The organism is Streptomyces sp. NPDC033136, assembly GCF_055578235.1.
In genome coordinates this window covers 57,882-115,552 of record NZ_JBVIPD010000018.1, presented here as the reverse complement: position 1 = coordinate 115,552, position 57,671 = coordinate 57,882, and the positions used below count along the sequence as shown (strand labels likewise).

The 57,671-nt window shown below is 69.8% G+C and carries 40 protein-coding genes and 5 pseudogenes (1 of these 45 only partly in view); 23 read left to right on the top strand and 22 right to left on the bottom strand.

The window, feature by feature from the left end:
* Positions 1–1,506 carry the 3' portion of a tripartite tricarboxylate transporter permease gene (locus tag ACZ5TL_RS28330; RefSeq protein WP_468593278.1) on the top strand. 27 nt of this gene lie to the left of the window's left edge, so 1,506 of the gene's 1,533 nt are visible here — the last part of the coding sequence; its start codon lies off the left edge, out of view; it ends in the stop codon at positions 1,504–1,506.
* A 64-nt stretch (positions 1,507–1,570) separates the two neighbouring features.
* Here ACZ5TL_RS28330 and hemE read toward each other — a convergent pair whose 3' ends face one another.
* Positions 1,571–2,638, bottom strand: coding sequence for a uroporphyrinogen decarboxylase (gene hemE / locus ACZ5TL_RS28325; protein ID WP_468593276.1), 1,068 nt, complete (start codon positions 2,636–2,638; stop codon positions 1,571–1,573).
* 102 nt (positions 2,639–2,740) lie between these two features.
* On the opposite strand from hemE, the gene ACZ5TL_RS28320 reads away from it, so the two are divergent.
* The gene (locus tag ACZ5TL_RS28320) at positions 2,741–3,415 is read left to right on the top strand and encodes a DUF3000 domain-containing protein (protein ID WP_468593275.1); all 675 of its coding nucleotides are present in this window, start codon (positions 2,741–2,743) and stop codon (positions 3,413–3,415) included.
* Positions 3,416–3,770: 355 nt separating this feature from the next.
* The gene (locus tag ACZ5TL_RS28315) at positions 3,771–4,433 is read left to right on the top strand and encodes a response regulator transcription factor (protein ID WP_003993737.1); all 663 of its coding nucleotides are present in this window, start codon (positions 3,771–3,773) and stop codon (positions 4,431–4,433) included.
* Between the two features lie 394 nt (positions 4,434–4,827).
* On the opposite strand, the gene ACZ5TL_RS28310 is transcribed toward ACZ5TL_RS28315, so the two are convergent.
* Positions 4,828–5,802, bottom strand: a complete 975-nt coding sequence (locus ACZ5TL_RS28310) for an AraC family transcriptional regulator (RefSeq protein WP_468593273.1) — start codon at positions 5,800–5,802, stop codon at positions 4,828–4,830.
* 83 nt (positions 5,803–5,885) lie between these two features.
* Here ACZ5TL_RS28310 and ACZ5TL_RS28305 point away from each other — a divergent pair, with 83 nt between their 5' ends.
* Positions 5,886–6,728: an NmrA family NAD(P)-binding protein gene (locus ACZ5TL_RS28305; RefSeq protein WP_468593271.1), complete on the top strand. Its 843-nt coding sequence runs from the start codon at positions 5,886–5,888 to the stop codon at positions 6,726–6,728.
* Positions 6,729–6,840: 112 nt separating this feature from the next.
* Here the strand turns inward: ACZ5TL_RS28305 and ACZ5TL_RS28300 are convergent.
* A pseudogene (locus ACZ5TL_RS28300) lies at positions 6,841–6,897 on the bottom strand (hypothetical protein); the annotation flags it as partial.
* Positions 6,898–7,184: 287 nt separating this feature from the next.
* On the opposite strand from ACZ5TL_RS28300, the gene ACZ5TL_RS28295 reads away from it, so the two are divergent.
* On the top strand, positions 7,185–8,474 hold the full coding sequence (locus tag ACZ5TL_RS28295) for a ribonuclease D (RefSeq protein WP_468593269.1): 1,290 nt from the start codon (positions 7,185–7,187) through the stop codon (positions 8,472–8,474).
* A 10-nt stretch (positions 8,475–8,484) separates the two neighbouring features.
* On the opposite strand, the gene ACZ5TL_RS28290 is transcribed toward ACZ5TL_RS28295, so the two are convergent.
* From ACZ5TL_RS28290 to ACZ5TL_RS28280, 3 genes are read right to left on the bottom strand one after another with little or no spacing between them, the layout of a single operon-like run.
* Entirely contained in the window at positions 8,485–9,315 is an 831-nt protein-coding gene (locus ACZ5TL_RS28290) for a carbohydrate ABC transporter permease (RefSeq protein WP_468593268.1), read from the bottom strand.
* Entirely contained in the window at positions 9,312–10,265 is a 954-nt protein-coding gene (locus tag ACZ5TL_RS28285; RefSeq protein ID WP_468593266.1) for a carbohydrate ABC transporter permease, read from the bottom strand. The genes ACZ5TL_RS28290 and ACZ5TL_RS28285 overlap by 4 nt, the downstream gene beginning before the upstream one ends.
* Positions 10,265–11,578 carry an ABC transporter substrate-binding protein gene (locus ACZ5TL_RS28280; RefSeq protein WP_468593264.1) on the bottom strand — a complete coding sequence of 438 codons (1,314 nt, stop codon included), beginning with the start codon at positions 11,576–11,578 and terminating at the stop codon, positions 10,265–10,267. The genes ACZ5TL_RS28285 and ACZ5TL_RS28280 overlap by 1 nt, the downstream gene beginning before the upstream one ends.
* A 163-nt stretch (positions 11,579–11,741) precedes the next feature.
* Here ACZ5TL_RS28280 and ACZ5TL_RS28275 point away from each other — a divergent pair, with 163 nt between their 5' ends.
* The 4 genes from ACZ5TL_RS28275 (at position 11,742) to ACZ5TL_RS28260 (ending at position 18,691) form a co-directional block, all read left to right on the top strand.
* Entirely contained in the window at positions 11,742–14,153 is a 2,412-nt protein-coding gene (locus ACZ5TL_RS28275) for a glycoside hydrolase family 2 protein (protein WP_468593262.1), read from the top strand.
* On the top strand, positions 14,150–15,178 hold the full coding sequence (locus tag ACZ5TL_RS28270) for a LacI family DNA-binding transcriptional regulator (RefSeq protein ID WP_468593261.1): 1,029 nt from the start codon (positions 14,150–14,152) through the stop codon (positions 15,176–15,178). Before ACZ5TL_RS28275 ends, ACZ5TL_RS28270 begins: the two co-directional genes overlap by 4 nt.
* 169 nt (positions 15,179–15,347) lie before the next feature.
* Complete coding sequence (locus tag ACZ5TL_RS28265; protein ID WP_468593259.1) at positions 15,348–16,565, top strand: thiolase family protein; 1,218 nt, start codon at positions 15,348–15,350, stop codon at positions 16,563–16,565.
* Positions 16,562–18,691, top strand: a complete 2,130-nt coding sequence (locus ACZ5TL_RS28260; RefSeq protein WP_468593258.1) for a 3-hydroxyacyl-CoA dehydrogenase NAD-binding domain-containing protein — start codon at positions 16,562–16,564, stop codon at positions 18,689–18,691. Before ACZ5TL_RS28265 ends, ACZ5TL_RS28260 begins: the two co-directional genes overlap by 4 nt.
* 169 nt (positions 18,692–18,860) lie before the next feature.
* Here the strand turns inward: ACZ5TL_RS28260 and ACZ5TL_RS28255 are convergent, their stop codons facing one another.
* On the bottom strand, positions 18,861–19,880 hold the full coding sequence (locus ACZ5TL_RS28255) for a hypothetical protein (RefSeq protein WP_468593257.1): 1,020 nt from the start codon (positions 19,878–19,880) through the stop codon (positions 18,861–18,863).
* 81 nt (positions 19,881–19,961) lie between these two features.
* Here ACZ5TL_RS28255 and ACZ5TL_RS28250 point away from each other — a divergent pair, with 81 nt between their 5' ends.
* Entirely contained in the window at positions 19,962–20,333 is a 372-nt protein-coding gene (locus tag ACZ5TL_RS28250; RefSeq protein WP_468593256.1) for a PIN domain-containing protein, read from the top strand.
* 241 nt (positions 20,334–20,574) lie between these two features.
* On the opposite strand, the pseudogene ACZ5TL_RS28245 reads toward ACZ5TL_RS28250, so the two are convergent.
* The 9 genes and pseudogenes from ACZ5TL_RS28245 to ngcE all read right to left on the bottom strand — a co-directional run.
* Positions 20,575–20,931: pseudogene (locus ACZ5TL_RS28245) on the bottom strand (APC family permease); the annotation flags it as partial.
* A gap of 139 nt (positions 20,932–21,070) precedes the next feature.
* Positions 21,071–23,002 carry a 1-deoxy-D-xylulose-5-phosphate synthase gene (gene dxs / locus ACZ5TL_RS28240; RefSeq protein ID WP_468593255.1) on the bottom strand — a complete coding sequence of 644 codons (1,932 nt, stop codon included), beginning with the start codon at positions 23,000–23,002 and terminating at the stop codon, positions 21,071–21,073.
* Between the two features lie 209 nt (positions 23,003–23,211).
* Entirely contained in the window at positions 23,212–24,504 is a 1,293-nt protein-coding gene (locus ACZ5TL_RS28235; protein ID WP_468593254.1) for a sugar ABC transporter permease, read from the bottom strand.
* On the bottom strand, positions 24,501–25,292 hold the full coding sequence (locus tag ACZ5TL_RS28230) for an ATP-binding cassette domain-containing protein (protein ID WP_468593253.1): 792 nt from the start codon (positions 25,290–25,292) through the stop codon (positions 24,501–24,503). Before ACZ5TL_RS28230 ends, ACZ5TL_RS28235 begins: the two co-directional genes overlap by 4 nt.
* A gap of 158 nt (positions 25,293–25,450) precedes the next feature.
* Positions 25,451–26,560 carry a substrate-binding domain-containing protein gene (locus tag ACZ5TL_RS28225; RefSeq protein WP_468593357.1) on the bottom strand — a complete coding sequence of 370 codons (1,110 nt, stop codon included), beginning with the start codon at positions 26,558–26,560 and terminating at the stop codon, positions 25,451–25,453.
* 135 nt (positions 26,561–26,695) lie between these two features.
* Positions 26,696–27,907, bottom strand: a complete 1,212-nt coding sequence (locus tag ACZ5TL_RS28220) for an ROK family transcriptional regulator (protein ID WP_468593252.1) — start codon at positions 27,905–27,907, stop codon at positions 26,696–26,698.
* A gap of 490 nt (positions 27,908–28,397) precedes the next feature.
* Positions 28,398–29,321, bottom strand: coding sequence for a carbohydrate ABC transporter permease (locus ACZ5TL_RS28215; protein WP_468593251.1), 924 nt, complete (start codon positions 29,319–29,321; stop codon positions 28,398–28,400).
* On the bottom strand, positions 29,321–30,247 hold the full coding sequence (locus ACZ5TL_RS28210; RefSeq protein WP_468593250.1) for a carbohydrate ABC transporter permease: 927 nt from the start codon (positions 30,245–30,247) through the stop codon (positions 29,321–29,323). The genes ACZ5TL_RS28215 and ACZ5TL_RS28210 overlap by 1 nt, the downstream gene beginning before the upstream one ends.
* 42 nt (positions 30,248–30,289) lie before the next feature.
* Positions 30,290–31,744 (bottom strand): N-acetylglucosamine/diacetylchitobiose ABC transporter substrate-binding protein, encoded by a 1,455-nt coding sequence (gene ngcE, locus ACZ5TL_RS28205; protein ID WP_468593249.1) that lies wholly within the window; start codon positions 31,742–31,744, stop codon positions 30,290–30,292.
* A gap of 368 nt (positions 31,745–32,112) precedes the next feature.
* Here ngcE and ACZ5TL_RS28200 point away from each other — a divergent pair.
* The 3 genes and pseudogenes from ACZ5TL_RS28200 to ACZ5TL_RS28190 form a co-directional block, all read left to right on the top strand.
* Positions 32,113–32,474: pseudogene (locus tag ACZ5TL_RS28200) on the top strand (hypothetical protein); the annotation flags it as partial.
* A complete protein-coding gene (locus ACZ5TL_RS28195; protein ID WP_468593360.1) occupies positions 32,459–32,686 on the top strand; it encodes a hypothetical protein in 228 nt (75 codons plus the stop codon). The pseudogene ACZ5TL_RS28200 and the gene ACZ5TL_RS28195, both read left to right, overlap by 16 nt.
* A gap of 330 nt (positions 32,687–33,016) precedes the next feature.
* Positions 33,017–34,108, top strand: a complete 1,092-nt coding sequence (locus ACZ5TL_RS28190; protein ID WP_468593247.1) for a lytic polysaccharide monooxygenase auxiliary activity family 9 protein — start codon at positions 33,017–33,019, stop codon at positions 34,106–34,108.
* An 86-nt stretch (positions 34,109–34,194) separates the two neighbouring features.
* Here the strand turns inward: ACZ5TL_RS28190 and ACZ5TL_RS28185 are convergent.
* Positions 34,195–34,547 (bottom strand): annotated as a pseudogene (locus ACZ5TL_RS28185) (phosphotransferase); the annotation flags it as partial.
* A gap of 345 nt (positions 34,548–34,892) precedes the next feature.
* On the opposite strand from ACZ5TL_RS28185, the gene ACZ5TL_RS28180 reads away from it, so the two are divergent.
* The 5 genes from ACZ5TL_RS28180 to ACZ5TL_RS28160 all read left to right on the top strand — a co-directional run bounded on the left by ACZ5TL_RS28180 (position 34,893) and on the right by ACZ5TL_RS28160 (position 42,407).
* A complete protein-coding gene (locus tag ACZ5TL_RS28180) occupies positions 34,893–37,796 on the top strand; it encodes a SpoIIE family protein phosphatase (RefSeq protein ID WP_468593355.1) in 2,904 nt (967 codons plus the stop codon).
* Complete coding sequence (locus ACZ5TL_RS28175) at positions 37,793–38,923, top strand: sugar ABC transporter substrate-binding protein (RefSeq protein ID WP_468593246.1); 1,131 nt, start codon at positions 37,793–37,795, stop codon at positions 38,921–38,923. The genes ACZ5TL_RS28180 and ACZ5TL_RS28175 overlap by 4 nt, the downstream gene beginning before the upstream one ends.
* Before the next feature lie 10 nt (positions 38,924–38,933).
* Complete coding sequence (locus tag ACZ5TL_RS28170) at positions 38,934–39,713, top strand: ATP-binding cassette domain-containing protein (protein ID WP_468593245.1); 780 nt, start codon at positions 38,934–38,936, stop codon at positions 39,711–39,713.
* A complete protein-coding gene (locus ACZ5TL_RS28165; protein WP_468593244.1) occupies positions 39,710–40,990 on the top strand; it encodes a sugar ABC transporter permease in 1,281 nt (426 codons plus the stop codon). The genes ACZ5TL_RS28170 and ACZ5TL_RS28165 overlap by 4 nt, the downstream gene beginning before the upstream one ends.
* Before the next feature lie 61 nt (positions 40,991–41,051).
* A complete protein-coding gene (locus ACZ5TL_RS28160; RefSeq protein ID WP_468593243.1) occupies positions 41,052–42,407 on the top strand; it encodes an ABC transporter substrate-binding protein in 1,356 nt (451 codons plus the stop codon).
* Positions 42,408–42,681: 274 nt separating this feature from the next.
* On the opposite strand, the pseudogene ACZ5TL_RS28155 reads toward ACZ5TL_RS28160, so the two are convergent.
* Together ACZ5TL_RS28155 and acnA are read right to left on the bottom strand one after the other, a co-directional pair.
* Positions 42,682–43,145, bottom strand: a pseudogene (locus ACZ5TL_RS28155) (transposase); the annotation flags it as partial.
* 1,141 nt (positions 43,146–44,286) lie between these two features.
* On the bottom strand, positions 44,287–47,004 hold the full coding sequence (acnA, locus tag ACZ5TL_RS28150) for an aconitate hydratase AcnA (RefSeq protein WP_468593242.1): 2,718 nt from the start codon (positions 47,002–47,004) through the stop codon (positions 44,287–44,289).
* 276 nt (positions 47,005–47,280) lie between these two features.
* Here acnA and ACZ5TL_RS28145 point away from each other — a divergent pair, with 276 nt between their 5' ends.
* Together ACZ5TL_RS28145 and ACZ5TL_RS28140 are read left to right on the top strand one after the other, a co-directional pair.
* Positions 47,281–47,478 (top strand): DUF4236 domain-containing protein, encoded by a 198-nt coding sequence (locus ACZ5TL_RS28145; RefSeq protein WP_468593240.1) that lies wholly within the window; start codon positions 47,281–47,283, stop codon positions 47,476–47,478.
* An 83-nt stretch (positions 47,479–47,561) separates the two neighbouring features.
* Positions 47,562–49,091, top strand: a complete 1,530-nt coding sequence (locus ACZ5TL_RS28140) for a helix-turn-helix domain-containing protein (protein WP_468593239.1) — start codon at positions 47,562–47,564, stop codon at positions 49,089–49,091.
* 654 nt (positions 49,092–49,745) lie between these two features.
* Here ACZ5TL_RS28140 and ACZ5TL_RS28135 read toward each other — a convergent pair.
* Positions 49,746–50,366, bottom strand: coding sequence for a transposase (locus ACZ5TL_RS28135; protein ID WP_468593238.1), 621 nt, complete (start codon positions 50,364–50,366; stop codon positions 49,746–49,748).
* The gene (locus ACZ5TL_RS28130) at positions 50,333–50,497 is read right to left on the bottom strand and encodes a transposase (RefSeq protein ID WP_468593353.1); all 165 of its coding nucleotides are present in this window, start codon (positions 50,495–50,497) and stop codon (positions 50,333–50,335) included. The genes ACZ5TL_RS28135 and ACZ5TL_RS28130 overlap by 34 nt, the downstream gene beginning before the upstream one ends.
* Before the next feature lie 394 nt (positions 50,498–50,891).
* Between ACZ5TL_RS28130 and ACZ5TL_RS28125 the strand changes: the two genes are divergently transcribed.
* Positions 50,892–52,352 carry a sugar transferase gene (locus tag ACZ5TL_RS28125; RefSeq protein ID WP_468593237.1) on the top strand — a complete coding sequence of 487 codons (1,461 nt, stop codon included), beginning with the start codon at positions 50,892–50,894 and terminating at the stop codon, positions 52,350–52,352.
* 26 nt (positions 52,353–52,378) lie between these two features.
* On the opposite strand, the gene ACZ5TL_RS28120 is transcribed toward ACZ5TL_RS28125, so the two are convergent.
* The gene (locus ACZ5TL_RS28120) at positions 52,379–53,422 is read right to left on the bottom strand and encodes a GDP-L-fucose synthase family protein (protein WP_468593235.1); all 1,044 of its coding nucleotides are present in this window, start codon (positions 53,420–53,422) and stop codon (positions 52,379–52,381) included.
* A gap of 194 nt (positions 53,423–53,616) precedes the next feature.
* Between ACZ5TL_RS28120 and gmd the strand changes: the two genes are divergently transcribed.
* On the top strand, positions 53,617–54,630 hold the full coding sequence (gene gmd / locus ACZ5TL_RS28115) for a GDP-mannose 4,6-dehydratase (protein WP_468593234.1): 1,014 nt from the start codon (positions 53,617–53,619) through the stop codon (positions 54,628–54,630).
* Between the two features lie 194 nt (positions 54,631–54,824).
* A complete protein-coding gene (locus ACZ5TL_RS28110) occupies positions 54,825–57,545 on the top strand; it encodes a CBM96 family carbohydrate-binding protein (RefSeq protein WP_468593233.1) in 2,721 nt (906 codons plus the stop codon).
* The last annotated feature ends 126 nt before the right edge of the window (positions 57,546–57,671 follow it).

Here is a 57,671-nt window from a genome sequence, read left to right as displayed (position 1 = left end):
GGCTTCGGGGTGGCCCTCACCCCGGCCAACCTCCTCTACGTCTTCCTCGGCGTACTCATGGGCACGGTCATCGGCATGCTGCCGGGCCTGGGCCCGATCAGCGCGATCTCGCTGATGATCCCGATCGCCTTCACCATGGACCCCGTCTCGGCGATCATCATGCTCGCCGGGGTGTACTACGGCGCGATCTTCGGCGGCTCGACCTCGTCGATCCTGCTCAACGCCCCCGGTGTGGCGGGCACCGTGGCCACGTCCTTCGACGGCTATCCCATGGCCCGTCAGGGCAAGGCGGGCAAGGCGCTGGCGATCGCCGCGTACGCCTCCTTCACCGGCGGCACGATCGGCGTGATCGGCCTGATGCTGGTCGCGCCCTCGCTGTCGGCGGTCGCGACCAGCTTCGGCCCGGCCGAGTACTTCTCGCTGATGCTCCTCGGTCTGACCGCCGTGGTCTCACTCGCCGGCAACAACCTCGTCAAGGGCCTGATCTCCGGCACCGTCGGCGTGATGATCGCCCTGATCGGCATCGACTCCCAGACCTCCACCCAGCGCTTCACCTTCGGGCAGATCGAACTGTTCGAGGGCATCGAGTTCCTGATCGTGGCCCTGGGTGTGTTCGCGCTGGCCGAGGTCTTCGTCATGCTGATGAACCGCGGCAAGGACAGCGGCAAGGCGGGGACGATCTCCTCGCTCCGGCTGAACCGGAGCGAGGTCAAGGAGATGAGCGGCCCCGCCGGGCGCAGCTCGGTCCTCGGCTTCTTCATCGGCGTACTGCCGGGCGCGGGCGCCACCATCGCCTCCTTCATGTCGTACGCCTTCGAGAAGCGGCTGGCCAAGGACGGCGGCAGGACATTCGGCAAGGGCAGCATCAAGGGTGTCGCCGCCCCCGAGTCCGCCAACAACGCGGCCGCCGTCGGCTCCTTCGTGCCGCTGATGACCCTGGGCGTGCCCGGGTCGGGTACGACGGCGGTGCTGCTCGGCGCGCTGCTGGTGCTGGGCGTGCAACCGGGCCCGCTGCTGATGAACGAGAACCCGGACATGTTCTGGGGTGTCATCGCCAGCATGTACATCGGCAACATCGTGCTGCTGATCCTCAACCTGCCGCTGATCCCGCTGTTCGCCAAGGTGCTGAAGACCCCGCAGACGCTGCTGCTGCCGCTGGTCGTGGTCTTCTGCGTGGTCGGCGTCTACGGGCAGTCCTTCAGCATGTTCGACCTGTGGCTGCTGCTCGGCTTCGGTGTGCTCGGCTTCTTGATGCGGGCCAACGACTTCCCCGCGGCACCGCTCATCCTGGGGCTCATCCTGGGCGGCCTGATGGAGAAGTCCATGCGTCAGGCGCTGCTGATCTCCGACGGCTCCTTCAGCACCTTCGTCACCAAGCCGATCTCCGCCGCCCTGCTCGCGGTCGCGGTGCTCTCCATCGTGGCCCCGCTGTTCGGCAACTGGCGGCGTGAACGCGCGGCGCGACGGGCCTCGGCCCGCGCGGCAGAGGAGCGGGCCGACGCATGACGGCGTGACAGGAACCGGCCCTCGGGCGGCAGTGCCATGGCTCACGGCACTGCCGCCCGGCCGGCTATCGGACCGACCGCGTGTGCACGTACTCCACCAGCCGCGTCAGCGCGTCCGGGTCCGTGGCCGGCATGACGCCGTGGCCGAGGTTGAACACGTGGCCCTCCAGGCCCGCCGCGGAGTCCAGGACCTCGCGGGTCTTGGCCTCGACGGCCTCCGTCGGGGCGAACAGCACGGTCGGGTCGAGGTTGCCCTGGAGTGCCTTGCCGGGGCCGACGCGACGGGCCGCCTCGTCCAGCGGCACGCGCCAGTCGGCGCCGACGACGTCCGCGCCGGCCTCGCCCATGAGGCCCAGCAGCTCACCGGTGCCGACGCCGAAGTGGATGCGCGGAACGCCGTAACCGGCCACGGCGTCGAAGACCTTCGCCGACGCCGGCAGCACCGAGCGCCGGTAGTCGACGGGGGCCAGCGCCCCGGCCCAGGAGTCGAACAGCTGGACCGCCGAGGCGCCCGCCTCGATCTGGACCTTCAGGAACGCGGCCGTGATGTCCGCGAGGCGGTCGAGGAGGTCGGCCCACAGCTCGGGGTCGCCGTACATCATCGCCTTGGCGTTCTCGTACGTGCGGGACGGGCCGCCCTCGACGAGGTAGCTGGCGAGGGTGAAGGGGGCGCCGGCGAAGCCGATGAGGGGCGTGGCACCGAGCTCGCGGGTGAGCAGGCCGATGGCCTCGGTGACGTAGGAGACGTCCTCGGGGGTCAGGTCACGCAGCTGCGCGAGGTCCGCGCGGGTGCGGACCGGGCGCTCGACGACCGGGCCGACGCCGGGCTTGATGTCGAGGTCGACACCGATGGCCTTCAGCGGGACGACGATGTCGCTGAAGTAGATCGCCGCGTCGACGCCGTGCCGGCGCACCGGCTGGAGCGTGATCTCGGTGACCAGTTCGGGCCGCATGCAGGACTCGAGCATCCCGATGCCCTCACGCACCTTGCGGTACTCCGGCAGTGAGCGCCCGGCCTGCCGCATGAACCACACCGGCGTGTGCGGCACGGGCTCGCGCCGGCAGGCCTTGAGGAAGGCGGAGTCGTACGGGGCGGACGGCTGCTGGGCCCGGGGGGCGTCGTTGGCACTCACGGGGCCAAGTTTCGCACGCCCCCGAGGGGCGTGATTCAGCCCCTGGACAGGCGCGGGGTGTCTAGCCCGGCGCCCGGGCTCCGGTCCCCGTAACCTTCCCGCATGGCTGCGGCTCAGGGACGACTGTCGGACGGCACTGGCGGAATGGACGAAGCGAAGGACACCGAGAACGACCGACGGGAGGCGGACTCCGTCCCGCTGCCCTTCCGGGCCGCCGTCGAGGCGCTCAGGGCGGCGCGGCTGCGGCCCCAGATCGAGGTCGAGCCGACGCCCCCGCCGAAGCGGCTCGCCCCCCACACGTACGCACTGGAGGCCGCGGTCGTCGACGGCGACCAGGACCTGGCAGACGGCCGGCTGGTGCTGCTGCACGACCCGGCCGGGCACGACGCCTGGCGGGGCACCTTCCGGCTGGTGACGCTGGTGCGCGCCGAGCTGGAGCCGGAGATGGCCGCGGACCCGCTGCTGCCGGAGGTGTGCTGGTCCTGGCTGACCGGCGCGCTGCAGGCGCGCGGGCTGACGTACGGGGAGCCGAGCGGCACGGTCACGCGGGCGAGCTCCCACCACTTCGGCGGGCTGTCCGCGCGCCCGGCCGCCTCGCAGATCGAGATCCGTGCGTCGTGGACGCCGCGCGAGGGCCTGGGCGGGGTGCCGGACACGGCCGCGCACCTGGCGTCCTGGTGCGATCTGCTCGCCCAGGTCGCGGGTCTGCCGCCGGCCGGGCCCGGCGACGCGTCGGTGGTGACGCTGCCCCAGCGGCGGGGACCGCAGTCCCGCTGATCGAAACTGTTCCGCCCCCGTACAAACCCGCACAAACCCCGCACTGACCCCGTACTGACCGAACCTGTACGGGGCGGTCAACCATGCCCTGTCGACGATCACACCTGAGTCCCCCTCTTGGCCGAATCACTTTGTCGATACGGCCACTTTCGACCGCGTACCGACGCAGACCGAAACCGTCCGGCCTTCGAATGATCGACCGCGTGTCCGAATTGCACGGATTGTTATCACCGATTCGTGATCATTCTCTAAAGGCGGACGGGTTCGGTGCCGAAGACGACTGTGACCTTGAAAGCACGGTTCGTCCCGGCTTCACCCCCACGAGCCGGCCCCGTCCCGCACCCCAGGAGGCCTGGTGTCCGTTCTCCTCGAGCAGCCCGCAAGCCTGGTCGCCTACCGCCCGAACAAGCCGACCGCCATGGTGGTCGTGGCCGACCCCCGCGTCCGCTCCACCGTCACCCGCCACCTGTGGGCGCTCGGTGTGCGCGATGTCATCGAGGCCTCGTCCATCGCGGAGGCTCGTCCCCGCATCGGCAACCCCCGCGACATCTGTGTCGCCGACGTCCACCTGCCGGATGGCTCCGGCCTCACCCTGCTGTCCGAGACCCGCGCCGCGGGCTGGCCCAACGGGCTCGCCCTCTCCGCCGCCGACGACATCGGCGCCGTGCGCAACGCCCTCGCGGGCGGTGTGAAGGGCTACGTCGTCACCGGCACCCGTACCAACGTCGGGCTCCCCACCCGGCCGGGTGCCGCTCCCATCGGCGCCGCCGCCGCGCGCCTGCACCGCCGCCCCCCGGGCGCCCCGAGCCACCCGGGCGGCTACCGCGAGCTGTCCGGCCGCGAGGTGGAGGTGCTGCGGCTGGTCGCGGAAGGCCAGTCGAACAAGGCGATCGGCGTCTCGATGGGACTGTCCGCACTGACCGTCAAGAGCCACCTCGCCCGGATCGCCCGCAAGCTCGGCACGGGCGACCGTGCCGGGATGGTCGCGGTGGCGCTGCGGACCGGGATCATCCACTGAACCGCTCCATGTTGACCCTTCGTGATCATTCACTCACGTGAACGGGCCCGACCGTGGGTCCCGTGCATGTCACTCACGGTTCGTGAACCCGCCACTTCCCCGACCTGACTGGTTTACGACCCCCGGGCGCCCAGCAAACAAAAAATCCCCCCCCAGGGGACCCCGTTTCCCAACCACCCCCCCCACCCCCCCACACAGGTCCCCGGATCCTGGTTTTTCCACAAGGAACCCCCCCAGACTCCCCCCGGAGAAACTTTCTGTGGTTGGGCGCTGCTGGTCGCCGACGGCACCCGCTGCTCCCGGGCAGGGGCCCGTGGCTACTGGTGGCAACACGAGGACCGTCCAGGGCAGTTGACGCTGCCTGGTGCAGTCGTCGGCGGCAGCGGCATCCCATTCATGGGAGCCGTTTCGCTGCTCCGCTTCTTGTGTGGAACCGGGTCCGGTGCTGTTGCGGGGTGATCCCGCGTTCTCGTTTGAACGCGGTGCTGAGGGCGGAGGCGCTTGCGTAGCCGACCTGTCGAGCCACGGCATCGATCGTCACTTCTGGTTCCTGGAGCAGGTCGGCGGCCATGTCCAGCCGCCAGTCGGCGAGGTAGGCGATCGGCGCTTGGCCGACGAGCTGTGTGAAGCGGCGGGCGAGAGTTGCGCGAGAGACCCCGACTTCCGACGCGAGGACGCTCACCGTCCAGGGCGAGGCGGGATCGCTGTGCAAGCGGCGCAGCGCCTGGCCCACGACAGGGTCGGACAGGGCGCGGTACCAGGCCGGGGCTCCCGTCTCGGCCTGCGCGAACCACGCTCGGAGCGAGGTGACCAGGAGCAGGTCCAGCAGCCTGTCCAAAACGACCTGCTGACCAGGTTCCTCCCGGATGACTTCCTCGGCGAGCAACCCGACAACCGGATCGATGAGGCGCTGAGGATGATGAGGGAGGACCAGCACCGGCGGCAGAGCACGGAGGAGTCTGTGGCTGACTTCGCCGGTCATCTGGTACTTACCGATCAGCATCACGGTCGCATCGCGGGGGACGTCGTTTCCCCAGGTGCGAGGGCCCAGATCAACGACCTCGCGCAGGTGTTCACCCGACGGTGTCACCCGATGGGGGCCTGGGCGGATGACCGTCTGGACGGGCGTGGAGGGCGTGTCGGCGAAGGTGTAGGGGTCCGGCCCGCGCATCAGCGCGACGCCGCCGGGGCTGAGGCGCCTGGCCGCGCCGGCCTCGGGGAGTATCCAGGCCGCGCCGTGAGCGAGGGCCACGACGGTCAGCGGGGCCGCGTCTTCCACCCGGACTGACCAGGGCGGGCTCTGGATGGAACGCAGGATGAAGGCGCCCCGGGCTCTGGGGCCGACCAAGAGGCCGGACAGTGCATCCATGGGACCCTAGGTTAGACGCTCAAGCACGAAATCGAGCTTCTCAGCTATTCAGCGTCTGTCTCGTGGTGGCGTGTACTAGCGGTATGAGTACAACGAACAGCAGCAAGAAGACGCTGGTTCTGGCCGGGACGGGCAAGACCGGGCGGCGTGTGGTCGAGCGTCTGGCCGCGCGGGATCTGCCGGTTCGGGTCGGCTCCCGCAAGGGGACGCCACCCTTCGATTGGCAGGAGAAGGCAACCTGGGCGCCCGCGCTGCAGGGGGTGGAGACGGTGTACGTGGCATATCACCCGGACGCCGCGTTTCCCGGGGCCGCGGAGGCGGTAGGGTCGTTCGCCGACCAAGCGGTGCGCTGCGGCGTGACGCGGCTGGTGTTGCTGGCTGACCGTGGTGCAAGCGAGGCTGAGCGCTGCGAGCAGGCAGTGCGCGCATCGGGTGCCGAGTGGACCATCGTGCGCACCGGCTTCATCGCTCAGAACTTCAGCGAAGACGTCCTCACCGGCGCGGTGCGGGCGGGCATGGTGGCACTGCCGGCCGGCGAGGTGGCAGAGCCGTTCACCGACGCCGAGGATATCGCTGACGTCGCGGCCGCGGCTCTCACCGAAGACCGTCACGTCCATGAGACATACGACGTGACCGGTCCACGGCTTATGACGTTCGCCGAAGCGGTCGCAGAGATCGGCGAGGCCATCGGGCGCACAGTCCGGTACCAGGCAATCAGCAAGGAACGATTCTCCGCCGCTCTCAAGGAGAAGGGGACACCGGCGCAGCTCGCGGAGCCGCTGGCTGATCTTATGGCCGAGGTCTTCGACGGTCGCAGGGCCCGACTTGGTGATGGTGTCTACCGCGCTGTCGGCCGACCGCCCCGAGACTTCGCCGACTACGTCCGCGATACGGCCGCCACCGGTGTCTGGGCCCCTGCTCGATAGGGAGGCAGCGCATGGAGTCGGCCGTGCGCGATGCGGCGATGATGTCGGCGGCCTGGTCGTCGGCTCCACACGCCCTGCGCCAAACCCTGATATCCGCATCCGACGGCGCGGTCCTGGCGCCCTCGATGCGGGACGTCTTGGACTTGTTCCATTCGCAGCGGACGGCCAGCTCGTGCGCCCCGTGAGACCGGCGTCCAGCCGTACTGCGCGCAACCTGGACGCGACGGCCCTGCGGGCGGCTTCGACACGGGACGGCTGGTACCGGGGCATGGGCTGGCAGTCCGATGGCGCGAGGTCAGACCGTGAACATCTCGTGCGGCGTGGCGCGTTCCCATACCATGGCAGCAGGAAACGCTGCGAAACGATGAGATTCGCCGAGGCTTGTTTTCGCTGGTCAGCCTGGCTCGTATGCATAGGGGCAGGTCAGCGATTCGCCGGTACGGATACCCTTGACAGGTGACCGACGCCCACGAGACCGCAGCAGACAGCTCACTGCGAACCACCGGAGGCGCTCCTCCGGACGACGGCGGATCTTCTGCTACGGAGGCGCCGATCCCTTTGCTGGAACCACGTGAGGGCATTCCGCCCGTGATCGCGGACGATGCTGCCCTGGCCCGGATGATCGCCGCCTTCGAGGCGGGCTCCGGCCCGGTCGCTGTCGACGCCGAGCGGGCGTCCGGCTACCGCTACGGCCAGCGCGCCTACCTGGTCCAACTGCGCCGCCAGGGCGCCGGGACGGCTCTGGTCGACCCCGTCGCCTGCCCCGACCTGTCCGCCCTCGGCGAGGCCCTGTCCGGCGTCGAGTGGGTGCTGCACGCCGCCACGCAGGACCTGCCGTGCCTGCGCGAGATAGGCATGGTGCCCACGCGGCTGTTCGACACGGAGCTGGCCGGGCGGCTCGCCGGGTTCCCCCGGGTCGGCCTCGGCGCGATGGTGGAGGGCGTGCTCGGTTTTGTCCTGGAGAAGGGGCACTCCGCGGTCGACTGGTCGACCCGCCCGCTGCCCGAGCCGTGGCTGCGCTACGCGGCGCTGGACGTCGAGCTGCTCGTCGACCTGCGCGACGCCCTGGAGAAGGAGCTGGACCGGCAGGGCAAGCTGGAGTGGGCCCACCAGGAGTTCGACGCGATCGCCTCCGCCCCGCCGTCCGAGCCGCGCAAGGACCCCTGGCGGCGTACGTCCGGCATGCACAAGGTGCGCCGGCGGCGGCAGCTGGCCGTCGTACGGGAGCTGTGGCAGACCCGGGACCGGATCGCGCAGCGGCGGGACGTCTCGCCCGGCAAGGTGCTCGGGGACGCGGCGATCGTGGAGGCCGCGCTGGCGGTTCCGGCCAACGTGCACGCGCTGGCCACGCTGAACGGTTTCGGACACCGGATGAGCAAGCGCCAGCTGGAGCAGTGGCAGGCGGCCGTGGACCGGGCCAAGGCGTTGAGCGAGGCGCAGTTGCCGCAGCCGGGGCAGTCGGTGACCGGGCCTCCGCCGCCGCGGGCCTGGGCGGACAAGGACCCTGTCGCCGCGGCTCGGCTGTCCGCGGCCCGGGCGGGGGTCTCGGCGCTGGCCGAGCAGCTCGGCATGCCGCAGGAGAACCTGGTCACCCCCGATACGGTTCGCCGGGTCTGCTGGGAGCCGCCGGCGGTTGTCGACGCCGAGTCCGTGGCGGCCGCGCTGGCCGGGTACGGGGCGCGGCCGTGGCAGATCGAGCAGGTGACTCCCGTGCTGGTGGAGGCTCTGTCCGTCAAGGAGGCTTGAAGGAAGGCCCCTACTTGGTAGCACCTCGCGTGAAGCCGTTGTAGATGAACCGCTGGAGGAGCAGGAAGACGACCAGCGTCGGGACGATGACGAGGATCGCGCCCGCCGAGATGGTCTCCCAGTGGGCTCCGAAGGGGCCCTTGAAGCGGAACAGGGACGTCGAGATCACGCCAAGATCTTCGGAGGGCATGTAGAGGAAGGGGATGTAGAAGTCGTTGTAGACGTTGATCCCCTTCACGATCACGACCGTCGCGATCGCGGGCTTCAGCAGCGGGAAGATGACCTTCCGGTAGACCGTGAAGGCGTTGGCGCCGTCGATGCGGGCCGACTCGTCCAGCGAGACGGGGATCGAGCGGACGAACTGCAGGAAGATGTAGATCGAGACGATGTCGGTGCCCATGTAGAGCGCGATCGGCGCCCAGAGGCTGTCGAACATGCCGAGGCTGTTGACGATCTGGAAGGTCGCCACCTGGGTCGTCACCCCCGGGACCAGCGCGGCGACCAGGAACAGGGCCAGGACGAGCTTGCGGAAGCGGAACCGGAAGCGGTCGATGGCGTAGGCCGTCATCGAGCCGATGAGGATCGTGCCGCCGATGGCGACGACCAGGATGACCGCCGTGTTGGCGAAGGCCGAGAGCATCCGCCCGTCCTGGAACGCCGTCACGTAGTTGCCGAAGTTGAGCGGGTCGCCGGGCAGCGTGAGGGCGCCGCTGTCGCCGGCCATCTCCCCGGAGGTCTTCAGCGAGGTCAGGAAGACCACCGCGAGCGGCAGCAGCACGACCAGCGTCGCGAGGACCAGGGACAGGTACACGGCAGCGCGGGCCACGGTGCGGCGGGTCATACGAGGTCCACCTTGTCGTCCGGGACGAGGCGCCGCTGCACCCAGGTCACCGCCAGGATGATCAGCAGCAGCACGACGGCCGCCGCCGAGGCGAGGCCCGTCTTGTTGAACTGGAAAGCCAGCTTCACGGTCTGGATCACGAAGGTCTCGGTGCCGGTCGCGCCGCCGGTCATGATGTACGGGATCTCGAAGACGGACAGCGACCCGGAGACGGAAAGGATCACCGACAGGCTCAGCACGGGCCGGATGCCGGGCGCGATGATGTGGCGGAACTGCTGCCAGCGGTTCGCCCCGTCCAGTTCGGCCGCCTCGTACAGCTCCCCCGGGATGGACTGGATCGCGCCGAGGAAGAGGACGAAGTTCAGGCCCATGTAGCGCCAGACGGAGACACCGGCGAGGGAGACGTTGGCCGAGGCCGGGGTGCCGAGCCAGGCGCGGTCGCCGTCGTAGCCGAAGACGCTCAGGATCGAGTCGAGGGTGCCGCCGTCCTGGAAGAAGTACAGGAAGACGAAACCGATCGCGACGCCGTTGATCAGGTACGGGAAGAAGAGCACGCCCTTGAAGAAGTTACGGAAGCGGACGTTGAAGCTCAGGACGGTGGCGAAGTAGAGGGCGGCGACGATCTGCACCACGGACGCGGCGAGGTAGTAGCCGCTGACGAGGAACACCTCGAACAGCTCGGAGCGGGTGAAGAGTTCGGCGTAGTTCCCGGTGCCCGTGTACTGCAGCTCGGGACTGACGCCGTCCCAGTCGGTGAAGCTGTACGCGATCATGTTGACGATCGGCGCGTAGGTGAAGGCGATCAGCAGGACCAGCGGGGCGATCAGGAACAGCCAGGGGGTGGTGCCGCCCCGCCAACGCCGCGGCCTGCGCAGGGGGGACGGCGGTGCCGGCCCGGCGGGCGCGGCCGGTGGGACCGGCCGCGCCGCCTTCCGGGTGGTGTCGGTCATCAGGACCCCAGGTTCTTCCGCGCCTCGGTCCACTTCTCACCGAGGCCGCTCAGGAAGTCGTCCAGGCTGCCCTTGCGGGCGCCGCGGGCGAGGTCGACGAGGTCCTGGCGGTAGTCGGGCTTGTTGATGCCGACCTCGGACTGGTTGTCGATGGACTTCACCTCGGCGCCCAAGGCGTCGTCGAGGTCGAGGATCCGCACGTCCTTCTCCTCGTACGGCGCCAGCACCTCGGGCAGCGGGGCGTCCTTGAGCGGGGACAGGGCCAGGTTGTCGGCCGCGTATCCGGACTTGTCGGTGAACCAGTCGATCCAGGCGCGGGCCGCCGCCTTGTTCTTGGAGTGGACGTTGACGGCCTGGCTGTAGTCGGGCAGCACCGTCGCGCAGAACGTGCCGTTCTTCTGGGCGGGGAAGGGCATGAACCCGATGTCGTCCGGGTCGGCGCCCGCCTGCTTCGCCGCGCCCTGCATCTGGATGACCGCCCAGGAGCCGAGCCACATGGTGGCGATCTCCCCCTTCGCCAGCTTCGGCTTGGACGCCTCCCAGTTGGTGGTCGTCGGGTCCTTCTCGGCGAGGCCCTGGCGCACGATGCCGTACAGCAGCGTGTCGGCGGTCCGCAGGTCGGCGCCCTCGGCCCAGGGGTTGCCCTCCGCGAGCTTGGTGGTGGCCTGCTCGTCGCAGCTGACGGAGCCGTTGACCTGCGTCCACTGGGTGAGCGGCCACATGTCCTTGAAGTTGGTGTAGTACGGGACCGCTTCGGTCTTCGACTTGATCGCCTTCAGGCCGTCGAGGAACTCGTCCGGTGTCGTGGGCCAGTCGGTGATCCCGGCGCGCTGCCACACCTTCTTGTTGTAGACGAACCCCGGGACCGCGCCGAGCGGGCTCTGGCCGTAGACCTTGCCCTCGACCGTGCTGTAGTCGGTGAAGCGGTACTTCTTGCTCCGCTCGGCCTGGCTGCCCAGCGAGGCGAAGAACCTGGGGTAGTCCTTCTTCTCGATCACACCGGGGATCATGAGGACGTCGCCGTAGTTCTCCGTGTTCATGCGGATCTTGACTTCGCCCTCGTAGTCGGTGATGGCGTCGAACTCGACCTTCACGCGGGGATACGTCTTGCCGAACTCTGCGGCGTACTTCTTCATCGTCCCGTCCTGCACGAGGTCGGTCCGGTGGGTGAGGACCGTGATGGTCCCGCTGACCTTGGAGGGATCGTCGGGCGCCTCGGCATCGGCGCCCTTCGAGGAGCCTGAGGTGCCGGTGCAGCCGGAGGCGAGCAGGGCGGCGCCCGCGGCCAGGGCGAGGACGGTACGGCGGTTCATGTGCATCAGCTCCGTTCGCGGAGGGGAACTCGGGACGGACGAGCACGTGCGGTATGGCTGGTTCGGAACTCTGGCAGCGCCTCCTCAACCGGTAAAGTCGCAATCCCGCCATCGATGCGAAACGCACACACGACTCTTCACTGAACCGGTTAAGGGAGTGCGCATGCTGGAGGCCACACCGCTCGACGACGGATGGATCCTGCGGCACGGGTCGGACACACTGCCGGCCACCGTGCCGGGGTGCGTGCACACCGACCTGATGGCGGCCGGGGTGATCCCGGACCCCTTCCTCGGACGGAACGAGACCGAGGTGGCGTGGGTGGGCTGCCGGGACTGGACGTACGAGCGGGAGCTGAGCGGCTCGTCCTGCCAGGAGCAGACCGACCTGGTCTTCGACGGACTCGACACCGTCGCCGAGATCTCGCTGGACGGGCGGCTGCTGGGGAGGACGCGCAACATGCACCGCTCGTACCGGTTCGATGTGACGGGCCTGTCGGGGCGGCTGTCCGTGCGGTTCGTCTCCGCGTACGCCGAGGCCGAGGCGGTGCGCGGGCGGCTCGGCGAGCGGCCCGCCGCCTATGCCGAGCCCTACCAGTACCTGCGCAAGATGGCCTGCTCCTTCGGCTGGGACTGGGGGCCGACCCTGGTGACGGCCGGAATCTGGCGGCCGGTGCGCCTGGAGCACTGGTCGACGGCCCGGATCGCCCGGGTGCGCCCGCTGGTCACCGTCGAAGAGGGCGTGGGCATCGTCGAGCTGGTGGTCGACGTCGAGCGGACCCGGGTCGAGGCGCCCCTCGCCGTGGAGGCGACCGTCGCCGGGGTGCGGGCCCGCGCGGAGCTCGAGGGCGCGGGCGGGACCGTACGGCTCCGGGTGCCGGACGCGGAGCTGTGGTGGCCGCGCGGGTACGGCGAACAACCCTTGTACGACGTCGAGTTGACGCTGCTGCACGACGGTGACGCGCTGGACGTGTGGCGGCGGCGGATCGGGTTCCGGACCGTCGATCTGGACCAGCGGCCGGACGCGCACGGCACCGGCTTCACCCTGGTCGTCAACGGCGAGCGGCTCTTCGCGCGGGGCGTCAACTGGATCCCCGACGACGTCTTCCCGTCCCGGATCACTCCCGAACGCTACCGGGAGCGCCTGGAGCAGGCCGCCGGGGCGGGCGTGGACCTCGTACGGGTCTGGGGCGGCGGGATCTACGAGAGCGAGGACTTCTACGACGCCTGCGACGAACTCGGTCTGCTGGTCTGGCAGGACTTCCCGTTCGCGTGCGCGGCCTACCCGGAGGAGCAGCCGCTGCGCGGTGAGGTGGAGGCCGAGGCGCGGGAGAACGTCGTACGGCTGATGCCGCATCCGTCGCTGGTGCTGTGGAACGGCAACAACGAGAACCTGTGGGGCTTCCGGGACTGGGGGTGGGAGCCACGGCTGGCCGGGGACTCCTGGGGCGAGGGCTACTACCTGGGCGTCCTGCCGCGCGTGGTGGCCGAGTCGGACCCGACCAGGCCGTACACGGCGGGCAGTCCGTGGTCGGGGTCCTGGCGGCACCACCCGAACGACCCGGACCACGGCACACACCACTCCTGGGAGGTGTGGAACCGGGAGGACTACGCCGACTACCGGCTGAGCGTGCCGCGGTTCGTCGCCGAGTTCGGCTGGCAGGCACCGCCCGCCCACGCCACCCTGCGGCGGGCGCTGCCCGGGGAGGAACTCGCGCCGGACTCCCCCGGCATGCTGCACCACCAGAAGGCGGACGACGGCAACGGCAAGCTGGAACGAGGACTGGCCCGGCATTTCGCCGTGCCCGAGAAGGACTTCGACCGGTGGCACTACCTCACACAACTCAACCAGGCCCGGGCGGTCGCGGCCGGGATCGAGCACTGGCGCTCCCACTGGCCGGTGTGCGCGGGCACGATCGTCTGGCAGCTCAACGACTGCTGGCCGGTGACCTCGTGGGCGGCGATCGACGGGGACGGGCGCGAGAAGCCGCTGTACCACGAGCTGAAGCGGCTCTACGCGGACCGGTTGCTCGCTCTGCGGGCGGCGGACGGCCGGCTGGTGCTGGCCGCCGTGAACCAGGCGGCCGGGGACTGGACGGGGACGCTGACCCTGCGGCGGATGTCCGTCGAGGGCGAGGTACTGGGGCAAGCGGGTGTGGAACTGGCGGCCGGGGCGCGGACCGTGGCGCGGGTCGACGTGCCGCACGAGCTGACGCCCGCGGGGCCGAGGGAGTTCCTCGTCGCGGACGCGGACGCGTGGACGTCCCCCCGCTCGAGCGAAGTCGAGCGCGGGCAAGGGCTGCGGGCGCTGCACTTCCCGGCGCCGGATCACGAAATCCCCTACCCGCGGCCGGACTTCGATGTGGCGCTCGCCCCGGGCGGCATCACCGTGACCGCCCGCACCCTGGTGCGGGACCTGCTGCTCCAGGCCGACCGGCTGGATCCGGGGGCGCGCGCCGACCGGGGGCTCGTCACACTGCTGCCGGGCGAAGAGGTGACCATCGGGGTGCACGGCTGGCAGACTCCTAACGCCCGGACCGCTCGTTCGGCCCTGTACTGCGTGGAGCCCACTCGATGACGGCAACGCCGACCCCTCGCGTCACCATCAGGGACGTCGCCGCGCGCGCCGGCGTCTCCAAGGGTGCCGTGTCGCTCGCCTTCAACCACAAGCCGGGCCTGTCGGAGGCCACCCGGGACCGGATCTTCCGGGCGGCGCGGGAGCTGGGCTGGACGCCGAACCTCACGGCGCGCACACTGGCCGGTTCCCGGGTTGACGTGGTGGGGCTCGCGGTGTGCCGGCCGGCGCGGATGCTCGGGCTGGAGCCCTGGTACATGGAGTTCGTCTCGGGCGTCGAGAGCGTGCTGGCCGAGCACTCCTGCTCCCTGCTGCTGCGGCTCGTACGGAATCTGGACGAGGAGATGGGGGTCCAGGAGGCGTGGTGGCGGGGCCGGCAGGTCGGCGGGTCCATCCTGGTCGACTTCCGGGCCGACGATCCCCGGGTGGGTCTGGTGGAGCGGCTCGGGCTGCCGGTGGTCGCGGTCGGGCATCCCTCGCTGACCGGGCACCTCACCTCCGTGTGGACCGATGACGCCACGGCCGTGGCGGAGGCGGTGCGGTATCTGGCGGCGCTCGGGCACCGGCGGATCGCCCGGGTGGGCGGGGCGGCGGACCTCGGGCACACGGCGATCCGGACGGCGGCGTTCGACGAGGCGGCCGGGGCGCTGGCCGGGGCGTGGCAGGTGGCGACGGACTTCTCGGGCGACGCGGGGGCGCGGGCCACCCGGTCCCTGCTGACGGCGGCGCCGCAGGACCGGCCGACCGCGCTCCTGTACGACAACGACATCATGGCGGTGGCGGGGCTGTCCGTGGCGGCGGAGATGGGGCTGCGCGTGCCGGAGGACGTGTCGCTGCTGGCCTGGGACGACTCGCAGCTGTGCCGGCTGACGCATCCGACCCTGTCGGCGATGAGCCATGACGTGCACGGGTTCGGGGCGGAGGTGGCCCGGACGTTGTTCTCGATGGTCACGGGGGGTGAGAGCGGGTCGCACCCTGTGCCGACTCCGGTACTGACGCCTCGGGGGTCCACCGCGCCGCCTCAGTGAGCGCCGGGCCCCGATCATGCGGGGCGCTGCCCCATCGGAATTCGTGTGACCTTCACCGCTCGCCATGTCAGGACTGGGCAGCTACGTTACTCATAAGTAGCATGGGACTGAGCGCGCGCTCAGCGCATCGCAGCAGCAATGCAGATCCTGACCCTGGAGGAGAGCCATCGTGCCTCGTACCGTCAGGGACGTCGTCTTCGTAGACGGCGTCCGCACCCCGTTCGGCAAGGCGGGCCCGAAGGGCATCTACCACGAGACCCGTGCCGACGACCTCGTCGTGAAGGCGATCCGGGAGCTGCTGCGACGCAACCCCGGTCTCGACCCGAAGAAGATCGACGAGGTCGCCATCGCCGCGACCACGCAGATCGGTGACCAGGGACTCACCATCGGCCGCACCGCGGGAATCCTCGCCGGTCTGCCGCAGTCCGTCCCGGGTTACTCCATCGACCGCATGTGCGCGGGCGCCCTGACCGCCGTCACCACGGTGGCCGGCTCCGTCGCCTTCGGCGCCTACGACGTCGCCATCGCCGGCGGTGTCGAGCACATGGGCCGTCACCCCATGGGCGAGGGCGTCGACCCGAACCCGCGGTTCGTCAGCGAGAAGCTGGTCGACGAGTCGGCCCTGTTCATGGGCATGACCGCGGAGAACCTGCACGACCGCTACCCGCAGATCACCAAGCTGCGCGCCGACGAGTACGCCGTGCGCTCACAGGAGAAGGCCGCCAAGGCGTACGCCAACGGCAAGATCCAGGCCGACCTGGTGCCGATCTCGGTGCGCCGCACCTCCCCCGAGGCCGGTGAGACGGGCTGGGGCCTGGTCACCGCCGACGAACCGATGCGTCCGGGCACGACGCTGGAGAACCTCTCCGGTCTGAAGACCCCGTTCCGTGTGCACGGCCGGGTCACCGCCGGTAACGCGGCCGGTCTGAACGACGGCGCCACCGCCTCGGTCATCGCCTCCGAGGAGTTCGCGCGGGAGCACGACCTCCCCGTGAAGATGCGTCTGGTCTCCTACTCCTTCGCGGGTGTCGAGCCGGAGGTCATGGGCTACGGCCCGATCCCGGCTACGGAGAAGGCGCTGGCCCAGGCCGGCCTGTCGATCTCCGACATCGGCCTGTTCGAGATCAACGAGGCCTTCGCCGTCCAGGTGCTGGCCTTCCTCGACCACTACGGCATCGCCGACGACGACGAGCGCGTCAACCAGTACGGCGGCGCCATCGCCTACGGGCACCCGCTCGCTTCCTCGGGCGTCCGCCTGATGACGCAGCTGGCCCGCCAGTTCGAGGAGCAGCCGCACGTCCGCTACGGCCTGACGACCATGTGCGTCGGCTTCGGCATGGGCGCGACGGTCATCTGGGAGAACCCGCACTTCGAGGGGGACAAGTGAGCACCACCGCCGAGCTTTTGAAGCAGGCCTCCGAGCTGTTCCCGGACGAGGTCGTCACGAGTGCGCACGTACGCCACTTCGACCTGCCGCTGGGTGCCGGGCGCTTCGCCCTGATCACCCTGGACAACGGCCACGACCACACCAAGCCGACCACCTTCGGCCCGGCCTCGCTGGCGAACCTCAACGCCGCGATCGACCAGGTCGAGAAGGAGGCCGCGGACGGCGAGATCGTCGGCGTCGGCCTCACCGGCAAGCCGTTCATCTTCGCGGTCGGCGCCGACCTCAAGGGCGTGGAGATCCTCAAGGAGCACGAGCACGCGCTCGCCATCGGCAAGGGCGGCCACGAGGTCTTCAAGCGGCTGTCCAAGCTGGCGGTCCCGACCTTCGCGTACTACAACGGCGCCGCGATGGGCGGCGGTGTCGAGGTCGGTCTGCACTGCACCTACCGGACCGTGTCCGCGGCCCTCCCGGCGTTCTCGCTGCCCGAGGTCTTCCTCGGTCTGGTCCCGGGCTGGGGCGGCTGCGCCCTGCTGCCGAACCTGATCGGCCCCGAGAAGGCCGTCTCGGTGATCATCGAGAACAGCCTCAACCAGAACAAGCAGCTCAAGGGCAAGCAGGTCTACGAGCTCGGGATCGCCGACGCGATCTTCGAGGGCGCGGACTTCCTGGAGCAGTCGCTGATCTGGACCGCGACCGTCCTCAAGGGCGAGATCGAGATCGAGCGCCCGGTGATCGACCGCGGCGAGGCCTGGGACCAGGCCGTCGCCAAGGGCCGTTTCATCGCCGACTCCAAGGTGCACGGCGCCGCCCCGGCCGCCTACCGCGCCCTGGACATCATCGCCGCCGCCAAGAACGGCGACCTCCAGCAGGGCTACGACGCCGAGGACAAGGCGCTCGCCGACCTCATCATGGGCGGCGAACTGCGCTCCGGCATCTACGCCTTCAACCTGGTGCAGAAGCGCGGCAAGCGCCCCGCCGGCGCTCCGGACAAGAGCCTGGCCCGCCCGGTCACCAAGGTCGGTGTCGTCGGCGCCGGCCTGATGGCCAGCCAGCTCGCGCTGCTGTTCCTGCGCCGCCTGGAGGTGCCGGTCGTGCTGACCGACATCGACCAGGAGCGCGTCGACAAGGGTGTGGGCTACGTCCACGCCGAGATCGAGAAGCTGCTCGGCAAGGGCCGTATCAACCAGGACAAGGCCAACCGTCTCAAGGCGCTGGTGACCGGTGTCCTGGACAAGGCCGAGGGCTTCGCGGACGCGGACTTCATCATCGAGGCCGTGTTCGAGGAGATGGGCGTCAAGCAGACGGTGTTCGCGGAGGTCGAGGCGGTCGCCCCGGCGCACGCGATCCTCGCCACCAACACCTCCTCGCTGTCGGTGTCGGAGATGGCGTCGAAGCTCAAGCACCCCGAGCGGGTCGTCGGCTTCCACTTCTTCAACCCGGTCGCGGTGCTGCCGCTGCTGGAGATCGTCCGCGGCGAGCAGACCGACGACGCCTCCCTGGCCACGGCGTTCGGTGTCGCCAAGAAGCTGAAGAAGACCGCGGTCCTCACCAAGGACGCCCCGGCGTTCGTCGTGAACCGCATCCTGACCCGCTTCATGGGCGAGATCCAGAACGTCATCGACGAGGGCACCCCCGTCGAGGTCGCCGAGAAGGCCGTCGAGCCGCTCGGTCTGCCGATGTCGCCGCTGGTCCTGCTGGAGCTGGTCGGCCCGGCCATCGGCCTGCACGTCTCCGAGACGCTCAACCGGGCGTTCCCGGACCGCTTCACGGTCTCCCCGAACCTCAAGGCGGTCGTCGAGGCGGGCAAGCGCGGCTTCTACGTCTACGACAGCGGCAAGCCCGAACTCGACCCGGAGGTCGCGGCGCTGCTGAAGCAGGGCGACAGCGTCCTGACGGAGGAGCAGGTGCGCGACCGGGTCCTGGACGCGGTGGCGCAGGAGATCGGCATCATGCTCGACGAGGGCGTCGTCGCCGAGGCGCAGGACATCGACCTCTGCCTCATCACGGGCGCCGGCTGGCCGTTCCACCTGGGCGGCATCACGCCGTACCTGGACCGCGAGGGTGTCTCCGAGCGGGTCAACGGCAAGAGGTTCCTGGCCCCGGGTGTGGCGAGCGTCCCGGCGTAACGCGATACCCCTGAGGGGGGTGGGGCGTACGGCAAGGACCGTGCACCCGCCCCCCTTCCGCATGCCGCCGCGGACCGGGTCCTCACACCGTCCGGCCCGGTGCCGACAGCAAGGGCACCGACCTCCGCGCGCGGCGATGTCGTAGGCTTGCCCGCGCCCGCCGCAGAGGTCAGATCTCCCGCCAGGCCTCCAGCGCGAGCCCCGGCTCGTCCTTGCGGCGGGTGAGGAGCAGGGTCCCGGCCGACGGCGAATGGGAGGCCGCGACGACCTCGTCGTGCTCGTCCAGCGCCACCGACACCAGGGCGTCGGCGGGCAGTCGGGGGCCGGAATCGGTCCACCAGGCCCCGGCCGGCTCCCGCTCGGTGGGGTAGGCGGCGAAGGCGACCCGGCCGCTCGACGACCGCTGCGCGAGCACGGTGCAGTCGTGCCCCTCGATGGCACACCGCACGGCGGAGACGGGCCCCGGCCCGGCGGAGGGGAGCAGGGTGACCGGCTTCTCCCCGGGACGCCAGGCGCACAGGTCCCCGGAGCGGTCCGTGAAGAAGACCGTGGTGTGCTCGGCGGACGTGGCGAGCGCGCGCAGGGTCCCCGCGCGGACGGCCACCTCGACACCCTCGGTGCGCACCGGCCTCTTGCCGTCCCCCTCCTGCCGCCAGTGCAGGATCCCGCCGGGCACGCAGGCGTACACCTCCACCAGCCCCGACTCCCCCGTCACGGCGGCCAGCTCCCCCTCGATGTCCTGGCCTTCGAGGTTCTGCCAGGAACTCCAGCCGCCCTTGACCTTCTGGTTGCGCAGGCTCACCCCGCCGCTCGCGTTCCGGACGAAGACGTAGGCACGCCCCGCGCCGTCGACGGCGACGGCGGGCGGGCCCGTACGGTCGCCCTGCTTGTCGGGGTGCCCGATCGGGATCCAGTCCAGGGGCGCGAGCCGGGGCCGGAAGTGCGTGGAGTGCACGAGCCCCGACTCTCCCGGCACGGTGGGCCGCCAGGCGGCCAGGTGGGCGTAGCCGTCGGCGCCCTGGCCGACCGCCGGGCCCGGGTGCAGCTTCTGGCTGCCGCCGACGGTTCGGGGGGCGTCGTCCCAGGGGCCGGCAGGGCCACGTTCCGCACGGCACAGGACGGCGTCGCCGGAGGGCAGGTAGACGGTGAGGCGGCCGTCGCGGCCGCGGATGAGCCAGTCGCCGTTCACCAGTTCACTTTATGCGGGCCCGGTGACCCGGCGCGCGGCCCACCCCTGTCTGGAGGCCATCTGCCGTGCGACCCTGGCCACATGGACGCGCCTGCACCTCTCCTCGTCGTGGTCGACGCCGCGAATGTCGTCGGGTCGGTACCGGACGGGTGGTGGCGGGACCGGCGGGGGGCGGCGCAGCGGTTGCGGGACCGGTTGGCGTCGGACGGAGTGCCGGGGGTCTCCGGGCCGGTGGAGATCGTGCTCGTGGTGGAGGGGGCGGCTCGGGGCGTGGAGTCCGTACCCGGGGTGCGGGTGTCGTCGGCGCCGGGCAGTGGGGACGATCACCTCGTGGAGGTCGTGGCGTCGGCCAGCGAGCGTCCCGTCCTGGTGATCACGGCGGACCGGGAACTGCGCAGGCGGGTCGGGGAACTGGGGGCGGAGGTTGCGGGGCCTCGTACAGTACGCCCGTAGAGCCCGGCGTTGATTCCGAGGCGGAGTGGGACCGCGACCCGGCGGAACGGGGCGCCTCCCCAAGGTCTCGGCTCGCCCGAGCGGGGAGCTCATCGCCCGCCCATGCCGCCGCCCGGCGGCACGGGTTGGCGTGTCGACGGACAGTCAGCCGCGTTCGGCCACATCGCGCCGTTCCGGGGACGGGCACCCCGGCGCGCCCTCGACCCGCACCCGCCGCGCAGGCGCAGACGCGCGCCCCCACCTACCGCTGGTCCTCGAACTCCGTCTGCTCTCCCTTGCCGAGGCGGCTGTGCGTGCGGCCGTAGAGGAAGTACACGAGGAAGCCGGCGGCCATCCAAACGCCGAACCGCACCCACGTCTCGGCGGGCAGGTTGATCATCAGCCACAGCGAGGCGCACACCGAGAGGACCGGGATGGCCGGCACCCACGGGGTGCGGAAGGACCGGGGCAGGTCGGGACGGGTCCGACGCAGGATGAGCACGCCGATCGCCACGACCACGAAGGCGAACAGCGTGCCGATGTTCACCAGCGCGGCGAGTTCCGTCAGCGGCGTGAACCCGGCGAGGACCGCGATGACCACACCGAGCAGGATGGTCGGCGACGACCAGCGACGTGAACCGCGCCGACAGTTTCATGCCGAGCACGAGGATGGTCGGATTCACGCCAATGGGCCGGTTGCACCACCCTCATGGTGGGGAAACCGGCCCATCCCGAACCGTTCGTACGTGGCGGCCGCGTCAGTCGCGCGCGGACTCCACGGAGTCCACCGCGTCGGCGGTGGACCGCTCGTACCGCCCGTCCAGCTTGGCGACCAGCCCGGTCACCTGCCGGGCGATGTCCGGCGCGGTGAGTCCGATCTCGGCCATGACCTCGGCGCGGGAGGCGTGGTCGAGGAAGCGCGGCGGGATGCCGAAGTCCCGCAGCGGCACATCGACGCCCGCGTCGCGCAGCGCCTGCGCGATCGCCGAGCCGACCCCGCCGACCCGGCTGTTGTCCTCGACGGTGACGACCACGCGGTGCCGGTCGGCGAGCGGGGCCATGGCCTCGTCGACGGGTTTGACCCAGCGCGGGTCGACGACGGTGGTGGAGATGCCCTGCTTGTCGAGCAGTCCGGCGATCTCCAGGCACATCGGCGCGAGGGCACCGACGGAGACCAGCAGCACGTCCGGCCGGTCGGTGCCGGGCTCGCGCAGCACGTCCATGCCGCCGACACGGCCCACGGCGGGCACGGCGGGGCCGACGGCGCCCTTGGAGAAGCGGACCACGGTCGGCGCGTCGTCCACCGTGACGGCCTCGCGCAGTTGCGCGCGGACCTGGTCGGCGTCACGCGGCGCGGCCAGCCGCAGACCGGGCACGACCTGCAGGATCGACATGTCCCACATGCCGTTGTGGGAGGCGCCGTCGGTGCCGGTGACACCGGCCCGGTCGAGTACGAAGGTGACGCCGCACTTGTGCAGGGCCACGTCCATCAGCACCTGGTCGAAGGCGCGGTTGAGGAAGGTCGCGTACACGGCGAACACCGGGTGCACACCGCCCGTCGCCAGACCGGCCGCGGACACGGCGCCGTGCTGCTCGGCGATGCCGACGTCGTACACCCGCTCCGGGAAGCGCTTGGCGAACTTGTCGAGGCCCACCGGCTGGAGCATGGCGGCCGTGATGGCGACGACGTCGGGGCGCTCCTCGCCGAGCTTGACCATCTCCTCGCCGAAGACGGAGGTCCAGTCGGCGCCGGAGCTGGCGATCGGCAGGCCCGTGTCGGGGTGGATCTTGCCGACGGCGTGGAAGCGGTCGGCCTCGTCCTGGAGCGCGGGCTGGTAGCCGCGGCCCTTCTCGGTGAGGCAGTGCACGATGACCGGCCCGCCGAACCGCTTGGCCCGCGCGAGGGCCGACTCCAGCGCCTCGATGTCGTGCCCGTCGATCGGCCCGACGTACTTCAGCCCGAGGTCCTCGAACATGCCCTGCGGCGCGATGAAGTCCTTCAGCCCCTTCTTCGCCCCGTGGAGGGTCTCGTAGAGCGGCCTGCCGACGACCGGGGTGCGGTCGAGGATCTCCTTGGTGCGGGCCAGGAAGCGCTCGTAACCGTCGGTCGTGCGCAGCGTCGCCAGGTGGTTGGCGAGGCCGCCGATGGTGGGCGCGTACGACCGCTCGTTGTCGTTGACGACGATGACGAGCGGGCGGTCCTTGGCCTCGGCGATGTTGTTCAGCGCCTCCCAGGCCATGCCGCCGGTCAGGGCGCCGTCGCCGATCACGGCCACGACGCGGCTGTCGCGCTCGAGCAGCTCGTTGGCCTTGGCGATGCCGTCGGCCCAGCCGAGGACGGTCGAGGCGTGCGAGTTCTCGATGATGTCGTGCTCGGACTCGGCCTGCGAGGGGTAGCCGGACAGACCGCCCTTCATCTTCAGCTTGGAGAAGTCCTGGCGGCCGGTGAGCAGCTTGTGCACGTAGGACTGGTGGCCGGTGTCCCAGAGCACCTTGTCCTTGGGCGATTCGAAGACCCGGTGCAGGGCGATGGTGAGCTCCACCACGCCGAGGTTGGGGCCGAGGTGACCGCCGGTCTTGGAGACCGCTTCGACGAGGAAGCTCCGGATCTCCTCCGCCAGCTGGTTCAGCTCCTCCGGGTTGAGCCGGTCCAGATCGCGCGGTCCCCTGATACGGGTCAGCAGCGGCACCCGTGCCTCCTTGCAGTAGAGCTGTTGCCGGGCTTGTCGAGTCTAATGTTCCGCCGCGGTGGAAGGTGTCCGGGCGGTGCGTCGTACGTCACCCGATCTGCCGTACCCAGCTACGGCCCGCTCTACTACGCCCCGCTCCACGACACGGCTGTGCCCGGCACCCACTGGGGGTGCCGGGCACGGCTTCCGGGGGACGGCCGTCGGCGGCGTTACGCGCGACCGGCCGTCCGCTGCGTCTTGCGGGTGACCGAGTCGATGACCACGGTAGCCAGCAGCACACCACCGGTGATCATGTACTGGACCGGCGCGCCGGTGCCCTGGAGGGCCAGGCCGTACTGGATCGAGGTGATCACCATGACACCGAGCAGGGCGTTCCAGATGCGGCCGCGGCCGCCGAAGAGGCTGGTGCCGCCGATGACGGCCGCCGCGATGACGTTCATCAGCAGGTCGCCGGCGCCGGCGCTCTGGTTGGCGGCCGCGATCTTGGAGGCCCAGAACAGGCCGCCGACCGCGGCGAACAGGCCCGCGAGGGCGAACACCGAGACACGGACCGCGACGACGTTGATGCCCGCGCGGCGGGACGCCTCGACGCTGCCGCCGAGCGCGAACACCTTGCGGCCGTACGAGGTGCGGCGCACCAGGAAGTCCATGGCGACCAGGACGACGAGGAACAGCAGCAGTGCCAGGGGCAGGCCCTTGTACTGGTTGAACATGACCGCGGCGGCGTAGGCGATGACGGCCAGCAGACCGGTGCGCAGCAGAATGTCGCTCAGCGGCCGGGACGGGACCCCGGCGGCCTCCCGGCGGCGGCTGTCGAGGAAGGCGGAGACGAAGTAGACCGCGACGGCGAGCGTCGCCAGGCCGTACGCGGCGGCGACGTCGGAGAAGTAGTACGTGGTCAGCTGCCCGACCACGCCTTCGCTGTCGATGTTGATGGTGCCGTTCTGGCCCAGCATCTGGAGCATGAAGCCGTTCCAGAACAACAGCCCCGCCAGGGTGACCGCGAAGGCCGGTGCCCCGATCCTGGCGAAGAAGAAGCCGTGCAGGGCGCCGATCGCGGCGCCGCCGACGACGGCGATCAGCAGGGCTAGCCATTCGTTCACGCCGTGGGTGATGGACAGGACGGCGAACACGGCACCGGAGACACCGCTGACCGAGCCGACCGACAGGTCGATCTCCCCGAGCAGCAGCACGAAGATGATGCCGACGGACATCATGCCGGTCGCGACCATGGCGACGGAGATGTCGTTGAGGTTCTTCGCGGACAGGAACGCCGAGTTCAGGCTCTGGAACGTGACGCAGATGACGACCAGGCCGATGACGACCGGGATCGAACCCAGGTCACCGCCGCGGATCTTGCGCTTGAACTCGGTGAGGTAGCCGGCGAAGCCCTGTTCCCGGACGAGCAGCCGGGGGTCGACGGCGGTGTCGGAGCCGGGGGCGGCCTCGGGGTTCTCCACCACGTGCCCGTCGGTGGGCGTGGAGGTCTTTTCGATGCTCACTTCTGAGCCTCCCCGTTGGTGCGCGCCGCACGGCGGGTCACGGCGTTGTCCGTGGCACCGGTGATGGCGGAGATGATCTCTTCCTGTGAGGTCGACTTGACCTCGAAGACACCGTTGTTGCGCCCGAGGCGCAGCACGGCGACCTTGTCCGCGACCGCCTTGACGTCGGCCATGTTGTGGCTGATGAGCACCACGGCGTGGCCGCGCTCACGGAGCCGCTCGACCAGGTCGAGGACCTGTGCGGTCTGCTCCACGCCGAGCGCCGCGGTCGGCTCGTCGAGGATGACCAGCTTCGGCTCGCCGAGCATGGAGCGGGCGATGGCCACGGTCTGGCGCTGACCGCCGGAGAGCGAGGCGATCGGGATGCGGACGCTGGGGATGCGGATCGACAGCGTGTCGAGCAGCTCGCGCGAGCGGCGCTCCATCTCGACCTCGTCGAGGACGCCGCGGCGGCGCAGTTCCCGGCCCAGGAACAGGTTGCCGACGACGTCGATGTTGTCGCACAGCGCGAGGTCCTGGTAGACGGTCGCGATGCCCAGGTTCTGGGCGTCGTGCGGCTTGTTGATCGATACGGTCTTGCCCTCCCACTCGATGACGCCGTCATCGATGGGGTGCACGCCGGCGATCGTCTTGACCAGCGTGGACTTTCCGGCGCCGTTGTCGCCGACCAGGGCGACCACTTCACCGGCATGGACCTCAAGCTCTACGTCGGTGAGCGCCTGGACGGCACCGAATCGCTTGGAGACCCCGCGCAACGCCAGCACGGGCGTAGCGGACACGTGAATCATCTCCTTCGCCGCCTGACCCGGCGGAAGGTAGTGCAGAAGAGTTGGGGATTCCGTCCGGCGCCCCGCCTAGCTTGCGGGGCTGGTGTGTGCGGGGCGCCGGAGGAGCTGAGTGCGGTCGTCCCGCAGGCCTGGTGACCTGCGGGACGACCACGGGACCGCTACTTGAGGCCGAGCTTGTCGCAGGCCGCCTTGAACTTGGCGGTGCAGATCTCGTTGACGGTGTAGACGCCGTCCTTGATGACCGTGTCCTGGATGTTGTCCTGGGTCAGCGAGACGACCGGGACGAGGACGGAGGGGACGCCCTTGGTGGTGGGGCTGTCGACCTTGTCCTTGGCGACGGAGTCGAGCGACTCGCCGTGGGCCAGCGCGACGGCCATCTTCGCGGCGGCCTCGGCCTCGGGGGCGTACGGCTTGTAGACGCTCATGTACTGCTCACCGGCGACGATGCGCTGCACACCGGCGAGTTCGGCGTCCTGGCCGGTCACGGGCGGCAGCTTGTCGAAGCCGCCGGCCTTGAGCGCGGTGATGATACCGCCGGCCATGCCGTCGTTGGCGGAGTAGACGCCGACGATCTTGTCCTTGCCGAGGGCGGAGATGGCGCCCTCCATGTTCTTGTTGGCGTTCTCCGGCTTCCACTCCTTGGTGTCGTACTCCTTGCCGATCTTCACCTTGCCGTCGAGCACGGAGTGGGCGCCCTTCTTGAACAGGGCGGCGTTCGGGTCGGTGATCGACCCGTTCATCATGACGATCTGGCCGTCCTTGGCCTTGTCGCCCAGGGCCTCGAGCAGGGCCTCGCCCTGGGTCCTGCCGACCTGCTCGTTGTCGAACGAGGTGTAGGCGTCGATCGGGCCCTCGGCCAGGCGGTCGTAGGCGACGACCGGGATGCCGGCGTCCTTGGCCTTCTTCACCGAGTTGGCCACGGCCTTGGCGTCCACCGCGTCCAGGATGAGCACGTCCACCTTGTTGGTGATCATGGTCTCGACCTGCTGGTTCTGGGTCGTGGCGTCCTGCTTGGCGTTGGCGTAGACGACCTCGCCCTTGTTGTTCGTCAGCTCCTTGATCTGCTTCTCGATCAGGGGCCGGTCGAACTTCTCGTAACGCGCGGTCTGGTTCTCGGGAAGAAGGAGACCGACCTTGATGGCGTCGCCCTTCTTGGCGGCGGCGTCCGACGAGGAGTCGCTACCGCCGCCGGCCTCCTTGGCGCTGCCACAGGCGGCGAGGGAAACGGCCATGGCGGTGGCGGCAACGGCAATGGCGGCACGGCGCATACGGGTGTTCACTTCTGAGAAACCTCCCTGACGAGGCCGCGACATTGCGGCCGAGGTGGCTGGAAGTCAACTCGGCCACACGTGCGACGTCAAGAAGTAAATCCTTAACGAGATGGCAACGGTGCCATCCGTTCTCTAAGTGAAGGCAGGGGTCACTGCCTTCAGCGCTCCAGCGGCAGTTCCGTCCAAAAGCGTCGAATCGCCCATCTCGCTGAGTGCGAGAGCGAGCGCTCCGAGCACCTCCGCACGGCCGCCGAGAGCCCCGGGGAGAACGGACAGCTGGCGCGCCGCACTGGGAATTGCGTAGCGGCCGACGGACTCCCGGATCGGCCCGAGCACCAGCTCGCCGGCTTCGGCGAGATCACCGCCGAGAACCACACGGCTCGGGTTCAGCAGGTTGCAGAGATTGGCCACTCCACTGCCGATGTGGCGGCCGACGTCGGCGATCACCCGACGGCAGCCCGGGTCTCCGTCCCGCGCGAGCCGCACGATGCCTTCCATGGTCAGGTCGGTGCCATGGCTGGACTGAAGGAGCGGGAGCACGTAGCGCGCGGCCGCGAAGGTCTCCAGGCAGCCACGGTTGCCGCAGCGGCACACGGGGCCGGACTCGTCGAGTGTAATATGCCCGATTTCTCCAGCGGTGCCGCCGGGGCCTCGGTAGATCCTTCCGTTGATCACCAGGCCGGCGCCGACGCCACTGGCGACCTTGATGTACGCCAGGTCGCGGACGCCCCGGCCGCTGCCCCAGACCATCTCTCCCAGGGCGCCGAGGTTGGCGTCGTTGTCCACGTGCACGGGGACGCCGAGGCGGCCGTGGAGCTCCTCGGCGGGCTTGGTGCCCGTCCAGCCGGGGAGGATGGCGGTCGAGCCGAGGGTGCCGGACTCCACGTCGATGGGGCCGGGGACGCCGAGGCCGACGCCGGCGATCTTGGAGCGGTCGACGCCGGTGGTCTCGATCAGGCGGGTGACCAGCTGTTCCGCGCGGTCGAAGCCCTGGTTGGACGAGGCGTCCACGTCCAGGGGCTCGGACTCCTCGGCGAGGACCTGGTGGGCGAGGTTGCCGATGGCCACGCGGAGGTGGGTGTGGCCGAAGTCGACGCCGATGACGATGCCGGCGTCGCCGCTCAGGGACACGCTGCGTGCTCTGCGACCGCCTGCCGAGGTCGGCGTGACCTCGACCGTGCCGCCGTCCTTCAACTCCCGGACGATGTTCGAGACCGTCGCCGCGGACAGACCTGTCGTCCGCGCGATCTCGGCCTGGGTGAGGGAGCCCGCCAGGCGCACGGCACGTACCACCCGCTCCAGGTTGGCTCGGTGCAGCGACGACTGCGACCCCGGAGTCTCCACGACGACCTCCTGCGCACGGGGCCGCATCGATGAGGCCCCGTCTATGTCCAACTAGTGAACTCTAAGCTGAGCCGTTCGGGTTGCCTCCCGTCAAGAGGTTGAACTGATTCCGGGGGGTATGCGGGTGGTTGCGGAGCGCTACGTGTGGGTTCGCGCTTTCTGTCTGCGGGTGCCTCCGGCGGCGGAGCGGGTGCCTCCAGCGGTGGGGCGAGGTGACTCCAGCGGTGGGGCGAGGTGCCTGCGGCGGCCTGCGCGGGTGGGGTGGGGTGCGCGTAGCGCGTGACGCCGGGTGGTGGGTCGGGGCCGCGCCGGGGGGTGTCCGTCCTCGGAACGGCGCGATGGGGTCGGACACCGACTCGCTGTCCGTTGACGCGCCAACCGCTGCGGGCGGACACCCCCCGACACGTCCCCTTCTCGCCGTACGCGGGCGCGGGCGCGTCGGGTCCCGCCCAGCTGTGGACGACGCCCCCTTGTGCCGTCCGGCGGCTGCCTACTTCAGTGCGCCCGCCGTCAAGCCCTGGACCACCTGGCGCTGGAAGATGACGTACGCCGCCAGGACCGGGAGCATGGCCATCACCAGGCCCGCGAAGAGGCCGGACCAGTCGCCCTTGTAGCCCTGGCTGACCGCCAGCTGGACCAGGCCCTGGGTGAGGACGCGTTTGTCGGGGTCGGTGTTGAGGACCGTGGGGAGCATGTACTGGTTCCACTGGCCCAGGAAGTTGAAGATGCCGACGCTGATCAGGCCCGGCTTGGCCATGGGGAGCATGATCTGGAAGAACGTGCGGCTGTGGGAGGCGCCGTCGACGAAGGCCGCCTCCGCCACCGAGGTCGGCAGGGTGCGGAAGAACGCCGTCAGGAAGAACACCGTGAACGGCAGCGAGTAGGCGACGTAGACCAGGATCAGGCCGTGGATGGTGTTCAGCAGGCCCATGTTGTTCACGACGTAGAACAGCGGGACCAGGGCGAGCATGATCGGGAAACTCATGCCGCCGATGAACAGGTAGTAGATGAAGCGGTTGCCCGGGAAGTCGAAACGGGCCAGGACGTAGGCCGCCATGGAGCCGAGGACCAGGGTGCCGATGAGCGAACCGCCCACCACCAGGACGGTGTTGAGGAAGTAGTCGCTCATGTTGGCCTGGGTCCACGCCCGTGACCAGTTGTCGAAGTGCAGGGAGTCCGGGAGCGACCAGGGGGAGCTGAAGATGGAGCGGTCGTCCTTGAAGGACGTCATGACCGCCCAGAGCAACGGCATGACCACCATGAACGCCCAGATGACGAGGACGCCGTGGGAGAAGACGTTGAGGACCGTGCCTTCCTTCTTCTCCCCGGGTGGCGCGGCCGGCGGGAGGTCCTCCTTGGTGAGGGGCGCGCCGGACTCGGCCGGGAGGGGAGCGGGGGTCTCGGTCGTCTTCATCAGTACTCCAGCCGCTCGCGACGGCCCAGCCGCATCACCACGGCGGCGAAGGCCAGCGTGACGACGAGCAGGGCGACACCGATGGTGGTGGCGTAGGCGGCCTGCCCGTCACGGAACGCCTTCTGGTACACGTACAGGACCATGACGGTGGTCGAGTAGTCGGGACCGCCCGGCCCGGTCGTCATGATCTGCACGACCGCGAACGACTCGGCGCCCAGGGCGAGGATGCCCATGTAGACCCAGCCGGACTGCACGGTGTCCCACAGCAGGGGCAGGGTGATCCGGAAGAACGTGGTGAAGCGGTTCGCGCCGTCCAGCAGGGCCGCCTCGTACATGTCCGCCGGGATGGAGGCCATGCCGGCGGAGAAGAGGACCACGAAGAAGCCGACCGTGGACCAGACGAGGACCGCCATCACGGCCCACAGCGCCAGGTCGGGGTCGCCGAGCCACAGGGGCTGGACGTCGTCGAGGCCGATCCCGCGCAGGATCGAGTTGATCGCGCCGCTGTCCGGGTTGTACGCGAACGCGAACAGCAGCGCGACGATGGCGATCGAGAGGACCTGCGGGAAGAAGTAGACGATTTTGTAGAAGGAGGAACCACGGACGCCGGTGATCACCGGGCCGTTCTTTCTCTTTCTGCCACCCACATTGATCATGAAGGCGAAGAACAGTGCGAGGCCGATCGTCACCACCGGCAGCAGGAGGGCGAACAACAGGCTGTGCTGCAACGACTTCCAGAAGATCTCGTCGTCGAGCATCCGGCTGTAGTTGTCGAAACCGACCATCTGGAATTCGGGGCTCAGGCCGGTCCAGTCCGTGAACGAGTAGTAGATGGACTGGATGAACGGCCAGACCACGAAGAGCGCGTACAGTCCCAGGGGCAGGGCGAGGAAACCCACGATGAACCGGTACTTGCCGTGCTGCATCGCCACTCCGGTGCCGTTGCGGAAATCGGGTTTCCGGTGCTGTTACTGGTGCTTGTAATGCTTGATGGAGTCGTCCTTGGCGGCCTCGTCGGCGAAGCCCTGGATTTTCTTCACGGCCTCGGCGGGAGTCAGGCGGCCGGCCATCATCTCGCCGAGCCCGGAGACGCCGATCTTCTCCTTCTGCAACTGCACGTACCAGTCCTGCAGACGGGGGTTCACCACGTTCTCGCCGGCCTTCTCCAGCGCCGCGACACCCGACTCCAGACCGGGAGTGAGGGTGATGCCGTCAGTGCCGCCGTTGTACGCGGTCAGTGACTTCACCTTGCCGGTGAAGTTCTTCGAGGACGCCTCGCTGAGCATGATGCGCAGCTGCTCCATGCCGCCGGCGGCGTTCTTCGCCTTGGCCGGGACGATGAAGGGCTCGCCGCCGGAGGCCCAGATGGTGCCGAAGGGCAGCTTGTCGGAGGAGTCGAGGCCGGTGGGCGCGGAGACGGCCAGGCCGAAGTCGTTCGGGATGACGTTGGCCGACTCGTTCTCCACCCAGGAGCCGTTCGGGATGAACAGCGCCTTGCCCTCGGCCCACGCCGTCTGCGACTGGATATGGTCCAGGCCCGGGGTTCCCTTGAGGACATAACCCTTCTTGTAGAGCTCGTAGTACGCCTCGAAGCAGGCCTTGACGGCCGGGTGCCTCCAGGCGTTCGGCTCCAGGTTGTCGATCGCGTCGAGCACCTCCCGGCCGCCGACCTTGCCGATCATCGGGTAGAGCGAGAAGGGGAGGTAGTACGGGTATTTGCCCGCGTACGTCCAGCCTGCCATGCCCTTCTTCTTGGCCTTCGCGCAGACCGCGAGCATCTGGTCCCAGGTCTCCGGGTACTGCTCGTCGAGCGAGTCCAGGGCCTTCTGCGAGTACCAGACGCCGTACACCGTGTAGGCGTAGTACAGGATCCAGACCTTCCCGCCGTCGAACTGGCCCATCTCCACGATGCCGGGACGCAGCGTGTCGCGGACCTTCTTGTCCGGGTCGTCGTAGGAGGGCGCGTCCAGCAGCGGAGTGAGGTCGGTGAGCTGGTTCTTGCCGACCAGGACGCCCATGTCCATCTGCTCGGCGCCGGAGTTGTCGATGAGGTCCGGCGGGGTGCCCTGGTTGAAGCGGGGCTGGAGCGTGGACTGGATCTTCTGGGTGGCGGAGAACTTCACCTGCGCCTTGGGGAAGTTCTCCTCGTAGACCTGCACGGCGTCCTCGGCGTACTCCTTGCCGAAACCGCCGTCGAACAGGACGAATTCCATGCCCGCCGTGTCATTGACGGCGAGCGGGTTCTCCGCGGTCTTCTTGCCGGCCTTGGCCTTGTCACCGCTGTCGGTACCGCCGCTGCTCGCGCAGGCGGACAGGAAACTCACCGTCGGGACGGAGATCAGCCCGAGCGCGGCGGACCTTCTGATCAGATCACGGCGGCCGACACCCTCGGTGCCGTTGTTCTCGGCGGAAGTGGATCCCATGCTCAAGTCCTCGCCTTCTCCAGGACTCAGGCGGTGAACCGGATCCTCCCGGCACCGCGATCGGGTCAAGCTGGGTCGTGCAGGAAAGTGCGGGTGGTGACGTGCGGATCGCGTGAAGCGTCCGACAGGTATAGTCCAGTTCCCGTCAGGGGATCAAGATCGAACACAGGGTTGGCCGTGGGTCTTATCCGAGTTGAGACCTCGCGGAAGTATGAACGGCCTGACGTGTTCTCCGCCGGAAAAATCCCGGCTGCCGGCCCGGAATGCCACAGACAACACCCTTGACACTTCCCGGCACTTGAGCAACTACCGATCCTTGCGCATCGACGGTGACAACGTTGTCCACTGCGCAGGGAGGGTACCCGTTGATGCAGCGGAAAGCTCGGCACGGATGGGATTCGGGGGTCGTGTCGGCGATCACCTTCGCTCTGGCCCTGGGTTCACAGGGCGTTGCTGTCGCACTGCCCGAGTCCTCCGGATGACCCGACCAGGGGGTCGCGTCCTCCTTCGAGGCGGATGACCCGGTTCCGGACTGGCTGAGCACGGTCGGCACGGCCCCCGACGGCGGCAAGCGCGCCTCAGGCGTCGACGACGGCTACAGCGGCGGCATATCGGGCCAGGTGACCACCCGGGTCACCGACGTCCGGGCCAGTGCCGAGACACGGGCGGCGGCGAGGTGAGGGAGAACCTCGTCGACGGCGAACCGAGCACCAAGTGGCTCACCTTCGAGGGCTGCCGACGGGCGCGACCTGGCTGTTCGTGTACGGCGAGTTCGACAAGCCGGTCACCGGGGGCGACTCCAGCGGCGTCACGGACCACCTGCGCTTCGAGGCCGACGACCGGCGCGTCACCCTGCGCCTGGCGACCTCGCTGATCAGCGTCGACCAGGCCGAGGACAACCTGCGTCAGGAGATCCCGGAGGCAGGTCCTTCGAGGCCGTGAAGAGCGCCACCGGACGGTCACTGGGCCGTCGAGAACACGGACCGCTTCCGCTGAGACGACCCCCGGCCGTACTACCGCAGCGGACTTCTTCCGCCCATCACCCCGGCCGGCCCCCGGTCGTACCGCGGTAGTGAACTTCTCCCGTTCAGGCTCCGCCCGTACTGCGGGAGCCGTAGACAACTGCGTCACCCGGCGCTAACTTCCGGAACAGGCGGAGTGGGAGCGCTCCCATATCGGTGGACCGGAACCCGCCCCTCGTGTCGCCCCCACTCCGCTCATCCCCGCACAGGCATCCGCAGACCCGTACCCGAAGAAACGGATGAGGCTGTCATGATCCTGACAACCAAGCCGGATGGCGCCCCGCCTCCCCGGTCGGCACTCCCCTCCCGGGCCAGAGCCCTCTTCCTGGTGCTGCTCTCCCTCCTCGTCACCGTCCCTGCGCTCGGCCTGGTCATGTCGGCCGGTGGTGAGGCGGAGGCGCACGGCACTCCCATGAAGCCGGGCAGCCGCACCTTCCTGTGCTGGCAGGACGGTCTGACCGACACCGGCGAGATCAAGCCGGTCAACCCGGCGTGCAAGGCCGCGCAACAGGTCAGTGGCACCACGCCGTTCTACAACTGGTTCTCGGTGCTCCGCTCGGACGGTGCCGGACGCACCCGGGGCTTCGTGCCGGACGGCGAGCTGTGCAGCGGCGGCAACACCAACTTCACCGGCTTCGACACGCCCAGCAAGGACTGGCCGCTCACCCACCTCACCTCGGGCGCGACGGTCGACTTCTCGTACAACGCCTGGGCGGCGCACCCGGGTTGGTTCTACGTCTACATCACCAAGGACGGCTTCGACCCGGCCAAGACGCTCACCTGGAACGACATGGAGTCCCAGCCGTTCCTGAGCGTCGACCACCCGCCGCTGAACGGCTCCCCGGGCACGGTCGAGGCCAACTACGCCTGGACCGGCAAGCTCCCCGAGGGCAAGTCGGGCCGCCACATCATCTACATGGTCTGGCAGCGCTCCGACAGCCAGGAGACCTTCTACTCCTGCTCCGACGTCATCTTCGACGGCGGCAACGGCGAAGTCACCGGCATCAAGGAGCCGGGCAACCCGTCCGAGCCGGTGCCCGGCACCTGCACGGCCACCCGGAAGACGACCGGCACCTGGAACGGCGGGTACCAGTCCGAGGTAACCGTCACCAACACCGGCACGGTCCCGATGCTCGGCTGGATGGTCGACTGGAACCTCCCGGCCGGCCAGAAGATCGAGAGCCTGTGGAGCGGCAACGCGACCTACAACGGCCAGGCGGTGATGGTCCACAACGCCGGCTGGAACGGCTCCCTGGCCCCGGGCGGAAGCACGACGTTCGGCTATGTCGTCTCCGGTGCCGGGGGTGACAGTACGACCAGTTTGCCTTGCCGGGTGGGGTGATCCGGTGAGCTGGGCGGGCTCGGTGACCGGTGCGTCACGGACATCGGGCCCGGCGGGCCGGCCTCGTCTGTTCGACGTGAAGCCCCCTAGCGGTCGGCCGTGGCGATGAGGCGGCGCAAGGTCGCCTTGGCCGGTGGCCCCATGTGGGCTTGCCGCCGGGGCGGTTGTGGCGGCCGGCCTCGCCGATGAGGAGGCAGGCGAGGGCGCGCCCGAGTGCCCAGCCGCGGGCGCGGCGGAGGGTCGCCGCGTCCGGGGCCGGCCGGTAGGCCCGGAGGAAGCGGTCGGCACTGTGGTGCTCCGGGAGCAGGGTCCAGGCCGCGGCGAGGTCGCAGGCCGGATCGCCCGCGCAGAGCGTGCCGAAGTCGATCACACCGCAGAAGGTGCCGTCGTCGGTGAGGATGTTGGCCGGGTGCAGGTCGCCGTGGAGCCACAGGGCGGGGTTCCGGACCAGTTCCGGCGTGATCTCGATCGGTGAGTGGGTCATGCGGCGGAACGTTAGCCGGGTGGCTACTCACGCGGTCGGGGTGTGACCGGAATGCGCCAGGTGCCTGATCGGGACCTGGCGAGAGTCTGGGCCGCGTCAACCTGTTCGTCCCCTATGTCGCGGTCATCCATGTATGCGATTCTGTTGTGTGAGTGCCCCGCCGCTCCTGCGCGGCGTGGATCCGCCATGGGAGGCGTGACCCGGCGCCGCCGGACTCGTGCCCGCGTCGGCGCCGCCTGAGTTCCGGGGACTCCCACCTGCCGGTGGCTGCTGCGGCAAGGACGGGAGGTGGACGCGGACATGCCCCATGACGGCGATGTCCGGGCCGCGGTCCCCGGGCTCCGGGCGCCGGGGAACGGAGGCACCGGTCCGCTTCGACCCACGCCCGAGCCTGCCGCGCGCGAGCGGGTCCTCGCGTTCGCCGGGGTGGCGCTGGCGGCGGTGTTCGTACGGGGTGAGGACGGGGCTGAGCTCCGGGCGGTGGAGTGGGCCGGCGGCGAGCCGGAGCGGTACGGGTTGCCGAGGCGTGTGCGGATTTCGGAGGGCTCGCCGCCGGTGGTTCCGGAAGGCTCACCGCCCCGAACCGCCTCACAAACCGCCCCGCAACCCGCACCTGCCTCCGCCGCCGCGCCGGCCCCCGGAGACGAGCCCTCCGTCATCGCCGAGGCGTACCGGCGCGGACAGCCCCTCTGGCGCGGAGGAGCGGTGCTCGACGGGTGGGAGGACGTCCCGGTCGGGGTGGTGCCCCTGGGCGCGGCCGGCGGGTGGCTCGGTTGTCTGGTCGTGGTGGGAGAGGCCGGGGAGGGGTTCGGGGCCGAGCAGCGGGAATTTCTGGAGCGGTACGCCGAGGCGGTCGCCGGGCGGCTGCGGGGTGAGGCCGACCGGTCCGCGCCCGCGCCCCTGCTGGACTCCGCCCTGCGTGCCATGGGTGTGGGCTCCTTCGCCCTGACGCCCGGCACCGGGCTCGTGGAGACGGACCCGGCCCTGCTCGAACTCGTCGGCATCCCCGAGGACGGTTTCGACGGCAAGACCGACACCCTGCTCTCGTTCAGCGTCCCCGAGGACGTCCCCGCCCTGCTGTCGGTCATCGAGCCGTCCGCCCAGACCCCCGGGCGCCGTGAGCTGGAGTTCCGTATCCGCCGGCCCACCGGCGAACTGTGCTGGCTGCGCCTGGGCTGCCGGGTGCTGAAGGGGCCCGGCAACGCCCCGGAGCGGGTGCTGGGCGTGGTCAGCGCGGCGCCCGTGCTGCGCCGCAGCGCCAGTGACGTCGCCCGGATCCAGTGGCTGACGGCCGCGCTCGACGACGCGACGACGGTGCGGGACGTCAGCCGTGTCGTGGTCGCCGCGCTGCGCGAGCCCCTGGGCGCGGACCGGGTGGCACTCGCCGAGCTGCTGGAGGACCGGCTGGCGGTCACCGTGCTCGACCCGCCGGGCGCCCCCGCGTGGCCGGAACTGTGGCGTTCCGAGTGGCGCTCGGAATGGCCCGACGCGCCGGTCAGCGCCCTGCCCACGCTCCAGGCGGCGTTGCGGGACGGCCGGATGAGCCTGTGGCCGGCGGGTGCCGTGCTGGAACCCGGGCTCTCGGGGATCGGCCCGGGCGGGCTGGCCGTACTGCCGCTGCCGGCCAAGAGCCGGGTGGCCGGGGTGTGCCTGGTCGGCTGGGACGCACCGCACGAGTTCGCCCCCGAGGAGCGGGCCCTGCTGACCGCGACCGCGGGCCTGGTGGGACAGGCCCTGAAACGCGCGCACGCCTACGACGCCGAGCAGGAACTCGCGACGATGCTCCAGCGCAGCCTGCTCCCCCGCCGACTCCCCCGGCTGCCCGGCGGCATCGCCGTGGCCCGTTACCTCCCCGCCCGGCGCGGACTCCAGGTGGGCGGCGACTGGTACGACGTGATCGCCCTGTCCGAGGGGAAGGTGGCCCTTGTCATCGGGGACGTGCAGGGGCACAGCGCCGGGGCCGCGACGATCATGGGCCAGATGCGTACCGCGGTCCGGGCCTACGCCGTCGAGGGCCATCCGCCTGACGTGGTCGTCGCGCACGCCAACCGGCTGCTCGTCGGCATGGAGACCGACCTGTTCGCCACCTGCTGCTACGTCGAGCTGGACTTGGAGGAGGGCAACGCGCTGTTCGTCCGGGCCGGGCATCTGGCCCCGCTGGTGCGGTATCCGGACGGCGGCACCGAGGAGATCGCGGTCGAGGGCGGGCTTCCGCTGGGTGTCCTCGCGGACGCGGAGTTCCCCCTGACGGCGCTCGCACTGGCCCCGGGCTCGGTGCTCGCGCTGGTGACGGACGGGCTGGTCGAGTCCGCGGAGCTGCAGGTGGACGAGGGCATGCGGCTCGTGCGCGAGGCGCTCGCCGCGGCCGACCCCGCCGACCCGGGCCGGATGGCGGACGAGCTCCTGGGCGAGCAGGGCCGGCGCGAGGACGACGTGGCGGTGCTGCTGCTGCGCTACGACGGGATGCGGGTACGGCCGGTGCGGGCGGGCTGGGTGGTGTGGCGGCTGCCGGACGCGGTGATGCACGCCCGCCGGTTCAGCGCGCGCACGCTGCGTTCCTGGGACATCGACGCCGAGGCCGACACCGCCCTGCTGGTGGTGTCGGAACTGGTCACCAACGCGCTGGTGCACACGCAGGGCGCGGTGCGCGTGGATCTGACCCTGGCGGCGGACCGGCTCCGGGTGACCGTGACCGACTCGTCGCCCCGCGCGCCGGCGAAGCCGGTGGTCGTGGACTGGGAGTCGACGGGCGGCCGCGGGCTCTTCCTCGTCGAGGCCATGTCGGCCGCCTGGGGCTCGGTGCCGGCCGGCGGCGGCAAGCAGGTGTGGAGCGAGATCGTCGTGTCCCGGCCGGAACGGGAACCGGAACCCGAGCCGGGGGCGGCGCCACAGGCCGAGCCCGAGGAGGACGAGGAGGAGCAGGCCCCGGACCGGCCCAGGGACCGGGGCTGGGGCTGGGGCTGGGGCTGGGGCTGGGGCATGGGCCGGTACAGGAACCGGAGCAGGGACCGGACCAGGAACCGGAGCAGAGGGCGAGACCCGGGCCGGGGCGGAGGCCTCTCCGAGTACCAGGACCAGGACCAGGGCGGGGGCAGGGACCGGGACCAGAGCCCGGACCGCGGCGGGAGCAGGGACCGGGACCAAGGCCGGATCCGGGGACTCGCCCGGGCTCGGCCACGCTCCGACCAGGGAGGTCCGCCGTGAGTGGGCGTGCAGGGAGGCGGGCATGGAGCAGGTCGGCCTGGAGAGGGCGTGCGCGGCGTGCGGCCGTCGTCCTGCTGGCGGCCGTCCTGACGCTGTCCCTGTCCGGCTGTGACAGCGCCGGGGAGAGGAACGGCGGGGACGGTCTCACCATCGGGCTGCTGCTGCCGAGCCGTGCCGTGCCCCGCTGGGAGCAGTCCGACAGGCCCATGATCGAGAAGCGGGTCAAGGAGCTGTGCTCGGAGTGCACGGTGGTGTACGCCAACGCCGAGAACGACGCGGCGAGCCAGCGGCAGCAGATGAACTCCATGATCACCAGGGGCGTCTCGGCCCTGATCCTGGACGTCGTCGACCCCAGGGCCCTGCGCTCCTCGGTCCGGGCGGCGGAGCGCGAGGGCATCCCGGTCGTCGCCTACGACCGGCTCGCCGAGGGCCCGATCTCGGGTTTCGTCAGCTTCAACGGCGGCCAGGTCGGCCGGCTCCAGGGCGAGGCGCTCCTGAAGGGCATGGGTGCCAGGGCCGACGGCGGCGGTGTCGTCATGGTGAACGGCGACCCGTCCAGCCCCAACGCCGCCTGGTACGAGGACGGCGCCAAGTCCGTGCTCGGGGACAGGGTGCGGATCCTCAAGTCGTACAACACCCTGGGCTGGCGCACGGAGAACGCGCACGACCACATGTCCGCGGCGATCAGCGCGCTCGGCCCGGGCCGGATCGACGGGGTGCTCGCGGCCAACGACTCCATCGCCGCCGGTGTCATCGCGGCCCTCAAGAGCGCCCGGGTCTCACCGCTGCCGCCGGTCACCGGGCAGGACGCCGACCTCGAGGCGGTGCGGCGCATCGTCGAGGGCGAGCAGTACATGACCGTCTACAAGCCGTTCCGGCTGGAGACCGACGCGGCCGCGGCGATGGCCGTGGCCCTGGCGCGCGGCAACGACGTCGACGCCCTCGTCACGAGGAACGTGGACACCCCCACCACCGAGGACGTCCCTGCGGTCCTGCTCACCCCGGCGGCCGTGACGCGGGACAACATCGGCCGGACGCTCGTCCAGGACGGCGTCTACACCATCGACCAGATCTGCACCCCGAAGCTCCGGTCGGCGTGCGACCGGATCGGTCTCACCGGCGAGTGAGGTGGTCCCCGTGGCCCGTCCGCCCGTGCTGGCGTTGCGCGGCATCTCCAAGCGGTTCGGCGGCGTCCAGGCGCTCGTGGACGTCGACCTGAAGGTCCGGGCCGGTGAGGTCGTGGCCCTGGCGGGCGACAACGGCGCCGGCAAGTCCACGCTCGTCAGAGTGATCTCCGGGGTCAGCCCGGCCGACCGGGGCGTGATCGAGTGGGAGGGGCGGCCGGTGCAGATCAAGCGGCCGCACGACGCCCACTCCCTGGGCATCGCGACCGTTTACCAGGACCTCGCCATGTGCGACAACCTGGATGTCGTGGGCAATCTCTTCCTCGGCCGGGAGATCGACCGGATCGGCATCCTCGACGAGGTGGAGATGGAGCGCCGCACCCGTGACCTGATGCGCGCCCTGTCGATCCGGGTTCCCGACGTGCGCATACCGGTCGCGGCGCTGTCGGCCGGGCAGCGGCAGGCCGTCGCGATCTCCCGCTCGCTGATGGGGGCGCCCAAGGTGCTGCTGCTCGACGAGCCGACCGCCGCCCTCGGGGTGGAGCAGACGAGCCATCTGCTCGACCTCATCGAGGAGGTGCGCGACCGCGGCATGGCGATCATCCTCATCAGTCACAACATGGGCGACATCAAGGCCGTCGCGGACCGGGTGGCTGTGCTGCGGCTGGGGCGCAACAACGGCCTGTTCGACGTGAGCACGGTGACGCAGGAGCAGATCATCTCCTCGGTCACGGGGGCGGCGGACAACGCCGTGGCCCATCGTACGAAGGGCCACGAGGAGGCGTGGCCGTGAGCCGCGGCGGGCCGCCCCGGGACGGCGGAGGGGCCGGGCCGGTCACGGCCGGCCGGGCACCGCGCACCCGCGGCTGGCAGGACAACCTGCGGGAGTACGCCTCGGAGGTCCGCGGCAGCCTGCGGGGCGGCGAGCGCGGGCCGATCCTGGTCATCGCCGGGCTCATCGTGATGTGGGCCGTCTTCCAGGCGCTGGACGACAAGTTCCTCTCGCCACGCAACCTGTCCAACATCGGCGTGGACATCGTCGGTACCGGTCTGGTCGCCGTGGGCATCGTGTTCGTGCTGCTGATCCGGGAGATCGATCTGTCGGTCGGCTCGGTCAGCGGTCTGGCGGGGGCCGCGTTCGCCGTGCTGAACGTGAACCAGGGGGTGCCGGAGTGGCTCGCGGTGATCGTGGCCGTGGCCGCGGGCATGGCCGTGGGCGCCTTCCACGGGTTCTTCTTCGCCTGGGTCGGCGTGCCCGCGTTCGTGGTGACGCTCGCGGGGCTGCTGGTCTGGAACGGCCTGACGCTCTACCTGCTGGGCGCGAGCGGCACGATCAACATCGACGAGGAGGGCCTGGTCGCCTCTCTGACCAGCCGGCACTTCGGTGCCGACGTGGTGGCGTACGCGGTCGCGGCGCTCGGCACCGCCGGGTACCTCCTGGCCGCCCGCCGCCGGCGGAGCCGCCACCGGGCCGCGGGGATGCCGTCCCCGCCGGAGGGCGAGATCTGGCTGCGCACCGCTCTGCTCGCGATGGTCGCCTTCGCGGCGGCCCACACCCTGAACCGGTTCCAGGGGCTGCCGCTGGCGCTGCTGATCTTCCTGGTGGTCCTGGTGGTCTCGGACTACGTGTTGCGCCGGACCCGCTACGGGCGGCGGGTGTACGCACTGGGCGGCGGGGTCGAGGCGGCGCGGCGGGCCGGCATCGGAGTGGAGCGGGTGCGGGTCGCGATGTTCATGGTGTCGGGGACGCTGGCCGCGGTCGGCGGGCTGTTCGTGGCCTCGGGTCTGACCTCGGCGAGCCCCACGACAGCGCGTGCCGCCGGTTCCGGGATGCTGCTGATCAACGCCATCGCCGCGGCCGTCATCGGCGGGACGAGCCTGTTCGGCGGGCGGGGTTCGCCCTGGTCGGTGCTGCTGGGGGTGCTGGTCATCCAGTCGATCGCCTCAGGCATGGGGTTGCTCGGGGTCCAGGACGCCGTGCAGTTCATGATCACCGGTGGGGTGCTGCTGGCCGCCGTGGCGGCCGACGCGCTCTCCAGACGGGCGGCGGCCCGGCGGGGCCGGCCGTGAATTTTCCCTTTTTGCCACGATATGCCTGAGGAGTGGCAAAGATGGGTAGGGGCGGAATGTCATGAAACGCAGTCGTCTCACCAGGGCGGCCGTGGCCGCCACGGTCGCCGCTGGCCTGGCCCTCGCCGGATGCGGTGGCACCGACCAGCCCGGCGCCGGGGACCAGGCCGACGTTCGCGTGCTCGCGATGGACGCGCCCCAGATGCAGACCCTGGAGCGGCTCACCAAGAAGCACTTCACCGCGGAGACCGGCATCGAGGTCGACTACACGCTGCTGCCGGAGAACGAGGCGCGGGAGCGGATGAACCGCGAGTTCGCGGTCCAGGCCGGGGAATACGACGTGGCGAGCGTCAGCGCGTACGAGGTGCCGATCTACTCGGACAACGGCTGGCTCGCCCCGCTGGACTCCTACGTGAAGGCGGACGAGGACTTCGACCAGGACGACATCTTCCCGAACCTGGTGGCGTCGCTCACCGGGGAGGACGGCAAGGTCTACGCCGAGCCGTTCTACGGCGAGGGGTCCTTCCTGATGTACCGCAAGGACCTCTTCCGCAAGGTCGGGCTGGCCATGCCGCCGGACCCGACGTGGAAGCAGGTCGCCGACCTCGCGGCCCGGGTCGACGGCACCGACGGCACGAGCGGCATCTGCCTGCGCGGCCTGCCCGGCTGGGGCCAGAACCTCGCCCCGGTCAACACGGTCGTCAACACCTTCGGCGGCGCCTGGTACGACATGGACTGGAACGCGCGCCTGACCTCACCGGAGTTCAAGGAGGCCGTCGGGTTCTACGTCGACCTGCTCCGCTCCCACGGACAGCCCGGCGCCGAGCGGATGGGCGTGATGGAGATCCTCGACAGCTTCGTCGAGGGCAGGTGCGCCATGATGTACGACGCCACGTCGCTGGCCTCGTCGATCGAGGCCGACGGTTCCGCGGTCAAGGGCAAGGTGGGCTACGTCCCGGCCCCGCACGACCGGACCGAGAAGGCCGGCTGGCTGTGGACCTGGGCGTGGGGCATCCAGCAGGCCTCGGACAACAAGGACGCCGCGTGGGAGTTCATCTCCTGGGCCTCGTCCAAGGAGTACCAGCAGCAGGTCGGCCAGGAACTGGGCTGGACCGCAGCACCCGCCGGGAACCGCAAGTCGCTCTACGACAACCCCGAGTACCAGCAGGCGGCCGGCGCCTGGTACCGGCAGGAGTACGCGGCGGCGACGGACTCCGCCGACCCGAGGAACCCCGGCATCGGGCCCCGCCCCTACACCGGCATCGGCTTCCTGGGCATCCCCGAGTTCGCGGTGCTCGGCACGGCGGTCTCGGAGCAGATCGCCGCGGCGATCGCGGGCCGGCAGTCGGTGGAGACGGCCCTGGAGAAGTCCCAGGACCTCGCGCACGCGGCAGCCGCGAAGTACCGGGGCGAGTGAGCCGCCCGCCCGGCCCTTTCGGCGGACGGGGTCCGGGGGGCGAACGGCGCGGGCCGCGCCCCCGGTCACCCGGGAACGCGGCCCTCGAACTGCCCCGAACCGCCGCAGCGGTCCGCCTACTTGCGGCTCAGGCCGCTCACTTGCGGATCAGGCTGCGCAGCACGTACTGAGACGTGCTCCCGCTGCACGGTAGTTCTGCAGGATCTCGAGGACGATGGTGTTATGAGCAGTGATCCTCGCATCAGATCGCCACAATGCGCATAATTTCCGGGCGTGGAGGGCACGTCTGGCTGAGGCCCGCTTCCAGTGCGCAGATCACCGAGTAGGGCCGGCCGGGGACGGGGATGTGCTGGTCCTTGCCACGTCCGTAGGTGTGGCACAGGATCCGCTGCGGTGAGGTGTGGGCGTCGGGGCGCAGCCAGCAGGCGATGTCGGCGGCCAGCACCAGCCGGCCGTCCGCCGCCCGAGGCAGCGGCACCGCAGCCAGGGCCTGTCGCGCCGGGCAATGTCCATCCGACCCGCGGCCAGGGCGTCATACAGCCCGCCGTGTCCGCGGCGATGCTCGCCCACCAGTGAGAGTTCCACCAGCGAGCGGACCGGGCCGTCCGCACACAGCACGGCGTCGGCCAGCTCGAACAGCGCATCCGAACGCCTGGTCAGGCAGGAGTAGAACTCGCCCCGGAAGCATGACAGTTCCGCGAACGGTTCCTGCCGGACAGCATGGTGCAACAGACTCATCTCCACGACCTTCGCGCTGATCACGTGTATTCCTTGGCCGGAGCACATGGTCAGCCGAAGGCCGCCTGCACATAGGGCAGTTACCGACGCGAGTGATCAAGTTCGACGAGTCGTTCGAGGCCCGAGGTCAAAGATCAAGCTAGGGCGTGTATCGAAAGAGCTGCCAGGTGTCCGAGCTGAGCTGTATGCGCGAAGAGCGAGCGCAACTTGGTGGCGTCTGGAGCGGAAATCAGGAAGGCTCGCGCGCATGGTCTCGGAAGCAGTAGTGCTCGCGTGGTGCGGATCGGGGTTTCTGTGCGGTGTGACCCGCACAGAAGCCCCGTTTCCGTGTGTTCAACCGAGGATGATGCCGAGGATGGCGACGACTCCTGCGATAATGTCCGACAGCATGATTCTGCACCTCCCTGTGATGGATGGGAATGAAGCATTCCCAAGGTCCCCGTATGCGACGTCGATAAATCTTCTATCTGTTGATATAACCCATTCAGAGGATATGCAGGGGTATGCGTGGCGCTGCAGCGTGATGATGTGGTGATCGCGGTATACCGCGGATTGCGGGCATGCCGGTCCGTGGCCGAGCGCGGTACCAGGGCGGGAGGCTTCCGGGCGGGTGCTGTACTCCGGCGATGGCGGGCGCCGGGTTTCACTAGCCGTCAGCTACGGGAAGGCCGTCGGGCCACCATGTCGCTGCGGGCTCGGGTTCGGGCGGGCTCGTGACGGGCCCGGTTCTCCGGGCGGGGTCAAGACCCGTCCGCCGTCTGGCCCACCCCTGCAACACCAGCCGCTCGTCCTCGGATAACACCAGCGGTTGCAGCCTGCTGTCCCCCATTCCTCCAGCAGACCGCAGCCGCCAGCCGCTGTCACCGCCCGAGCCGAAATCTGAAACCAACCACGACTCACGTGGCGTGACGTGACCTCAAGACCAGATCACTAGCGGCGCTCGTTCGCCACACGCTCGCAAGGACAGCAGAACCCCGCACCTGGTACCGGGTGCGGGGTTCTTCGTCGTCGTAGGATGCGCAGCTCCGCTCCGGGAACAGATCGCGTGCGATCATGGTCGCAGGCGCGTCTTCCGCCCCGTCACGCGCGAGCGCCCTGCCCCCGCGCGAGATGCAGGGGCAGGGCGCTCGTTCACTTCAGGTCAAGAACCGGCAAGTTGGCGAAGCACGTAGTGCATGATGCCGCCGTTGCGGTAGTAGTCCGCCTCACCCGGGGTGTCGATGCGGACGACCGCGTCGAATTCGACGCCGGTGTCGGTGGTGACCTTCACCGTGCGCGGGGTGGTGCCCTCGTTGAGCTCGGTGACGCCGGAGACGGAGAAGGTCTCCTCGCCGGTCAGACCGAGGGAGGCGGCGGACTGGCCCTCCGGGAACTGCAGCGGCAGGACGCCCATGCCGATGAGGTTCGAGCGGTGGATGCGCTCGTAGGACTCGGCGATGACGGCCTTGACGCCGAGGAGCGCGGTGCCCTTGGCGGCCCAGTCGCGGGACGAGCCGGAGCCGTACTCCTTGCCGGCCAGGACGACCAGCGGGATGCCGGCGGCCTGGTAGTTCTGCGAGGCGTCGTAGATGAACGACACCGGCGCGTCGGCCTGGGTGAAGTCACGGGTGTAGCCGCCCTCGGTGCCCGGCGCGATCTGGTTGCGCAGGCGGATGTTGGCGAACGTACCGCGGATCATGACCTCGTGGTTGCCTCGGCGGGAGCCGTAGCTGTTGAAGTCACGACGCTCCACACCGTGCTCGGTGAGGTACTTGCCCGCCGGGGTGTCGGCCTTGATCGCTCCGGCCGGGGAGATGTGGTCGGTGGTGACCGAGTCGCCCAGCTTGGCGAGCACGCGGGCGCCGGAGATGTCGGAGACCGGGGTGGTCTCCATCGTCATGCCCTCGAAGTACGGGGGCTTGCGCACGTAGGTCGACTCGGCGTCCCACTCGAAGGTGTTGCCGGTCGGGATCGGCAGCGCCTGCCACTGGGCGTCGCCCGCGAAGACGTCCGAGTAGGACTTGGCGAACATGTCCTCGCCGATGGCGCCGGCGACGACCTCGTTCACCTCGGCCTCGGAGGGCCAGATGTCCTTCAGGAAGACCGGGTTGCCGTCCTGGTCGGCACCCAGGGCGTCCTTGGTGATGTCGACCTTCATCGAGCCGGCGAGCGCGTAGGCCACGACCAGCGGCGGGGACGCCAGGTAGTTCATCTTGACGTCGGGGTTGATGCGGCCCTCGAAGTTCCGGTTGCCGGAGAGGACCGAGGTGACCGCGAGGTCGTGGTCGTTGACCGCCTTGGAGACCTCCTCCGGCAGCGGGCCGGAGTTGCCGATGCAGGTGGTGCAGCCGTAGCCGACGAGGTTGAAGCCGACCTTGTCGAGGTACGGGGTCAGGCCCGCCTTCTCGAAGTAGTCGGTGACGACCTTGGAGCCCGGGGCGAGCGTGGTCTTGACCCACGGCTTGCGGGTCAGGCCCTTCTCCACCGCCTTCTTGGCCACCAGCGCGGCGGCGACCATGACGTACGGGTTGGAGGTGTTGGTGCAGGAGGTGATGGCCGCGACCGTCACCGCGCCGTGGTCGATCTCGTACGACGAGCCGTCGGGGGCGGTCACGGTGACCGGGTTGGACGGGGCGCCGTTCGGGGCGACGGCCGGGGCGTCGGAGGCCGGGAAGGACTCCTGGCCGGCCTCGTCCACGCTGTCGACGTAGTTGCGGACGTCCTGCTTGAACTGCTCGGCGGCGTTCGCGAGGACGATACGGTCCTGCGGGCGCTTCGGGCCGGCGATCGACGGGACGACCGTCGACAGGTCCAGCTCGAGCTTCTCGGAGAAGTCCGGCTCGGCCTTCGGGTCCAGCCAGAGGCCCTGCTCCTTGGCGTACGCCTCGACGAGCGCGAGCTGCTGCTCGGAGCGGCCGGTGAGCTTCAGGTACTTGATGGTCTCGTCGTCGATCGGGAAGATCGCGGCGGTGGAACCGAACTCCGGCGACATGTTGCCGATGGTGGCGCGGTTCGCGAGCGAGGTGGCAGCGACGCCCTCGCCGTAGAACTCGACGAACTTGCCGACGACGCCGTGCTTGCGGAGCATCTCGGTGATGGTCAGCACGAGGTCGGTGGCGGTGGTGCCGGGGGTGAGCTCGCCGGTCAGCTTGAAGCCGACGACGCGCGGGATCAGCATGGAGACCGGCTGGCCGAGCATGGCGGCCTCGGCCTCGATGCCGCCGACGCCCCAGCCCAGCACACCGAGGCCGTTGACCATGGTGGTGTGCGAGTCGGTGCCGACGAGGGTGTCGGGGTAGGCCTGGCCGCCTCGCACCATCACGGTCCGGGCCAGGTGCTCGATGTTCACCTGGTGGACGATGCCGGTGCCGGGCGGTACGACCTTGAAGTCGTCGAAGGCGGTCTGGCCCCAGCGCAGGAACTGGTAGCGCTCGCGGTTGCGGCCGTACTCCAGCTCGACGTTCTGCGCGAAGGCCTCGTTGGTGCCGAACTTGTCGGCGATGACCGAGTGGTCGATGACCAGCTCGGCCGGGGAGAGCGGGTTGACCTTCGCGGGGTCACCGCCGAGCTCCTTCACGGCCTCACGCATGGTGGCGAGGTCGACGACACAGGGCACGCCGGTGAAGTCCTGCATGATCACGCGGGCCGGCGTGAACTGGATCTCCTGCGACGGCTGGGCCTGCGAGTCCCAGCCGCCGAGGGCGCGGATGTGGTCGGCGGTGATGTTCGCGCCGTCCTCGGTGCGGAGCAGGTTCTCCAGCAGGACCTTGAGGCTGTAGGGAAGGCGGGCCGAGCCCTCCACCTTGTCCAGCCGGAAGATCTCGTACGACTCGTCGCCCACCTGCAGCGTGCTGCGGGCGTCGAAGCTGTTCGCCGACACGACAGTCTCCTTCATTGATGTGCGCGTACCACCACGATCCTGCCGCCACGGCCTCTCGACCGATCCGCTAAGGTAAGGCTAAGTTAGGTAGCCCTTACCGTCGGACCCGATGGCGACGTGCGCTGCGGTGCTCCTCGGTAGATATCTCGATGTCGAGATAACTCTAATACACGAGGGCGGAATGGTCATGTCCCGGCGTCCGCCACGCGGCCATGCACACCCCTCTCCGGGGTATCCGAACCAGGTACCCACACCACAAACGGAGAGGAGTCAGGCATGCCACTGACGTTCCGCAAGAGTTTCCAGATCCTTCCGGGGGTGCGACTGAACATCAACAAGCGCTCCTGGTCCATCACCACCGGCGGCAAGAACGGTCCGCGCCACACCCGCAGCAGCACGGGACGTCGTACGACATCGATGGATCTGCCCGGACCCTTCGGATGGCGGCGCACCACGAGGACGCGGCGACACTGAGGCTACCAACCGGCATTGACGCACCGTCACTCGTCCGGACCCCTGCACGGGCGCCATCTCATATCTGAGATAACCTCAACCCCATGGCAGACGACTACCTCGTACGCATCGGCAAACTCATCCGTGACGCCCGGCAGCATCGGGGCTGGACGCAGTCGCAGCTGGCCGAGGCGCTCGGCACCAGCCAGAGCGCCGTCAACCGGATCGAGCGCGGCAACCAGAACATCAGCCTTGAGATGATCGCGCGCATCGGGGAGGCCCTCGACAGCGAGATCGTGTCGCTCGGCTATGCGGGTCCGATGCACCTGCGGGTCGTCGGGGGCCGCCGTCTCTCCGGCGCCATCGACGTGAAGACGAGCAAGAACGCGTGTGTCGCGCTGCTGTGCGCCTCGCTGCTCAACCAAGGGCGCACGGTGCTGCGCCGGGTCGCGCGCATCGAGGAGGTGTACCGCCTCCTCGAGGTGCTGGGCTCCATCGGCGTCCGCACCCGCTGGATCAACGACGGTGTCGACCTGGAGATCGTGCCCTCGGCCGAGCTGGACCTCGCGGCGATCGACGCGGACGCGGCCCGCCGTACCCGCTCGATCATCATGTTCCTCGGCCCGCTGCTGCACCGCATGGACCACTTCAAACTGCCGTACGCCGGCGGCTGCGACCTCGGTACGCGCACGGTCGAGCCGCACATGATCGCGCTGCGCAGGTTCGGTCTCGACCTCGCCGCCACCGAGGGCCAGTACCACGCGATGGTCGACCGCTCGGTCCGCCCCGACCGCCCCATCGTGCTGACCGAGCGCGGCGACACGGTGACCGAGAACGCGCTGCTCGCCGCCGCCCGGCACGACGGCATCACCGTCATCCGCAACGCCTCGTCCAACTACATGGTCCAGGACCTGTGCTTCTTCCTGGAGGCCCTCGGAGTCAAGGTCGACGGCATCGGCACCACCACCCTGACCGTGCACGGCGTGCCGACCATCGACGTCGACGTGGACTACTCCCCCTCCGAGGACCCGGTCGAGGCGATGAGCCTGGTCGCGGCGGCCGTCGTCACCGAGTCGGAGCTGACGGTACGCCGGGTGCCGATCGAGTTCCTGGAGATCGAGCTGGCGGTCCTGGAGGAGATGGGCCTCGACCACGACCGCACGCCCGAGTACTTCGCCGACAACGGCCGCACCCGGCTGGTGGACCTCACCGTCCGGCCCTCCAAGCTGGAGGCGCCGATCGACAAGATCCACCCCATGCCGTTCCCCGGCCTGAACATCGACAACGTCCCGTTCTTCGCTGCCATCGCGGCGGTCGCGCAGGGCAAGACCCTCATCCACGACTGGGTCTACGACAACCGCGCGATCTACCTGACCGACCTGAACCGCCTCGGCGGCCGCCTCCAGCTCCTGGACCCCCACCGCGTCCTGGTCGAGGGCCCGACCCGCTGGCGCGCCGCCGAGATGATGTGCCCGCCGGCCCTGCGCCCCGCCGTGGTCGTCCTGCTGGCGATGATGGCGGCCGAAGGCACGTCGGTGCTGCGCAACGTGTACGTCATCAACCGGGGGTACGAGGACCTGGCGGAGCGGCTGAACTCGATCGGGGCGCAGATCGAGACGTTCCGCGACATCTGAGCGGCGCGGTGTCGTGCCCCTTGAGGGCAAGGGGCACGACACCTCAACGTGCCAGTTGACCTGTGGATACCTGCCTTCACAGCCCTCCACTGATCACTGTTGTTTTTTCAGCACCTTGTGCAACGCACGTGCAAGATGATATTGAATGTTTGACAATACGTCAGAGGCACCTGAGCATCCGTCAGTCTTCACGGAGGGTTGTCGCCAAAGCGGCCTCGCAATGTCCGATGTCGGTCGCGTCACGCCGACCGCGTCTGGTCGACTCTCGGCACCACGTCGAAGACCCGGCAAGCCACCCCCGATCAGGCCCCACACGACAACGCCGAAGCCCTGCGTCCGGGCCCGGAACGTTCTCTTCCCCGCGGAGAACGTCGAGCTTGAAGGACTGGTTTGCGCCGACGGAGACGAGCAGGACGAACATCTCTCTGCCGTGTTCCGTGACGCTGCCCAGCAGCGCCCGGCTGCCGCTGGTGTTCTTCCTGGCGAGATAGCTGGACTCCGCGCCCCCTATCGCGAGGGCCCCTATCGGGACACGCCCACCGTTTCGGGTGGCAGCATGTACCGACTCGGACAGCAGCCGGCAGATCAAGCGCAAGGCACCAGGGCCAGTCGTGTCGCGGGCCAGACCACCGCCCAAGGCTGACCCCAACATCCTCACAGTCGTATACGGTCGCGACGGCCGGGGAGCTGGTCTCGGAGGCGGCTGATCCCGCACTCCACCGCGTGACGTGCCTTGGAGTCCTGCCGGTCGAAAGCTGGCGGGCGGTCACCATCACGGCCGCGGCGCTTGTGGTTGCGGATCTGGTCGGCCGGCTCCGGGATCGTGCACCGGATCCCGCGTCTGCGCAGGTAGGCACGGTTGACGCGCGAGGAATACGCCTTGCCTCCCCGCACCCGTAGGGGTTTGCGCCGGGGACGCCCACCACCGGGCTTGGGCACCCGTATGGCTTCCAGGACCGGCTCGAACTGCGGACTGTCGCCCCGTTGGCCCGCCGTGACCAGCAGCGACAACGGCCTCTGGCCCTGTTCACACGCCAGATGGATCTTCGTGGTGAATCCTCCCCGGGACCTGCCCAGCCCGTGGTCGTCCGGCTCGTGGCCGACCCCGCCGGGCGGTTCCTTCTGCCCGGCGCCGTTCCGGCGTGCACCGGCCGCGCGCCGGTGGGCCCGGCACACTGTGGAGTCGACGTTGACCTCCCACGTGATCAGCCCGGTCGCGTCCGCCCGCGCCTGCAACAACGTCAGCAGCCGGCCCACACACCCTGCCGCTGCCATCTGCGGAACAGTCCGCAAACGGTTTGCCAGGGGCCGTACTCGCACGGCAGGTCACGCCACGGGACACCGGTCCGCACCCGCCACCGCACACCGTCCACCAGCATCCGCCGAGACGGCGACCTGCGGCTCACACCCGCCGCGGGCAGCAACGACTCCAGCACCGACCACTGTTCATCAGAAAGATCCCCACGCCCCACACCATGATCATCACGACATGAGGATTCGGACCGGAACCCCGAACTAAAACACGGCCTTACTAGAACCTCCGGCCGGTTGTCGACCGGCGCGCCGGACGCTCCGTGCGGCGAGCGGTAACGGCGGCTGCTCACCTGACGGTTGACGGACCGTCATCACGTGACGAGTGCACACGAAGATTACGGGCGGCGTATTCCACAGAAGCCGGAGTGGCATAGTGTGCACGAAGTGAAGGAACCGTGTTCGTGGTACGGGTGACCGATTACTGCTGCGCGCGGCACCGAGTTACAGGCCTGGGGGCTGCGGGATTTGGAGAACATCCGGACCTACGTGGTTGGTGTTGCACGCGCGCCCGGCGTCCTGCCCAAGGAGACGGGCGTACGCCCGGTGGCCTCGGGGCACCGCGCCAAGCCGCGCTGGTATCTGCCGGTCGTCCTGTGGGTGGACGTGGTCGTGACGACCGTCTGCGTCCACCTCGTCTTCGACACGGCGAGAGAGCCGCACCCGGCGCGCTCCGCCCTGGCCGCCGCCCTGGCCTGGACCGCTGTCCAGGCGGTCAGGCGCCGGTACGGGAGAGCGGAACTGGGCGAGTCGCGAGGAGCCCTTCCGGTGCTCCATGACTGGCTCATCCTGCTCGGCACGCTCGCGGTGCTGGGCGTGGTCACCCGACACACCCCGGAAACGCCGACCGCTCTCGCCGCGCTGGTGCCGAGTCTGGTGTGCACGCTGATCTCCAGGCGCTGGATCCACCGCCATCTGACCGAGGCCCGGCGGGCGGCCCAGGTGGTGGACCGAGTGCTGGTGGTGGGTGAGCCCGGGGCGCTGGACGATGTGGTGCGGCGGCTGGCGTCCAGCACCGACCATCCGTGCGCGGTGGTCGGCACGGTGGTGGTCGGCGACGGCACCCCCGTGGGCGGTCCCCCGGTCGACCGGTTAGGCTTCGGCGCGGACGGCGCGGCAGGTAGGCGGCTCGTGGACACCGCGCGCCGGCACCGCGCCGAGCTGGTACTGCTCGCCCCCGGCGCGCGGCTTACCGGCGACCGGCTGCGCGAACTGTGCTGGGCGCTGCACGACGCCGGTGTGGCGGTGGCCCTGGCACCCGGTCTGGTCGAGACCTCGGTCAAGCGGCTCAAGGCGTACTCGATCGCCGGGCTCACCCTGCTGCGGATCGAACCTCCGCTCGGCGGCGGGGCGCAGGCCGCCCTGAAGGCGGCCGCCGACCGCTGTGCCGCCGCTCTCGGGCTGCTGCTGCTGTCCCCGCTGCTGGTGCTGCTGATCGCCGCCATACGGCTCGACTCCCGGGGGCCGGCTCTGTACCGGCAGCAGAGGGTTGGCCGGGACCAGGAGATCTTCACCATGTGGAAGTTCCGCAGCATGGTCATCGACGCCGATCGGCGCATGGCGGAATTCCAGGCGCGCAACGAGCACGACGGGCTCATGTTCAAGATGCGCCGCGATCCCCGGGTGACCCGGGTGGGCCGTGTGCTGCGCCGCACCTCGCTGGACGAACTGCCCCAGCTTTTCAACGTCCTCCGGGGTGACATGTCCATGGTTGGCCCGCGCCCGCCGCTGCCCGAGGAGGTCGCCTCCTACGACGCGACGGCGCTGCGCCGGCTGCGGGTGAAGCCCGGCATGACCGGGTTGTGGCAGGTCAGTGGTCGTTCGGATCTGTCCTGGGACGAAACGATCCAGCTGGATCTGTACTACGTGGACAACTGGTCGTTCAGCAGCGATCTCGATGTGATGAGCCGTACGCTCCGCGCCGTCGTCGACGGTCGCGGGGCGTACTGAGGAGGCGGGGGTGCCGGATGAGGTGCTCAGCGACGCGTGCCCATGGCCGAGCCGCCGCCCGGAGTCCTGAGCCCGGCAGGCTCGGGCGCCGCCTCCGCGCGGTGAGCCAGCCACCAGCCGTAGGTGGCCGCGATACCGTCCCGCAGCTCGATGCGCGGCTTCCAGCCGAGCGACGTCAGCCGGGAGACGTCCAGCAGCTTGCGCGGCGTCCCGTCCGGCTTGCCGGTGTCCCAGGCGATCCGGCCGGTGAAGCCCGTCACCCCGGCGACGGTCTCCGCGAGTTCCCTGATGGTCAGGTCCTGGCCACAGCCGACGTTGACCGGTTCGTCCCCGTCATATCCGGCCAGCAGCGCCACGCAGGCGTCGGCGAGGTCGTCGACGTGCAGGAACTCCCGGCGCGGGGTGCCCGAGCCCCACAGCGTCACCTCGTCCAGAGCGGCCTCGCGTGCTTCGTGGAAGCGGCGGATCAGCGCGGGCAGGACGTGCGAGGTCTCCAGGTCGAAGTTGTCACCCGGCCCGTAGAGATTGGTCGGCATGGCCGAGATGTAGGCGGCACCGTACTGCCGCCGGTAGGACTGGACCTGGCAGATGCCGGCGATCTTCGCGAGGGCGTAGGGCTCGTTGGTGGGCTCCAGCGGGCCGGTCAGCAGCGCGTCCTCGCGGATGGGCTGCGGCGCGTGCTTGGGGTAGATGCACGACGAGCCGAGGAAGAGCAGCCGGCGCACCCCGGCCGCGTGGGCACCGGCGATCACGCCGAGCTGGATGCGCAGGTTGTCCTCCAGGAACTCCACCGGCCGGGTGCTGTTCGCGAGGATCCCGCCGACCTTGGCCGCGGCCAGGACCACGGCGTCGGGCCGCACGTCCGTGAGGAACGCAGCGGTGTGCTCGGCATCGCGCAGATCGAGGTCGGCGCGGTCACGGGTGATCACCTCGTGGTCGTCGGCGGTCAGCCTGCGGACCATCGCGGATCCCACGAGCCCGCGGTGGCCCGCCACGAAGACCCGGGCCCGCGCGGGCAGGTACGGCGACGGCTGGGTGGGGGGCGGCGGTGCCGCGTGCGAGTCGGTCATGAGCCGGATCATGCCAGGAGCACGGGGAGCGTTCCCACACGGATCCTGATTTTCACCGCGTATCGCAACACACCGTGCGACGCGACGTGCGGCACAGCCTGTGACACGGCGCGCAGGACAACGCATCACGCAACTCGCAACACGACGCTGGGGACGGGGCCGGTGCACGGCTCGTCCAGAAGGAGCTGCCACGCATGACCAAAACCGCGTTGATCACTGGCGTGACCGGGCAGGACGGCTCGTACCTGTCGGAGCTGCTGCTGTCCAAGGGGTACACGGTGCACGGCCTGGTGCGGCGGGCCTCCACGTTCAACACCGAGCGCATCGACCACATCTACCAGGGGCCGCAGCAGGAGGGCCGGTCCTTCGTGCTGCATCACGCCGACCTCTCCGACGGAGTGGCGCTGGTGAACCTGCTGCGCGACATACAGCCCGACGAGGTCTACAACCTGGGCGCCCAGTCCCATGTCCGGGTCTCCTTCGACGCCCCGCTCTACACCGGTGACGTGACGGGACTCGGGGCGCTGCGCCTGCTGGAAGCGGTGCGTGCCTCCGGCATCGACACCCGCGTCTACCAGGCCTCGTCGTCGGAGATGTTCGGTGCGGCCCCGCCGCCGCAGAACGAGAAGACACCCTTCCACCCGCGCAGCCCCTACGGCGTCGCCAAGGTGTACGGATACTGGGCGACGGTCAACTACCGCGAGGCGTACGGCATGTACGCGGTGAACGGCATCCTCTTCAACCACGAGTCGCCCCGCCGCGGCGAGACCTTCGTCACCCGCAAGATCACCCGTGCGGTCGCCCGGATCAACGCCGGTCTGCAGAGCGAGCTCTACCTCGGCAACCTGGACGCCGTGCGGGACTGGGGATACGCACCCGAGTATGTGGACGCCATGTGGCGGATGCTCCAGCAGGACGAGCCGACCGACTACGTGGTGGCCACGGGAGTCGCGGCGACCGTCCGCGAGTTCCTGGAGACCGCCTTCGCACACGCGGAGCTGGACTGGCGCGAGCACGTCCGTTACGACGCCAAGTACGAGCGCCCCAGCGAGGTGGACGCGCTGATCGGCGACGCGAGCAAGGCGGAGGAACTCCTCGGGTGGAAACCCGAGGTACGGGTGGACGACCTGGCGCGGATCATGGTCGACGCCGACATCCGGCAGGTCCAGGAAGAACTGGCGGGTGTCGCCGTGCGCGTGGACCGCTGACAAACAGAGGGATCGGCCCCTCGGGGTCGGCCCGTCGAGAGCTGCCGCAGCCGCGGGATCAGTGTCGCGGTGGAAACATCCAGCAGCCTTCGGCATACGGCTCATTCATATCCCGCACATCCCGGGTGCCAGGAGCGCCAGTGCCACTGCTGCTCCTGACACCCCGTAGCAAGGCGTTCCGTCTAGGGGGCCACATGAGAACAATCAGAGGGCTGCACGCCGCCCTCGTCCTTTGCCTGGCGGCCGGTCTGGGAACCGCCGCCCTACCGCAGGCCGCCGCGCTCACCGAGCCGGTCGCCTTCACCGCGGACGACCTGCCCACCTGGCAGACCAACGGGACCGTCTGGGCGCTCGCCCAGGCGGACGGAGTGGTCTTCGCCGGCGGCACCTTCTCCGTCGTACGCCCGCCGCAGGGAGGTTCCGGAAGCCAGCAGGAGGCACTCAACTTCGTGGCGCTGGACGCCGCGACCGGTGCCCCGACCGACTGCGAGCTGTCGTTCACGGTCGGGTCGGGCAATGCCACCGTGCGGGCGCTGGCCGTCTCCCCGGACAAGCAGACGCTCTACGCGGGTGGCTACTTCGGCGCGGTGAACGGCACACCGGTGTCCAGCGTCGCCGCCATCGACATCGCCAGCTGCACGCCGAAAACCGGATTCAACGCCGCCTTTGCCGCCACCGTGCGGGCTCTCGCCGTCACCGACGACACCGTGTACGCGGCAGGTGACTTCGGCCAGGTCAACGGCCAGACCAGGCAGCGCTTCGCCGCGGTGGCGGCCGACAACGGCGCGCTGCGGCCGTTCCGGGCCGACGCCGACGAGCCCGGACGCGCCGTCGAGCTCACGCCCGACGGGGAGAACGTCCTGCTCGGCGGTGACTTCTTCAGAGTCAACGGGGCCAACTCCCACGCCCTCGCGGTGGTCGACGCCGACACCGGCAGCCTGACGAAGGCTTACCCGAACGGCTTCATCGAGACCCGCTCGGTGGTCAAGGACATCGACGTCGACGCGACCGGCTTCTACACCGGCAACGAGGGCACCGGCGCCGGCGTCTTCGACGGCCGGATCGCCCTGAGGCTGGACACTTTCGAGCAGCGCTGGCGCGACACCTGCCTGGGCGCGACCCAGGCCGTCAAGTCGCACAAGGACGTGCTGTACAGCGCCTCGCACGCGCACAACTGCTCCAGCGTCGGTGAGTTTCCCGAGGGCCGCCGCTACCACTTCCTCGCCCAGCCCACCACGTCGGTCGGCAAGCTGGGCTGGTTCCCGGACACCAACGACGGCATCGGCGAGGGCATCGGTCCGCGCACTCTCACCGTCGCGGCCAAGGACGGCGTCGAATACCTGTGGTCCGGTGGGGAGTTCACCACCGTCAACGGCGCCGCCGCGCAGGGCCTGACCCGGTTCGCCTCCACCGGTGACACCGGGAGGCCCACCACCCCGGTGGCGAGCGTGAAGAGCACCAAGGGCGGCGAGGCCGAGATCAGCTGGCGTGCCAGCCTGGACCTCGACGACAGCCGGCTGAGCTACAAGGTCTACCGGGACGGCTCCACCACGCCCGTCGGCACGGTCGAGGCCGAGTCCCTGCCCTGGGACCGCCCACAGGTGTCCTTCACGGACACCGGTCTGGCCGCCGGCACCCATACCTACCGGGTGACGGCCACGGACGCGGCGGGCAACGTCAGCGGGCTCTCCGCCACGGTGAGCGTCACGGTCGCCCCCGCCCCGGGGCCGTACGCCTCGGCGGTCCTCGCCGACGGCGCCAACCTGTACTGGCGCTACGACGACACGGAAGGTCCGTACGCCGCCGACTCGTCGCCCAGTGGCGTCAGGGGTGTGCAGTCCGGCCGGCCTGCCCTCCAACAGAGCCCGGGCGCGGTGGCCGACGCAGGCGCGGCGTACGGCTTCGACGGCTCCGACGACAAGGTGTACAGCGATCGCTGGACACAGGTGGGTAGCGCCTACACCCTGGAGACGTGGTTCAGGACCACCACGACCCGGGGCGGCAAGCTGATCGGCTTCGGTAGCGGCACCACCAGCAGCCTTTTTCACGACAAGCACATTTACATGACCGATAAGGGTCAGCTGTTCTTCGGTGCCTACGACGGCGCGTTCCGTACCGTCTCCACGCCGGGCTCGTACAACGACGGCCAGTGGCACCACGTCGTCGGCACTCAGGGACCGAATGGCATGACCCTCTACGTCGACGGCAAGCGGGTCGACGGCAACGGCAACTCCAGGCACCAGGCCTACACGGGCCGCTGGCACGTCGGCGGCGACAGCCTCATCGTCGGCTGGCCGTCCAAGCCGTCCAGCCTGTACTTCGCCGGTCAGATCGACGAGACCGCCGTCTACCCGAACGTGCTGGGCGCCGACCGGGTCGCCGCGCACTACGCGCTGGCGTTCCCGCAGAGCGAGACCGTCACCACGGTGCGGCCGGACGAGGACACGTACGTCAACGCGGGCGCGCCGGGCTCCAACTACGGATCCAGCTCGTCGCTCGCGGTACGCGGCACCTCCGCCTACGAGACGTACCTGCGCTTCCAGCTGCCCGCCGCCCCCGCCCGCACCAAGCTGACCGGAGTGACGCTGGAGGTGAATACCGACTCGGCGTCCTACGCGGGATCCACCGACCCGGTGCAGATCCGGCCGGTCACGGGCGCGTGGTCGCAGAGCGAGGTCACCTACACGACGAAGCCGTCCCTCGGCACCGAGTCCCTGGGCACGCTCACCCCGCCGACCACCGCCAGCACCAAGGCCACGGTGCAGCTGGACGCGGCCGCCGTCGCCGCAGCCCTGGGCGGCGAGTACGACCTGGCGCTGACGTCCGACGGCACTGACTCGCTGTGGCTGTGGTCGGACGAGGCCCCGGCCGCGGAGAACACACCGAAGCTGATCCTCACGTTCTCGCCGGCGTAGACACGGCAGCGGTACGACAGGGTGCTCCGGGGGGGGGGGGGGGGGGGGGGGGAGAAAAAAAAAAAAAAAAAAAAAAAAAAAAAAAAAACCACCAACACAAAACACAATACTCCCCCCACCCCCCCC

Coding starts and splice junctions, on each gene's coding strand:
- gmd (WP_468593234.1), top strand. CDS start 53,617: ATGACCAAAACCGCGTTGATCACTGGCGTGACCGGGCAGGACGGCTCG.
- ACZ5TL_RS28180 (WP_468593355.1), top strand. CDS start 34,893: ATGCCCCATGACGGCGATGTCCGGGCCGCGGTCCCCGGGCTCCGGGCG.
- ACZ5TL_RS28145 (WP_468593240.1), top strand. CDS start 47,281: ATGCCACTGACGTTCCGCAAGAGTTTCCAGATCCTTCCGGGGGTGCGA.
- ACZ5TL_RS28140 (WP_468593239.1), top strand. CDS start 47,562: ATGGCAGACGACTACCTCGTACGCATCGGCAAACTCATCCGTGACGCC.
- ACZ5TL_RS28305 (WP_468593271.1), top strand. CDS start 5,886: ATGAGTACAACGAACAGCAGCAAGAAGACGCTGGTTCTGGCCGGGACG.
- ACZ5TL_RS28110 (WP_468593233.1), top strand. CDS start 54,825: ATGAGAACAATCAGAGGGCTGCACGCCGCCCTCGTCCTTTGCCTGGCG.
- ACZ5TL_RS28210 (WP_468593250.1), bottom strand. CDS start 30,247: ATGCAGCACGGCAAGTACCGGTTCATCGTGGGTTTCCTCGCCCTGCCC.
- ACZ5TL_RS28275 (WP_468593262.1), top strand. CDS start 11,742: ATGCTGGAGGCCACACCGCTCGACGACGGATGGATCCTGCGGCACGGG.
- ACZ5TL_RS28310 (WP_468593273.1), bottom strand. CDS start 5,802: ATGGATGCACTGTCCGGCCTCTTGGTCGGCCCCAGAGCCCGGGGCGCC.
- ACZ5TL_RS28120 (WP_468593235.1), bottom strand. CDS start 53,422: ATGACCGACTCGCACGCGGCACCGCCGCCCCCCACCCAGCCGTCGCCG.
- ngcE (WP_468593249.1), bottom strand. CDS start 31,744: ATGGGATCCACTTCCGCCGAGAACAACGGCACCGAGGGTGTCGGCCGC.
- ACZ5TL_RS28320 (WP_468593275.1), top strand. CDS start 2,741: ATGGCTGCGGCTCAGGGACGACTGTCGGACGGCACTGGCGGAATGGAC.
- ACZ5TL_RS28230 (WP_468593253.1), bottom strand. CDS start 25,292: ATGATTCACGTGTCCGCTACGCCCGTGCTGGCGTTGCGCGGGGTCTCC.
- ACZ5TL_RS28190 (WP_468593247.1), top strand. CDS start 33,017: ATGATCCTGACAACCAAGCCGGATGGCGCCCCGCCTCCCCGGTCGGCA.
- ACZ5TL_RS28225 (WP_468593357.1), bottom strand. CDS start 26,560: ATGCGCCGTGCCGCCATTGCCGTTGCCGCCACCGCCATGGCCGTTTCC.
- ACZ5TL_RS28285 (WP_468593266.1), bottom strand. CDS start 10,265: ATGACCGACACCACCCGGAAGGCGGCGCGGCCGGTCCCACCGGCCGCG.
- ACZ5TL_RS28290 (WP_468593268.1), bottom strand. CDS start 9,315: ATGACCCGCCGCACCGTGGCCCGCGCTGCCGTGTACCTGTCCCTGGTC.
- ACZ5TL_RS28215 (WP_468593251.1), bottom strand. CDS start 29,321: ATGAAGACGACCGAGACCCCCGCTCCCCTCCCGGCCGAGTCCGGCGCG.
- ACZ5TL_RS28135 (WP_468593238.1), bottom strand. CDS start 50,366: ATGGCAGCGGCAGGGTGTGTGGGCCGGCTGCTGACGTTGTTGCAGGCG.
- ACZ5TL_RS28160 (WP_468593243.1), top strand. CDS start 41,052: ATGAAACGCAGTCGTCTCACCAGGGCGGCCGTGGCCGCCACGGTCGCC.
- ACZ5TL_RS28250 (WP_468593256.1), top strand. CDS start 19,962: ATGGACGCGCCTGCACCTCTCCTCGTCGTGGTCGACGCCGCGAATGTC.
- ACZ5TL_RS28280 (WP_468593264.1), bottom strand. CDS start 11,578: ATGAACCGCCGTACCGTCCTCGCCCTGGCCGCGGGCGCCGCCCTGCTC.
- ACZ5TL_RS28270 (WP_468593261.1), top strand. CDS start 14,150: ATGACGGCAACGCCGACCCCTCGCGTCACCATCAGGGACGTCGCCGCG.